The sequence below is a fragment of the Rhodanobacter ginsengiterrae genome (genome assembly GCF_050026815.1).
GTDB lineage: Bacteria > Pseudomonadota > Gammaproteobacteria > Xanthomonadales > Rhodanobacteraceae > Rhodanobacter > Rhodanobacter ginsengiterrae.
Genome location: NZ_JALBWO010000044.1, coordinates 1 through 56,580, shown reverse-complemented (window position 1 = coordinate 56,580; position 56,580 = coordinate 1). Strand labels below are relative to the sequence as shown.

The following is a 56,580-nucleotide window of genomic DNA, read 5'->3' as shown; positions in this document are numbered from 1 at the left end:
CGCGAGGTGTTGCCGCGCCTGCCCCTGTCGCGCGAGCTGGTCACGATCAAGACCGACGTGGCGCTGGAATTCGGCCCCACCGAGCTGGCCCGACGCGAGGCCGATACCGCGCAACTGCGCGAGCTGTACACGCGCTATGAGTTCAAGGCGGCATTGAAGGATCTCGATGCCACGCCAGAACCTGCAGGAGCGCACCCTGTGCGCGATAGCTCCGGCATCGATCGGAGCGAAGAGCATCGCGCACAGGGTGCGCTCCTGCCAACGGAATGTTCGGCCCCCGGCGAATACGAACTGGTCACCATGCAGCCGGCCTTCGACGCCTGGCTGGAAAGACTGCGCCGGGCCGATCTGATCGCCTTCGATACCGAGACCACCGGCATCGACGCGATGCGCGCGGACATCGTCGGCCTCAGCCTCGCGGTGGAACCGGGCAAGGCCTGTTACATCCCGCTCGGCCACGACTATCCGGGCGCACCGAAGCAGCTCGATCGTGATGAAGTGCTGGCGGCGCTGAAGCCGATCTTCGAGGATCCGTCCCGGGCCAAGCTCGGCCAGCACGCGAAATACGACATCAACATCCTGTCGCACTACGGCATCGAAGTGCAGGGGCTCGCGCACGACTCGATGCTCGAATCCTACGTGTGGAACGCCACCGCCACCCGCCACGACATGGATTCGCTGGCGAAAAAATATCTTGGCTACGACACGATCAAGTACGAGCAGGTGGCCGGCAAGGGTGCCAAGCAGATCTCGTTCTCGCAGGTGGACCTGGACACCGCCTGCCGCTACGCCGCCGAGGACGCGGACATCACCCTGCGCCTGCACCATGCCTTGTGGCCGAAGCTGGAGAGCGTGCCGGCCCTGCGCAGCGTCTACCAGGACATCGAGATCCCGCTGGTGCCGGTGCTGGCCGAGATGGAACGCCGCGGCGTGCTGATCGACGGCAATGCTCTGCGTTTGCAAAGCCAGCAACTGGGCAAGCGCATGCTGGAATTGCAGCAGCAGTCGCATGCCCTGGCCGGGCACGAGTTCAACCTCGACTCACCCAAGCAACTGCAGACGGTGCTGTTCGACGAGCTGGGGCTGGCGGCGAAACTGAAGACGCCGACCGGCCAGCCGTCGACCAATGAAGAGGCGCTGGAAGCAATCGCCGACAGCCACGAATTGCCGCGGCTGATCCTCGACTACCGCGGCCTGGCCAAGCTGCGCAGCACGTACACCGACAAGCTCTCCGGCATCGTCAATCCGCGCACTGGCCGCGTGCACACCAGCTATCACCAGGGTTCGGTGGCGACTGGCCGGATTTCCTCGTCCGACCCGAACCTGCAGAACATCCCGGTGCGCACCGAGGAAGGCCGGCGCATTCGCCAGGCCTTCATCGCGCCGCCCGGCTGGCAGGTGATGGCGGCGGACTATTCGCAGATCGAGTTGCGCATCATGGCGCACCTGTCCGGCGACGAGGGTTTGCTGAAGGCGTTCCACGAAGGCGGCGACGTGCATCGCGCCACCGCCGCCGAGGTGTTCGGTCTGAAGCCCGAGGAGGTATCGGCCAACCAGCGCCGCGCCGCCAAGGCGATCAACTTCGGCCTGATGTACGGCATGAGCGCATTCGGCCTGGCCCGCCAGCTCGGCGTCGATCGCGGCGAGGCCAGCGACTACATGGCGCGCTATTTCGCCCGCTATCCGGGCGTGCATGCGTTCATGGAGGCCACCCGCGAGCGCGCCCATCGCGACGGTTACGTGGAAACCATCTTCGGCCGCCGCCTGTACCTCGAAAATCTCGCGGCCCGCAACCAGGGCCTGCGCCAGGGCGCCGAACGCGCCGCGGTGAACGCGCCGATGCAGGGCAGCGCCGCGGACATCATCAAGCGCGCGATGATCGCGGTAGCCGCATGGCTGCAGCCGCGCGACGACGCGCACATGCTGATGCAGGTGCACGACGAACTGGTGTTCGAGGTGCGCGCCGATGCGGTGGACGTGGTGCGCGCCGCGGTGGTCGAGCGGATGGCCGGCGCGGCGGAACTGGCGGTGCCGCTGCTGGTCGATGTGGGCGTGGGTACGAACTGGAATGAGGCGCATTGAGCTCCCGCCACGCCCTGCGAAACTGAACGCCCGCGGGAGCGCGCCATATGCAACAACGACTTGAGAGTTAACTTTTCATCAGAATGAATCGTTTTTAAATTTCTTTTGAAATCCTGCAACTTTCCCCGCAAACCGCGCTCTAATCCTCCGGATGCACGCAACGGCATCCGCGGCGGTCTCACCTCCCTGAGCCGCCAGAGGCACGAACCTCTCCCCTGGGTCTTCGTGTCTTCCCGCCCCGGAGACTCCCCCTAGTCTCCGGGGCTTTTTTTGTCCGCCGCCAAGGCGACCTGTACATTTCGTGCACACCGGCGCAAGGCATACTCGATGCACACACATGCAAGGGGAAAAACATGCGTACAGGTCTGATCATCGTCGGCATCATCCTCGTGGCAGCGGGCATCTGGGTCGTGGCTGGCCACGCCTTCTACCAGGATACCGACACCCTGCTGCAGGTCGGTTCGGCCAAGATCACCGCCACCCACGACAAGGGTGTGCCGCAATGGGTCGGCATCGCCGGCATCGTGGTCGGCGCGCTGCTGGCGCTCGGCGGCTTCATGCAGAAGCGCTGAGCCGCAACCCGCTTTCCTCGAAACCGCCGCGCCCGCGGCGGTTTTCCTTTGTGCCCACTACAATGGGCACGATGGATGTCTCGTACCTGATTGACCCGCTCAACGAAGCCCAGCGCGAAGCCGTCTGCGCCCCGCCCGGCCACTACCTGGTGCTGGCCGGCGCCGGTTCCGGCAAGACCCGCGTGCTGACTCACCGCATCGGCTGGCTGACCCAGGCCGAAGCTGTGCCGCCATGGGCGATCCTGGCGGTCACCTTCACCAACAAGGCCGCCGGTGAAATGCGCGCGCGGCTCGAAGCGCTGATTCCGGGCGGCACGCAAGGGCTCACCGTGGGCACCTTCCACGGCATTGCCCATCGGCTGCTGCGTCGCCACTGGCGCGATGCAGGACTGCCCGAGACCTTCCAGATCCTCGATTCCGACGACCAGTTGCGGCTGGTCAAGCGCGTGGTCACCGGACTGGGCCTGGACGAGGCGAAATTCCCGCCACGCCAGGCCTGCTGGCAGATCAACCACTGGAAGGACGAAGGCAAGCGACCGGACGGCATCGAGCATCGCGACCATCCGGTCACGCATACCTTCGTGAACATCTACAAAGCGTACGAAGACGCCTGCCGTCGCGCCGGGCTGGTCGATTTCGGCGAACTCCTGCTGCGCGCGCACGAGCTGTGGCTGAAGCATCCGGCCGTACTCGAGCACTACCAGCAACGCTGGCGGCACCTGCTGATCGACGAGTTCCAGGACACCAATACGCTGCAGTACGCGTGGATCCGCGTGCTCGCCGGCAATACGGGCAAGGTCTTCGCCGTCGGCGACGACGACCAGTCGATCTACGGCTGGCGCGGTGCCAAGGTCGAGAACATGGCGCAGTTCCTGCGCGACTTTCCCGGCGCGCGCACGATCAAGCTGGAACAGAACTACCGCTCCACCTCGACCATCCTGAAAGCCGCCAACAGCGTGATCCAGCGCAACGGCAGCCGGCTCGGCAAGGAGTTGTGGACGGCGGGCGAGGATGGCGAGCGCATCGCGTTGTATGCCGCCTACAACGAGCAGGACGAGGCGCGCTTCGTGATCGAGCGCATCCGCGAGTACATCGACGAACACGGCTCGGCGAAGGACTGCGCGATCCTGTATCGCTCCAATGCGCAGTCGCGCAATTTCGAGGAGCAACTGGTCCAGCGCAAGATCGGCTACCGCGTCTACGGCGGCCAGCGCTTCTTCGAGCGCGCCGAGGTGAAGGACGCGCTGGCCTACCTGCGGCTCACTGCCAACCGCCACGACGATGCCGCGTTCGAGCGCGCGGTCAATACGCCGCCCCGCGGGATCGGCGACCGCACGCTCGACGTGCTTCGTCGCCGCGCCCGCAGCGAGAATGTGTCGATGTGGGAGGCGACGCTAGGCGAACTGGTCGGCGGCAGTGAACTGGCAGGGCGGGCGAAGAACGCGGTGAAGGCGTTTCTCGCCATGATCGACGAGATGGCAGGCGCTTTCGCGGGATTCGTTACGGCAGAAGCCGCGACGATGCCGGATGCGGTTGCCGTTGCGAATCCCGAATCCCGAATCCCGGATTCCGCCCTGACCCTCGCCGAACAGATCGAGCACGCCATCACGCATACCGGCCTGCGCGACTTCTACGAGAAGGACAGCCGCGGCAACGCCGAGTCGCGGGTGGAGAATCTGGACGAGCTGATCAATGTGGCCAGCCGCTTCGAGCGCAGCAACGAAGACATCGACGCCGGCATCAGCGAACTGAATGCCTTCCTGTCCAACGCCACGCTGGAAGCCGGCGAGAACCAGGGCGAAGCGTGGGACGACTGCGTGCAGTTGATGACATTGCACTCGGCCAAGGGCCTGGAATTCCCGGTCGTGTTCCTGGTCGGCATGGAGGAAGGCCTGTTCCCCAGCCAGCGCTCGGTCGACGACGAAGGCCGACTGGAAGAGGAGCGCCGCCTGGCCTATGTCGGCATCACCCGCGCCCGCGAAAAACTCATCGTCACCCACGCCGAATCGCGTCGCATGCACGGCACCGAGATGCTGGCCCGGCCTTCGCGTTTCCTCGGTGAGATGCCCGCCGAATTGATCGACGAAGTGCGGCCGCGGGTCAACGTCAGCCGACCGATGTATGCCGGTCGTCCGCGGGAGGCATCGTCGTCACTGGAAGAAAGTCTGCCGGTGAAACTCGGCCAGCGGGTCAGCCATCCCAGCTTTGGCGAGGGCGTGGTGGTCAGCGCCGAAGGCAGCGGCGCGCACACGCGCCTGCAGGTGAATTTCGAGGCGGCCGGCAGCAAATGGCTGGTGGCCGCTTACGCACACCTGACCGCGTTGTAGCTACTCGCGCAGACGCGGCACCCCGTGCACGTCACGCTCCTCGATCGCGATCGGGTGCGTGTCCGGCTGCATCGGGTTGGCGGATTGCGCCAGCGGCGTGACCATTTCGCCGCGGCCGAACGCCAGCGCGTTGCGGTAGCAGCGCTGTGCCTGGGCGGCGTCGCCCTGGCCGGCGAAGGCGTCGCCGAGTGCCTCCCATGCGGGAGCGCCGGGCGCGAGTGCCAGCGAACGCTGCAGGTATTGATGGGCCTTGCCCCAGACTTTCAGCCGCACGCACATGCGACCGAGCGTGAGCAGCAGGCTGGCGTCGTTCGGATGGGCATCGAGCCAGCCTTCGGCACGGCGCAGGCGCGCTTCGACATCATCGCCGGACAGGCTGCCATAGGTTTCGATCAGCAACGGCGACCATTCCCGCCGCAAGGCGGATTCGACTTCGTCCATCGCCGGCAGGACCAGCCCGAAGCCGGCCGCTCGCCGCGCATAGGCATCGACCACCGCCGCCACCCGGCGCTGCGGCTTCGGCCACTGCGACCACATGGCATTGAGCGAGGCCCCATCGGGCGCCGCGTTGATCGCGGCGGCCAGCACCTGCGCTTCCAGCGCCGCATAGGCGCGATGGCCCAAGGCACCGCTCTTCTGCAACGGCGCCAGGGCCTCGCGGGCGCGGCGGATGTCGCCGGTCGCCAGCGCAGCCTGGACCAGTTCACGCCAGCCACCCGGGGTCAGCGTGCCCTTGTCGGATTCCGGCAACAGCAGCGCCAGTGCTTCGGCCGGCTTGCCTTCGCGGCGCAGCACGCGGGCGCGCAGCACGCGAGCCGCCTGCGGCACCGATTGCGCAGCCTGGTCCAGCGCCTCCAGCGCGCGACCGGGTTCGCCACGGCGCGAAGCCGCTTCGGCGGAAGCCAGCAGGGCCGGCCCGCGCAAGCTGTCCAGTCGCGAGGCACGATTGAGGTCGCGCTCCGCGTCGCCGTGCCGACCTTCGATCAACGCAACCAGACCGGCGCCCAGACGCTGCTGGCTGAGCCGCCGATGCCGGCGCGACAGCGCGCCGAACGGCCAGCGCAGCAGCCGCCACAGCGTGGTGAGCAGCGCCCATGCGAGCAGCAGGATGACCAGCGCGGCCACCACTGTGGTTTCCACCCGCCAGCCGCGCAGGCGCAGCAGCACGTAGCCGGGATCTTCCGCCACCCAATGCCAGCCGAATGCAGCCAGCGCGGCGGCCACCACCGCCAGCAGCACCCAGTACCAGAGCCTCATGGCTGCGCCTCAACCGGCGCCGCGCGGCTGGCGGACGACGCCGGGCCCAGCGCATGAACCGCGCGCAGGTTGCGCAACTCGGTCAGTGCCGCGCCCAGTTGCACCGGTGCGTTTGCCGGCAATTGCGCGGCCAGCCGCTGCAGCGTCGCGCGCGCCTGCTGCACGGCTGGCGCCGCGGCATCGAACTGGCCAGACAGCGCGGCACCCACACGCTGCAATGCGGCCGCATAGTCCTTGCTGTCGTAGGCGAGCAGGGCCACCTGCGCCTGGGCCAGGTCGAGCGCCGCCAGTTCACGGGCGAAACGCGCATCGGCGACCGCCAGCGGTGCGCCGTTGTCGCGCTGCACGCTGACCACGCCGGCCAGCGCGCGGCGCACCCGCGACCACACATCGGTGGCCTCGGTGCTGCTGCGGTCGAGCGGCTTCAGCGGCAGCGTGGCCAGTTCACCGCGCAGGACCAGCAACTGCTGCAGGGCGGCGGCCTGACTGGCCGGCTGGCTGCTGACCAGCGCATCGTGTTCGGCCGCGATGCTCTGGCGCAGGCCGCTGAACGCACCGTCGTTGACGGCGGCCAGGGTCTGGTCGGCCAGTGCATAGGCAGCGGCGGCACCTTGCGCATCGTGGAACAGCGTGTAGCGCTCGCTGCCCATGCGCAGCAGCGATTCGGTTTCGTCCAGCAGCATGCCGTCACGACCGCTCAGGCTTTTCTCCGCCAGCTTGGCCACCGCATCCTCGAGGTGACGCGTGCGCTCGGACTGGCCGAGCAGTTCCTCACGCAACGAACGGTTGACCTGGGCCGCATCATCCAGCCGCTGATCGAGACTGCTGCGTTGCTGGCCCAGCGCGCCCAGCGTGGTCTCCAGGGTGTCCACGCGTTGCTGCAGGCCGGCCAGGCTCTGGTTGTCGGCGGCCGTGCCCTGCTCCTGCTGCCACTGGCGCCAGCCGACGTAACCGGCGGCGCCCGCCGCGACCAACGCCAGCGCCAGCGCCAGCGCCGCCGTGCCGCCACCACGCTGGCGCGGTGCGGGGCCCGCCGGCGCCGGCCGTGTCGGGCGCAGCGGCGGATCGACCCGCACCGCGTCGGACGCCACAGGGTCAGGACGGACGCCCTCGGGCGTCACGGGCTCGTTCGGCTTGTCTTCGTTGCTCATGCACGCATGCTAGCAGCCCATACGGGCGCGTTCGTAGCACAGCGGCGTGAAGAACGGTCAGCTTGCCGAGAGGGCCTCGGCCAGCAGATCCGCCGACACCGCCGAGGCCGCGATGCGGAGGCGCCGAAAACCGGCGGCGCGCGCCGCACCGGCCAGGCGTTCACTGCTGACCACGGCGGTGGCCGCACACAGTCGCGCCCACGCCGGGGCGGGCAGGCCGTGCTGCAGGTTGTGCAGCGCCTCGGCACTGGACAGCAGCACCTGCGCCGAGGCCGGCAAGCGGTTCAGTGCTTCCACGTGACGACGGTCCAGCCGCGGCGGCACGCGGCGGTAGACATGCACCTCGCGCAGCCGTGCACCGCGCGCGGCAAGGTGCGCACGCAGCACGCCGCGGCCGCCGGGCGCACCGATCAGGGCCACGCGGCGGCCGCGCAGCTGCTGCAGTTCGGCAAGTTCGAGCAACCCCTCGCTGTCCTGCTGCCGACGTGGAGTCAACGGCGCGGCGATGCCATGCCGGCGCAGCGCGCGCGCGGTGCCCTGCCCCACGGCAAGCACCATGGCCGTCGTGCGCAACGGCAACAACGCGGCCGCGTGACGGACCGCTGCGGGGCTGGTGAACACGATCAGTTGGTCGGCCAGGGCGGCGCGCAAGCCTTCCCGCGCGGCCGCGCGATGCTCCACCGCATGCAGGGCCAGCCCCGGCAAAAGCAGCGGCATGCCGCCCAGCGCCCGCACGCGGCGCGCCAGCCCGGCGCCGGTACCGACCGGGCGCGTGATCACCACGATTCGGCCGCGCAGGCCTGCAGGCTTCGGCAAGGTTTCTGGCTGCATCCGCGCACCGCGCTGGCTCGCTGTCATGGCCGCAGTGTAGCGGTGGGCTTACACTGTCGGGCTTTCCTGCACGCGAATTGCTGATCACGTGAGTACCCCCGAAGCAACAACGGCTGCACAACAACTGATCCGGTTCCTCCGCAACGAGATTCCACTGGCCGACGCCATGGCGCTGGAACTGGCAAGCTGTGACGACGACCACCTGACCCTGCGCGCGCCACTGGCGCCCAACGTCAACGACAAGGGCTGCGCCTTTGGCGGCAGCCTGGTCAGCGTGATGACGTTGAGCGGCTGGGCACTGGTCGAACTGGCATTGCGCCGGCGCGGACTGGACTGCGACGTCTTCGTCGCCGAATCGGGCGTGCGCTATCTGGCACCGCTGTGGCAGGACTTTTTCAGCGAGGCCCGATTGGCCGCTGATGCAAACTGGGCCACGTTCTTCACCACGCTGGAGAGCCGTGGCCGGGCACGCATCGCGGTCGACTGCGTGGTGCCCGGCGAGAATGGCGCGCCGGCGTGCACCTTGAACGCCCGCTTCGTGGCCAAACGCCGCGATTGAGTGGACTGCCTGCGCATCAGGCAGAATGGACGGGATTTCATCGGGGAGGAAACCACATGCGTCGGATTACCCGCATTCTTGTCGTGCTGTTGTCGGGGTTGCTGCTGGCCGGCTGCGCCACCAAGACCCGCAGCGACGCCCTCACCACCACGCTGAAGGCCTATGGCAGCACGCTGCGCTGGGGCGATTTCCAGAGCGCGGTGCAGTTCATCGATCCGAAAGTCCGCGTCGCGCATCCGCTGACCTCGCTGCAACTGGCCCGCTTCCAGCAGGTGCGGGTCACCGAATACAACGATGACCCCGGCCCGGTCCCGACCGGCGACTTCGACGTGCAGCAAACGGCGGTGATCAATCTGGTCAACATCCATAGCCAGTCCGAACGCAGCGTCGTCGATCACCAGACCTGGCATTACGACGAGGCGACCAAGCACTGGTGGCTGACCAGCGGCCTGCCGAACATCACCCAGGACTGAGCACCCCGGACCGTTCGGGCGGCGCCCGCGCGGATCGCGGCAACCCCGTATAATCGGCGGTTTACCCGGATCCGTGCGCACCTCGCGCGCGAAGTGGACTGACCATGAACGATGTTCTGCACAAGCTGCCCGAATTTATCGGCAATCATGTCGCCCTGGTGGCGTTGTTCGCCGTCCTGCTGCTCGCCTTGATCGTGCTGCAGGTCGGCACCTTGTTCAGCAAGGTCAGGGAGCTGAGCCCGGCGGGCCTGACCCTTCTGATCAATCGCGAAAGCCCGTTGCTGGTCGACCTGTCGGCGATCGCCGAGTTCGAGAAGATGCATGTGCCGGGCGCGAAGCACGTGGCGATGAGCCAGTTCGACCCCGAGCAGAAGGACCTGGCCAAGGCCAAGGAATTGCCGGTGGTGGTGATGGACAAGGACGGCCGCGGCAATTCGATCAAGGCGGCACAACGGCTGGTCAAGGCCGGCTTCAGCAAGGTGCACCGGCTCGACGGTGGCGTGCTGGCGTGGCACGCGGCGCAGCTGCCGGTGGCCAAGGGCAATCGGTAGCAGGAGTGAGTGGAGTGAGGAAAGAGAGAACAGCCGCTTTCTCACGCCTCTCACGCCTATTCACTCACTTCTAGCCATCGTGGATGCCGGCGCGACCGGCGATGATCTGCGCCAGCACGTCGGGCGCGTATTCGAACGAGTCGTAATAGAGGCGATCCTCCGGCAAGCCAGCGGCGAGGAATCGCGGGTGCGCCACGTCGATCATCGCCGGCGGACCGCTCATGTACAAATCATGGCCCGACAGGTCCGGCTGGTCGGCCAGCACGGCTTCGTGCACCAGCCCGCTGCGCAAGCCGTCTGCATCGTCCGCATCGGATACCACGGCGTGGAACCCGAGATTCGGCAACTCGGCGGCCCAGCGCTCGGCCAAACCGCGCAGGTACAGGTCGCTCGCCACCCGTGCGCCCCAGTAGACGCGGATCGACCGGCGCGTACCCAGCGCGATGAAGTGCTCGATGATCGCCTTCACCGGCGCAAAACCGGTGCCGCCGGCCATGAAGATCATCGGGCGTTCCGAATCCTCGCGCGGCACGAAGGTGCCCAGCGGCCCCTCGATCCGCAGCTGATCACCCGGCTGCAGACTGTGGCTGACCCACGAGGTGAAGCCGCCACCGGCCACGTGGCGCACATGCATCTCGATCATGCCGTCGGCCTGCGGACCGTTGGCGATCGAGAACGGACGGCGCTTGCCGTCCTCCAGCAGGATATCGACGTACTGCCCGGGCAACCGGTTCAGCCGACGCTCGCCGCGCGCAGGCAACAACCGCAATCCGGTGACGTCGGTTGCCAGCGGCCATTTTTCCGTCACCACCATGCCGAGCTGGCGCCGCGCGATGTCCTCCACCGAGGTGACTTCGCGCGCTTCCAGCAACAGATCGCTGCCGGGCACCGCCTGGCACAACAGCACCGCGTGGTGCGCCTGCTCGTCGGCATTCAGCGCCAGTGGCGGGTTGCGCGGGTACTCGCAGCGCCCTTCCAGCAAGGTCGCCTTGCAACTGCCGCAGACCCCGGCGCGACACGAGTAGGGCAAGGCCACGCCCGCCCGTTGCGCCGCTTCCAGCACGGTTTCGCCCGCGGCCACCGAAAACTGGCGGCCGGAAGTTTTGAGGGTGACCTTGAACACGCATGCATTGTCGTGGCGATTGGCACGGACAACAATGCGGGCTCGATCTACGGGAATCAACGATGAGCATCTGGAAACAACCTGCCGACCTGGCCCGCATCAACGCATGGAGCGCCAATACCATGATGGAGACGCTGGGCATCCGCATCACCGCGATCGGCGATGACTGGTTGCAAGGCACCATGCCGGTCGACCATCGCACCCACCAGCCGTACGGCCTGCTGCACGGTGGTGCGTCGGTGGTGCTGGCCGAAACGCTGGGCAGCACCGCGGCGATGCTGACCCTGGATCCGGCCAGGGAACTGGCGGTGGGCCTGGACATCAACGCCAACCACATCCGCGGCGTGCGCAGCGGCATCGTGACCGGCACCTCGAAGATGCTGCATATCGGCCGCACCACCCAAGTCTGGGAAATCCGCATCGAAAGCGAGGAAGGCGCGCTGGTGTGCATCTCGCGCATCACCATGGCGGTGATCGCCGCCCGCGCGATGGCGCCGCGTTGAACGACGCCCCGTACGCCAACCTCACTCCCGACCTGGTGCTCGATGCGGTGAGCGCGTGCGGCTTGTGGCCGGACGGGCGCCTGCTGGCGCTGAACAGCTACGAGAACCGGGTCTGGCAGGTGGGGCTGGAAGACCACGCCCCGGTGATCGCGAAGTTCTACCGGCCCGGCCGCTGGAGCGATGCGGCGATCGTCGAGGAGCACACCTTCGCGCAGGAACTGGCCGACGCCGAACTGCCGGTAGTCGCGCCGCTGGTGTTCAACGGCCAGACCCTGCTGCATCACGGCGGCTTCCGCCTTGCGCTGACTCCGCGCCGCGGCGGCCGCGCGCCCGAGCTGGAGGCGATCGATCAACTGCAATGGCTGGGCCGGTTGATCGCGCGCATGCACGTGATCGGCGCGCGCCAGCCGTTCGCGCATCGCGGTCGGCTGGATCGCGAGACGATGGTGCAGCAGCCGATGCTGGCGGTGCTCTCCTCCACGCTGTTGCCCGCATCACTGGCGGTCAACTATCGCGCGGCGGCAACCCGGCTGGATGCGGCGATCGCGGCCCGCATGGAGGCACTCGGCCCGCAGCGTCAGTTGCGCCTGCACGGCGACTGCCACCCCGGCAACGTGCTGTGGACCGACGCCGGCCCGCACTTCGTCGACTTCGACGACGCCCGCACCGGCCCCGCGGTGCAGGACCTGTGGATGCTCGCCAACGACGAGCGCGCGATGAAAGCCGTCCTCGAGGGTTATCAGCAATTCCGCGATTTCGACCATACCGAGCTGGCGCTGATTCCCGCACTGCGCGCGATGCGCCAGTTGCACTATGCCGGCTGGATCGCCGCGCGCTGGCACGACCCGGCCTTCCCCGCGGCATTTCCGTTCGCCGCCGAATCCCGCTGGTGGGAACAGCACATTGCCGATCTGCACGAACTGGCGGACGAACTGGCCTAGCCACACCCCAGCTACGCGAGTTGATCGCAAGATCTTTCACAAGCGCGCCTGAACAGGCATGCTTGGGCAGATACCTTGTCCGAGCATGTCCATGAAACGATCCCGCACCGCCGCCCTGCTGCTGATGAGCACGGCCCCGCTGCTGCTGACCGCCTGCGACCGCAATGAATCGCGTGAGGGCCTGTACACCTCGGTCGAGGCCTGCGTGGCGCAGACCAACGACAGCCAGACCTGTGGCGAGGCATTCTCCAAGGCACAGCAGGAGGCCGTGGCCACCGCGCCGAAGTTTGCCAGCCGCGAGGAATGCGAGGCCAGCTATGGCAAGGAAAAGTGCGCCGAACGCAACGACGGTGGCAACCATTCGTTCTTCGGTCCGCTGATGACCGGCTTCTTCCTGTCGCAGATGATGCGCAATGGCGTGGCGGCGAACGGCTTCAACAGCGCGCCGGCGTTTCGCGACAGCAACGGCGGCTGGCAGCGGCCGGCACCCGGCGGTGCCAGCGGCGGCGTCTATCGCGGCGCGGCGGCGGGCACCGGCATGGTGCCGATCACGGCCACGCCGAATCGCGCGGTTACCGTCAGCCGGGCCGGCTTCGGCAGGTCCAGCGGCAGTCGCGGTTTCGGCAGCTGATGCGTCGCATCGCCCTGGCCGAGCGCGCCGACTGGCGCGCCAAGGCAGCCGACTGCGGTTTCGGCTTCCACACCATCGACGATGCCCCGTACTGGGATGAATCGGCGTATTACGCATTCACCCTGCGGGAAATCGAGCACGACCTCGAAGCACCCAGCGAAGAGCTGCACGCGATGGCGCTGGACATGGTCGAGCGCATCGTCGGCAGCGAGCAGCACATGCAGCAGCTGGCGATCCCCGAGCCGTACCGCGACTGGATCGCGCAGAGCTGGCGCGAGCGCCAGCCACACCTGTACGGGCGCATGGACTTCGCCTACGACGGCAGCGGCCCGGCCAAACTCTATGAGCTGAATTACGACACGCCGACGTCGCTGTTCGAGGCGGCGTTCTTCCAGTGGCAATGGCTGGAAGACCAGCTCGCGCGCGGCCAGTTGCCGGCCGGCAGCGACCAGTTCAATTCGATCCAGGAATCGCTGGTGGAGGCATTCGGCACCATCGCGCGCGGCATTGCGCGGCCGTTCCACTTCGCCGCCGTGCGCGACTCGACCGAGGACCAGGGCACCATCGCCTACCTGCGCGATTGCGCCGTGCAGGCCGGCATCGACTGCGGCACGCTGGCGATCGAGGACATCGGCCTTGCCGAAGACGGCCGCTTCACCGATCTCGACGACAACGTCATCGGCTGCCTGTTCAAGCTGTATCCGCTGGAAGATCTGTTTCGCGAATCCTTCGGTCCGTATCTGCCGCGTTCCGGCCTGCAGCTGATCGAGCCGCCATGGAAGGCCCTGCTCAGCAACAAGGGCATCCTGCCGCTGTTGTGGGAGGCCCATCGCGGCCACCCCAACCTGCTGCCGGCCGAGTTCGACCAGGGTGGTGAACTGCCGCGCGGCTGGGTGCGCAAGCCACTGCATTCACGCGAAGGCGCCAATATCGCGATGCATCTGGATGACGGCCGTGAGCTGCGTACCGACGGCCCGTACGATGGCCCGTGCATCCGCCAGGCTTGCCATCCGCTGACCGGCTTCAACGGCCACTACCCGCTGATCGGCAGCTGGCTGGTCGGCGATCGCGCCTGCGGCATCGGCATTCGCGAGGACCGTTCGCTGGTGACGCAGGACGGTGCCCGCTTCGTGCCGCATGCCATCGTCGAAGAAGCACGCGGCGTGCTGATCGCCTAAGCTTGCGCTTTTTCCGCAAGGGCCTCGCATGCGCACCATTCTGTTCCGCCTGATCGGCGTCCTCGAAATCGCCGGCGGCTTCTACGGCGTGGCGGCCATGCTGCATCGACTGCTGCCGTTCGGCCCGCATGACAGCCTGGTCGCCCTGCTCGGCCTGGCGCTGTATGGCTTCGTGCTGGCCGCAGGCATCCAACTGGTCGCTGGCAGCGAACACGGCGTGCGCATGTCGCGCTGGGCCCAACTGCTGCAGCTGCCGCTGATCGCCCTGCCGGTGTTCAGCTACGGCCTGCATTGCGGCGCCTTCGTCAACGTGTTCGCCACCTTGCAGGCGACGCCGCGACTGGCCATCGACTGGCAGCTCGGTTCGCAAGGCTTCCTGCTGGCGATCGCCGGGCCGTCCGTATCGCGGCTGGGCATCAACCTGCTGGCGCTGCTGTCCTGGCTGATCCTGCGCCTGCGCTGAAGCTGTGCTCACTCCCCTGCTTTGCAGGGGAGGGCCGGGCCAGTACCAGCAATGCTCTCCGCCAAGCGGGGAGGAACCCGGCCACCAGCTATCATGGGCGGATGAATACTCCCGCCGCGCTCCCCATCATCCGCCTGAAATCCGACCGCAGCCCCGGGCATCCGTGGGTGTGGTCGGCGCAGATCTACAAGCCGGAAGCGAAGCTGCCGCCGGGCAGCGTGGTCGAGGTGCAGGATGCCAAGGGTCGCCACGTCGGTCGCGCGTTCTGGAACGGTCACGCACGCATCGCACTGCGCTTGCTGGACACGCATCCCGAAACCGGCATCGACGCCGAATGGATCGCCGCACGCATCGCCCGCGCCGTGCAGCTGCGTCGCGACTGGCTGCAGCTCGACGCCGTCAGCGATGCCTGGCGCGTGGTGCACAGCGAGGGCGATGGCCTGTCCGGCCTGATCGTCGACCGCTATGCCGACATCCTGGTGATCGAATACTTTGCCGCCGGCATGTGGCGTTTTCGCGAAGCGATCCACGCTGCGCTGCTGACCCACTTCCCCGGCACGCAGCTGTACTGGTTCGCCGAGTCGCACGTGCAAAAGCAGGAATCGTTCGACTGCCGCAGCCCCGACGTGCCGGCAGCCTTCGAGGTGCACGAACACGGCCTGCGCTTCCACGCCGCGCCCGGCTCGGGCCACAAGACCGGCTTCTTCGCCGACCAGCGCGACAACCGCAAGCGCTTCGCCGAACTGGCGAAAGGCCGCCGCGTGCTCGACCTGTGCTGCAACGCCGGCGGCTTTGCCGTGCATGCGATGGCGGCTGGCGCGCGCGAAGCCGTTGGCGTGGATCTGGACGCCGGCATCCTCGAAGTGGCCCGTGCCAACGCACAGGCTAACGACGTGGCGGTCACGTTCGAGCAGTCCGACATCTTCGACTGGGTGCGCGCGGCCGTGGCCCGCGGCGAGCGCTACGACGCGGTGATCCTCGATCCGCCCAAGCTCACCCGCGACCGCAACAAGGTCATGGACGCGCTGAAGAAATATTTCGCGATGAACCGGATGGCGCTGGACATCATCCCGCCCGGCGGCCTGCTGCTGACCTGTTCGTGCACCGGCCTGGTCGGCGAAGGCGAGTTCCTGGAGATGTTGCGGCGAGTGGCGCTGAACGCCGGTCGCGAGATCCAGGTGCTGGAAGTGCGCGGCGCCGGCGCCGACCACCCGTTCCGCACCGATGTGCCGGAAGGGCGCTATCTGAAGGCGGTGTTCTGCCGCGTCGATTGAGGCTCACATCGGCTTGACTGACGCCGCGCGCACCATCCGCGCATGGCCAGCCCACCGAGTGACAGCGACCCCGACTTGCGCCGCGACGTCCGCGCGGCCGGCCTGGTCTACGTCAGCGATGCGCAACCAGGTATCCGACGCCTGCGTCGCGGCAAGGGCTTCAGTTACCACACTGCCGATGGGCGCCGGATCAGCAACGCGAGGGTGCTTGAGCGCATCCATGCGCTGGCGATTCCACCGGCGTATGCGGATGTGTGGATCTGCGAAAACCCGCGCGGTCACCTGCAGGCCACCGGCCGCGATGCGCGCCAGCGCAAGCAATACCGCTATCACCCGCAATGGCGCGTGCTGCGCGATCACGGCAAGTTCGATCGCGTGCTGGCGTTCGGCGCCGCACTGCCGGCCTTGCGTCGACGCGTGCGGCGCGATCTGGCCCGACCCGGCCTGTCGCGCGACAAGGTGCTGGCACTGATCGTGCGCCTGCTCGACGAAACCCTGATCCGCATCGGCAACGAGGCCTATACGCGTGACAACAGGAGCTTCGGCCTGACCACCCTGCGCTCGCGCCACGTGCGCGCCGAACGTGGTCGCCTGCGCTTTGCGTTTCGCGGCAAGAGCGGACAGGAGCGCGAGGTGGAACTGAGCGACCGCCGCCTCGCGCGCATCGTGCACCGTTTGCAGCAATTGCCGGGGCAGCACCTGTTCCAGTACCTCGACGACGAAGGCCAGCACCAGCCGATCGATTCGGGCGAGGTCAACGCTTACCTGCACGAGACCGGTGGCGAGGACTTCAGCGCCAAGGACTTCCGCACCTGGGGAGGCACCGTGCACGCGGCCGGTGTACTGGCGCGCACGCCGCTCCCGGCGAAGGGCGGCGAGCGTGCGGTCCGCAACGCACTCGCTGCAGCGATCAAGCAGGTGGCGGCCACGCTGGGCAACACTCCCGCGGTCTGCCGCGCGTCCTATGTCCACCCGCTGATTCTTTCCGGCTGGCAGGATGGCAGCCTGCAACAGGTGATCCCTGCGCGCGTCGCGGCCCACCCGCGCCAGCTGGAACAGCACACGCTGCGCTACCTGCGTGGCCAGTTGCGCGCTGCACGCCGCAAGCGCTGATGCTCATCGTGTCGACCACTCAGGCTTTCGCCGGCAGCCGTCCATGCAGGCTGGCCGCATCGAACGGTCCCGGCTCGGCGATCAGTGCGCGCGCGGCATCGACCTGGTCCCACGTGTTCCACAGCAACACACCGCGCACGCGCCCCTGGTCGAGGTAGTACACCACGCCTTCGCGGTACGGCTCGCGCCAGTCCTCGACCACCTGCAGGCGGGTGTCCAGCAGGCCCACGGCCTCGTAGCCCAGATCGAACAGGTCGGAGTAGAAGTACGGCTGGGTGACGTATGCCTCGGCGGCGCCAGCCATCGCGCGCCCGGCATGCCGGCCCATGCTGACCGCGGCGTCTTCGTGTTCCACGCGCATGCGGCGGTCCAGGCTCACGCTGTGAAAATTGGCGACGTCGCCGGCGGCCCAGATCTCCGGATCGCTGCTGCGCAGTTGCGCATCGACGACGATACCGTTGTCGACCGTCAGGCCAGCCTGCTCGGCCAGGGCCACATTCGGTGTCACGCCCAGGCCGGCCACCGCCGCCTCCACCAGCATGATCTCGCCGTTGGACAACGCCAGTTTCACGCCGCCCTGGGTGGCTTCACCGCCCGTGACGCGGGTGCCCGGGTGCAGGTCCACGCCGCGACTGCGGTAGTAGTCGTCAAGATGGCGCGCCAGCGCCTCGGGGTAGCGCCCGGCACCGATCGTCTCGCCGGGAAACAGCAGGCTGACCTTGCAGCCGACGCTGCACAGCGAGGCAGCCAGCTCGCAACCGATGAAGCCGCCGCCGATCACCGCGATGTAGGCACCCGGCTTGGCATAGCGGCGCAGCGCCTGATAGTCCGCCAGCGTGCGAAAGTGAATCAGCCGCTCGCCACCGTCGAACGGCAGCAAGCGCGGCGTGGCGCCGGTGGCCAGCAGCAGGCGGCGATAGCGATAGCTGTCGCCCTGTTCGTCGTGCACCACATGCGCCGCGCGATCCAGCGCGGCGATCCGTCGACCCTGATACAGCGTCGCGCCGCTTTGCGCCGTGGCCAGGTCAATGTCGGCCGGCGACTTGTCACCTTTCCACAACGCCTTGCTCAACGGCGGACGCTGGTACGGCGGCGACGGATCGTCGCCGACCATGCCGATATTCGCCGCTGCATCGACCTCGCCGATCGCCTTGGCAGCTGCGTCGGCAGCCATGCCGCCACCGATGATCAGATAATCGTGGATGTGTTCCATGACATTCTCCAGGGCTGCGATCGGCCCATCTTGCACCGCCCCGGCAACGGCAACGTGAAAACCGGGCGCAGCCGATGAGACGGCTCGACGTACACTGGATGCCTTGCCTCGGGAAAACGTTCCATGCCGCTCACCGAAATCCTGCTGATCCTGCTGGTCATCCTCGCCGCAGCCGTGCTCCTGCTGCAGGCAATCCTGTTGCTGCGTGGCCGTGGCGAGCCGGGACTGGGCATGAAACTGGACGCCCTGAAAGACGACGGCGCCCGCGTCGAACGCACGCTGCGCGAGGAACAGCGCGCCGGCCGCGAGGAATTGCAGCAAAGCTTCGACCGCTTCCGCGGCCATCTCGGCGAGCAGCTCGGCGGGATGTCACAGCAGCAGGCCGAGCGCATCGACGGCTTCGGTCAACGCCTGACCCTGCTGACCGAGCGTACCGACAACGGCCTGCAATCGTTGACCCAGCGACTGATCGACGATGCGCGCAAGGGTCGCGAGGAAGTCGCCACCACGCTGAATCGCCTCGGCGAACAGCAACAGCAACGGCTGACCGCGCTCACCGCCGACAACGAAAAGCGCATGGGTGAAATGCGCGCCACGCTGGAAGCCAAGCTCGGTGCGATCCAGCAAGACAACGCGGCCAAGCTCGAGCAGATGCGTGCCACCGTGGATGAAAAACTGCATGCGACGCTGGAAACCCGCCTGGGCGAATCGTTCAAACTGGTCTCCGAACGGCTCGAAGCCGTGCAGCGTGGGCTGGGCGAAATGCAGAGCCTGGCCACCGGCGTGGGCGACCTGAAGCGCGTGCTGACCAACGTGAAGAAACGCGGCATCTTCGGCGAGGTGCAGCTGGGCGCATTGCTGGAAGACATGCTCACCGCCGAGCAATACGCCTCCAACGTGATCACCGTGCCGGGCAGCAATGACCGGGTGGAGTTCGCCATCCGCATGCCGGGGCAGGAGGAAGGCGAACACGTCTACCTGCCGATCGACGCGAAGTTTCCGGTCGAGGACTACCAGCGCCTGCTCGATGCCCAGGAAGCCTCCGATGCCGAGGCTGCACTGGCCGCCGGTCGCGCACTGGAAGCCCGCGTGCGCGAGGAAGCCAGGCGAATCCACGGCAAATACGTGGCGCCGCCGCACACTACCGACTTCGCGGTGCTGTACCTGCCGACCGAGGGCCTCTACGCCGAGGTGATCCGCAGGCCCGGCCTGTTCGAGAACCTGCAGCGCGACCACCGGGTCACCGTGGCGGGCCCGACCACGTTGAGCGCCCTGCTCAACAGCCTGCAAATGGGCTTCCGTACGCTGGCGATCGCCAAGCGTTCGAGCGAAGTATGGAAGATTCTCGGTGCGGTGAAGAATGAGTTCGGCAAGTTCGGCGTGGTACTGGAAAAGACCCGCAAGCAACTCGACGCCGCGCGCAACAGCATCGACAGCGCCGGCGTCCGCACCCGCGCCATCGAACGCACGCTGCGCGAGGTGGAATCGCTGTCGGGTGATGCCGGTCAACTCTTGCTCGATGATGCACCGACATTGGCCGACGGCGCGGACGACGCCGTCGACGAGTGATCCTCCGCACGACCACGGCAGTCGGCGGCGGAACCGGTCGGCACAATCGTGCATCCAATGACGCCGTATTGCCGTATCGCTACGCCAGCAAGGCTGCACCCCGTCAAGGGAGCTGCAACACCCCCGGATATCCAGGCAAGACCGCCATCCGGGTAGACTTTCCCTTCGATTTATCCAAGGACCCGGCATGAGCGACCACGCCAAGCACCCCGATGTCACGCGCGAACAGGCCGAAGAGGCCGTGCGCACCCTGCTGCGCTGGGCAGGCGAAGATCCCTCGCGCGAAGGCCTGCTCGACACGCCCAAGCGCGTGGTCAAGGCCTACAGCGACTGGTTTGCCGGCTACGCCGAGGATCCGGCCGAATTCCTCAAGCGCACCTTCAAGGAAGTCGATGGCTACGACGAGATGGTGGTGCTGCGCGACATCGAGTTCGAGAGCCACTGCGAGCATCACATGGCACCGATCATCGGCCGCGCCCATGTCGGCTATCTGCCGACCAACCGCGTGGTCGGGATCAGCAAGCTGGCACGCGTGGTGGACGGCTTTGCACGACGCTTCCAGGTGCAGGAGAAGCTCACCGCCGAAATCGCCCACTGCATCCAGGAGACGTTGCAGCCAGCCGGCGTGGCGGTGGTGATCGACGCCAGTCACGAATGCATGACCACACGCGGCGTGCACAAGCGTGGCGTGTCGATGGTGACCAGCCAGATGCTCGGCACGTTCCGCGAGGACGCACGCACCCGCGCCGAATTTCTGCAGTTCATCGGCATCCACGGCGGTCATCGCTGAACATCCGTCCACTCGCCGGGCTGCTGGCGCTGCTGCTGGCGCTGCTGCCGGCCTGTGCAGCGGCGCAGGATGACCGCGCTGCCTACCTGCAGATGTTCGATCGCGATGGCGACGGCCGGGTCAGCGAGGTCGAATACCTGGCCTACATGGACCGCAGTTTCCGCAGCATGGACAGCAACGGCGACGGCATCCTCGAAACCGGCGAGCTGCCCGGCAACCGCGGCCGGCCGATCACGCTGACGGGCTTCCACGCCAACCTGCGCGAGCAATTCCACAAGCTCGACCGCAACCACGATGGCTACCTCAGCGCCCGCGAACTGACCGCGCCGCCGCGCTGAGTGCCTTGGCTCCCTCCCTGCAATGCAGCGGAGGGAGCCAAGGCGTTTGTTCAGGCCGAAATCGCCAGCTTCTCCGAGCGATACAACTGGGCCGTCACCAGCACCGCCGCCAGCGCCGTCACCAGGCTGCCGGCCAGGCACAGGCCGACCTGCTCGATGCTGACGCCATCGCCGCGCAGCAACTGCATGATGCCGAGGTTCTGGCCCAGCAGCGGCACTGCATACATCCATGCCTGCGCCTTGATCGGCAGGAACGACAGCAGCAGGCTGGGAACGATCGGCAGCAGCATCAGCAGCGAGATATAGGTCTGCGCCTCGCGATAGCTCTTGGCGAACGCCGCCACCAGCGATTGCAGCGCGGCCAGCAGCACGACCAGCGGCAGCATCAGCAACAGCACGTAGCTGGCGAAGTGCAGGCCGAGGTCCAGTTCCATGCCGATCTTCTCGGCAGGAATGAACTGGCCCACCACGGCAAAGGCCAGCAGGGTGATCAGCAGGCTGGCGGTGGAGAACACGCAGATCGCCGTCAGCTTGCCGCAGAGGATTTTCCAGCGTGGCACCGGGTTGGCGAACAGCGGTTCCAGCGATTGCCGCTCGCGCTCGCCGGCGGTCAGGTCGATCGCCAGGTACATGCCGCCCAGGAAGATGGTGATGACCAGGAAGTACGGCAGCATCGCGAACATCAGCACCGCCCGCGATTGCGGTGTGGCCTGGTCGCGCGCGGCCACCTGCAGCGGCCACGCGGTGGTCGGCGACAGCCCGCGGGCGACCAGTCGCATCGCGCCCTGCTGACGCGAGTAGCTTTCGATCAGTCGGGTCACCCGCTCCACCGAGCCTTGCGCATCCCGCTGCGACGAGTCGTGGAACAACTCGACCTGTACCGCCTCGCCCTTGCGCCACGCCGCGCCGTAGCCGGGGGCGATCCGCAGCACCACATCGGCGTCCTGCTTGCGCACGGTCTGCTCGGGATCGGCCACCGCCGCGGCCGGCACCACGCCGCCTTCGCGCAGTGCATTGATCAGGTTGGGGGCGTACTGGGCGCCAATCACCGGCACGCTCAGTGGCTGCTCCGCCTTGTCCAGTTCGCGGTTCACCGTGAAGCTGATCAACATCACGAACAGCAGCGGGCCCAGCAGCGGACCGGTGAGAAAGGCGCTCATCAAGGTGCGGCGATCACGCAGATTTTCCCTGACCTCCTTCAGGAACACGGTGAGCCACGCACTTCGACGCGAAACGTTTGCGCTCGTGGTCTTCATGCCGCCAGCCCCTCTTCGCTGCCGATGATCTTGACGAAGGCTTCCTCAAGATTCGTTTCGCCGGTTTGCGCGCGCAGGGCCGCGGGGGTTTCGTCGGCCACCACCCGACCGTGCGCGATCACCACGATGCGATCACACAAGGCCGCCACCTCCTGCATGATGTGACTGGAGAACAGCACGCAACGGCCCTCGCTTTTCAGCCGCTGCATGAACTGGCGCAGCGCGCGCGTGGCCATCACATCCAGGCCGTTGGTGGGCTCGTCGAGGATGACGTTGCGCGGGTCATGCACCAGGGCGCGGGCAATTGCGGTCTTCACCCGCTGGCCCTGTGAAAAGCCCTCGGTGCGCCGGTCGGCGATGTCGCGCATCTCCAGCGCATCGACCAGCGCTTCGCGCCGGCTTGCCAGCAGATCTTCCGGCAAACCCTGCAGGCGCCCGAAATAGTCGATGTTCTCGCGCGCGCTCAGTCGCTTGTACAGCCCGCGCGCGTCCGGCAACACGCCGAGCTGCCGACGCACCGCCAACGGGTCGGTGGCCGCATCGATGCCGTCCACCAGCACCTGGCCGCTATCGGGCGTCATCAACGTGTACAGCATGCGCAGCGTCGTGGTCTTGCCCGCGCCGTTGGGGCCGAGCAGGCCGGTGATCTCGCCGTCGCGGGCGCTGAAGCTGACGCCGTCAACGGCCTTCACCATGCCGAATGCCTTGTGCAAATCCCGGACTTCAATCACGACTGTTCACTCCGCTTGAAACAGGTGTCCCGCCCTGCAGTCACCACGGACATGGTGGCAAGCAACGGCAGCAGGACGAGGGAAAGGAAGGGTGACGCCCCCAGCGCGGCCGAGGCCATGATGGCGGCGGCCCAGAGGATCGCGTTCGCGAGAACCTGCTGTCGTTTCATGGTGCGGCTCCTTCAGGGGGTTGCGCCATTGAAGTCGATGAAGATCGGCGTGGGCTGAAGCCGTTCCAGGCAGCTGGCATCCAGCGCCTTCGGATCAAGCTGCTCGACAAAATGCTGGATCAGTTGCGGCGTGCAGCCGACGGCCATGACGCTGTGTGCCTGACCCTTGAGGGTGAGCACGCGCGCATTCGGCAAACCCCTGGCAATTTCCTCGGCGTAGCGCGGCGGCGTCACCGGATCGTACTGACCGGCCAGCAACAACACCGGCTTGTCGGTTCTCAGCGGCTGGTGGAAATCCGCCGGGCGCGTGCCCCGGGGCCATACCGAGCAGACCGCCTTCAGCGCATCCACGATCCGCGTGCCCAGGATGGTGTCGGCGTCCTGCGGACGGCGCACGAGCAGATCGGCATCCTCGCTGCAGATCACCGAATACTGCATGCCACTGCCCATCAGCTCGGACAGTTCACCGGACAGCAGCTTGGCCTGTCCAAGCAGCGGCCCGACCTCGCCATGGGCGGCCGCGTCGATCGACAGCGGCAGCAGGGCAGCGGTGGCCGGCGTGTACGCGAACATCCGCACCACGCTGGCCAGCGAGTCTTCGTCCAGCATGCGCTTGACCGTCTGGTAGGTCTGCGGGTCGCGGAAGCTGACCTGGTGCGGATTCGCGCGCAGCGCGTCACGCAGCTGGTACAGCGTCTGATCCGGATCGCCGAACTTCCTCTTGCATGCCGGCTCCGCGGTGCAGCGGGCGAACTGCGCTTTCAACGCATCGTCCAGATTGCGCGCGAAGTCCTCGCCCAGCGCCAGCGAATTCGGCACCGCGCTGTCGAGCACCACGCTGCGCACCGACTGCGGGAAGCGCATCAGGTATTGCTGCGCCATCCGCGTGCCGTACGACACCCCGAGCAGATCGAGCGGCGGCGCGCCGAGCGCCCGCCGCACATCCTCCAGATCCTGCGCCGCGATGGTGGTGGTGTAGAAGCGCGGATCGGCGCGGTCGGCCAATTGCTTCGCACACTGCGCGGCAGCCTCGCTCAACTTCTCCACGTTGAACGTACTGTCATCCGGCGCCGGCGTGGCCGCGGAATCGCGGCAGCTGAGTGCGTTCGAGCCACCGGTGCCGCGCTGATCCAGCAGCAACACATGACGATGTGCCAGCAGGGGCCGCAGTACCGCTGCGACCTGTGCCGCCGAATCCGTCGCCGCCTGGCCCGGACCGCCGGCGAGGAATGCCAGCATGTCGCCACTGGCCAGCTGCGCCCGCGAGCGCAGCACCGCCAGCTTCAGCGTAATCGTGCGGCTGTGTGGGTCGGCGCGGTTTTCCGGCACCGGAAAATCCGCGCACCACGCCGCCGTGCTCAGCCCGCTGTTCGGCGGAGACAACTCGCATGCAGTCAGTACCACGGTGCCCAGAGTCCAGGTGGCCCGCGGCGCTTTGGCCACGGACGCCGATGCATTCGGCGCGACTGCCGCGGCGGGCGCAGTCCGGCCCTGCTCGCGGTGATGGGCGACGCGATTGCCGGCGAGGATCGCCACGGCGATGGCGACCACCACGCCCATGCGTTTTCCGGATCGGTTACTCACAGGATCATTCCCCAGGTTCAAAAATGGTTTCGATCGATTGCCCGAACAGACGAGCGATCTTGAACGCCAGCGGCAGGCTCGGGTCGTACTTGCCGGTCTCGATGGCATTGATGGTCTGCCGCGACACATCCAGTCGTTCGGCCAGATCGGCCTGCGACCAGCCTTGCTCCCCGCGCAGTTCGCGCACGTGGTTATTCATGGCTGCGATAGCGCCAGACAACCAGCAGCTTGGCCAGACCGAATGTGGCAAACAGGCAGGGCATCACCCAGATCGCCACCGCCTGCCCCGATACACTCCAGCCGATGTCTGCCCCCAGCAACAGGCCAAAGCTGAAGAAGCCGAAGCCGGTGACCATCGCCGAGATGGCGAAGGATTCCAGGTCGATGCGGCGTTCCAGCTCATCCTGGTCGCGAACCACCCGCACCATCGCGCGAATCGCCAGCAGGATCGGCAGCAGGGGCAGCAAGGCCAGCACGGTCCGCAATGACGCGCTGTGCACCCTGGCCATCAGCAGGCCGGACAGAACGATCAGTATGGAATACGCCACCATCGCGGGCAGGAACTCTCGCAAATAGCGTTTGTGCACTTCGCGCATGGCCATCAGCATCCCTCCCGCTTGTTCGACAATGAGTGGTTCATCGCGTCACCCCTTCCCCGCCCCTGGCCGCTGCAGCCTTCTGGCGCTGTCGATGGCTGATCAAGCGGAACACCGCGAATATCAGGAATACGGCGGTCATGCCGACGAAGATGCCCGCGGCGTGACTGTCCTGCTTCACGCGCGCAAAGATCGCCACGGCGGCCATCAGCAGTGCCGCCAGAAAGGCACGCACATGAGTTGGAATGCCCGACTCGCCTTCGCAGGCAAACATGTCGCCGCCGTAGCGCCGCACCAGCATCGAGCGCGTGGCACCGTAGCTGGCCATCAGTACCGGGAATACCCAGATCAGAATCGATCCATCGATGGCCAGCACGTGGGCAGCGGCCAGGAAGCCGCCGACCAGACTGAGCGCCGCGGTAAGCATCGTGGCCACGCCCAGCGCCACCAGGTGCATGCGCTGCTCCAGCTCATCGCTGTCGCGGATGCGCCGCGCCATCAGCATGAACAGGTAGAGCATCGGCGCCACCGGCGCCAGCGCCAGCACGCCTCTCGCCGCAACGCCGTCCACGGTGCGCGCCAACGGCCATACCAGTAACAGCAAGGCAACGTAGACCACCATGCTGAGCAGTGTCTGCCACTGATAGCTCTTGTTCGAAAGACGGGACATGCGGGTGACCTCAGAGCGACTTCAGGAAATGGTCCAGTGCCTGCTGGAACTTCGCGGGTTGATCGAGCATCACGAAATGCCGCGACGGCGAGATCGACACCACCTTCGCGTTCGGCGCATTCGCCAGCAGCGATTGGTAGTAGGCCGTCTTCTGCGCCTCGCTCATCACCATCGGCGGCGTGCTGAAATCCGGCGCGTTGTAGGGCGAGATCTCGAGGATCGGCACGTTCGCGTTCTTCAGCCCCGCACGTCCGTCGGACGCGAGATCCTCCGCCATGTACTCGGCGCTGGCCTTGATGTCGCTGCGCGCATTCATCGGCGCATAGCGCGCCGCCAGCTGCGGATCGATCACGCCGATCTTCTGCATGTAGCCCAGCGACTGCGCCCGGAACTGCTCTGGCGTGGCCGCGCCCATCTGCTGCTGCATCTGCGCCGCCATCGCCTTGCGCTGCTCCGCACCCACCCGCTCCATGCCCGGGAAGATCGGCAGGCCGTCCACCGCGACCACGCCGGAGATCAATTCGGGATGCTCACCGGCAAACCGCAGCGCCAGCGTGCCGCCAAGGCTGTGCCCGACCAGCACCGGCCGGTCGATCTTGCGCTGCTCGATCAGCTCCTTCAGCGACGCATCCGCGCGATCGAACAAATCGCCGCCAGCGGCAGGCGCCGGCATGCCGTCGAAACCGGCCAGCGTCACCGCATACACCACATGATCCTTCTGCAACTGCGCGATGGTCTGCTGCCACACCCACGGCCCGCCCTGCAGGCCGGGAATCAGGATCACCGCGCGACCATGGTCGCCGTGGCGTTCGACCTTGAGCGTGCCCGTCACCGTCGGCAAGGTGGGGAATGACCACGCAGCCCCACTCGTCACCACGGCCAAGGCACATCCAAGCAGTCGAGAAATCGTTCGACCCGTCGTTCTTTTCATGCAAGTTCCCCTTGTAGGTAATGTCAAGCAGCCTTGACAAGGCGAACACTAAAGACATGCCTGAGCGATGTCAAGCAACCTTTACAAAAGGAACCAAAGAACGAGATTCTCGTGAAATTTGCGTAATACACGGCCTGCGGTAAAGGTGACCGAGTTGGCATTTTTTGTGTCAATATTTGTCAGGGAATGCCGCAGATCCTGCGGAAAACCGTTGCGCAGCCTCACGCAAGGCCACGTCCGAGGGGAGCAGAAGCCCGGAGTAATCGTTTTCACATTCCTCTTGGCATGGTCATTGCTTCATCTCCAGCGGTAACGGCAGCATGCGCCACTGGCAGTTCGTCCCGGGGGGCCAGGAGGACACCAGTCCAACATTTGGAAGCCACGCCGAGGATGCAGATCGCAACCGCCGGCTCATCGTTCTTACGCAGTACCAGTCAAATCCAATCGAAACCCGCTCAAGGAAAACCACAATGAAGAAGACCCTGCTTTCCGCCGCTCTGATCGCCGCCGTGGCCACCATCGGGTTCGTTCCGACGGCCAACGCCGCCGACGGCACCATCACCTTCAGCGGCAAGGTGTTGTCGTCGACCTGTACCGTCAGCAATGCGAGCGGCGGTGTCGTCGCGGTCACCTTGCCCGATGTACCGGCTACCGCCTTCACTGGAGCGGGCACCACCGCAGGTGCGAAGTCCTTCTCGTTGACGCTGACCGGCTGTCCGACGACGCCGTCTGGGGTCCAGGTAGGTGCGGCGTTTGGCGGCGCGTCCATTGACGCCACGCACGCCGGTACCATCTTGAACTCGACGGGCGCCACCTTCTCCAACGTGAATGTCCAGATGACCGACTCGGCGGGCACCGCCATCAATCTGAGCACGAATTCCAACCCGGTCAGTGCAACCATCGACAGCAGCGGCGCGGCAACGCTGGCCTACCAGGCCCGTTATTACCAGCCGACCGCCGCTGCCATCACCGCGGGCCTGGTGACGGCTTCGGTGACCTACACGCTGACCTACAACTAAGGCGATCGCACTCAAGCCTGTCCGCATTCCTGCGAATGCGGCAGGCCTGCCGTCACCCGACTCCAGTGTAGAGGTGCCCATGAACATCCTGATCCGTGCATTTGGCGCGGCGGTTGTCGCTTTGTTTCTGGCGATCCCCGCAGCCCAGGCCAGTGTTGTCATCGGCGGCACCCGGGTGGTGTTTCCTGGCCAGCAGGGCGAGGTTACCGTGCGCCTGTCCAACGAAGGCGATCACCCTGCGCTGGTCGAGGCATGGATCGACACCGGCAATGCGGATTCGACACCGGACAGCGTCACCACGCCTTTTCTGATCACACCGCCGCTGTTTCGCATGGAGTCGCACAAGGATCAAAGCCTGCGGATCCTCTACACCCAGGGCTCCCAGCCGTTACCGACTGACCGCGAGTCGATTTTCTGGCTGAACGTGCTGGAAATTCCGCCCAAACCCGACGGCCACGAATATGCGGGCCGGAACTATCTGCAGTTCGCTATCCGCTCACGGGTAAAGCTGTTCTACCGTCCGGCCGGCCTGGAAGGCGACGCGCTCAAGGCTGCGGACAAGCTGATCTTCCAGATCGCGCCTGGCCAGGGTGCAGCACTGCAAGTGCACAACCCTACGCCGTATTACGTCACGATCAGCAACCTGTCGCTCGGCGCCGGCAGCAAACCGCTGGCGGCAATTAGCGGCATGGTCGCGCCCTTTGGCGACCTGCGCCTGCCGCTGAAGGGGCTCGCCCAGACGCCTGCCGTCGGCACGCCGATCGTGTTCGTCACCATCAACGACTTCGGCGCGGCTGACACCCACAAGGGCGCCGTGGCGCCGTAATGAAGCGGCAACGCGCGCGCCCCAGCCACGCCCCGACGCGCCATGCTGCGCTCGCGCTGGCCTGTGGCATGGCGCTTGCCGGCTCCATGGGATGGCCTCGCCAGACTCTGGCCGCGGCCTCGGGCGCAGCTCCTGGCGGCGCGACCGCCGATGCCAGCGCGGGGGCCAGCGGCGGCTTCGCCAGTTTCGACCGCAGCATGCTGGCCGGTACCGGCGACAACACCACCGACCTGAGCCGTTTCGAACACGGCAACCCGGTACTGCCAGGCAACTACAACCTGGATGTCTATCTCGGCAAGAACTGGGTCGGCCGCATGGACGTGCGATTCGCCGTGCCATCGCCCAATACCAGCGCCGTGCCATGTGTGACTTCCGACCTGCTCGATCGCCTCGGCCTCGAGCCCACCACACCCGTGGCACAACCGGAATCCTCCACCGCCTGCGTGAACCTGGCCGATCTGATTCCCGGCGCCACGCTGTCTTTCGACATGCCGAACCTGCGTCTGGAGGCCAGCGTACCGCAGGCATACATGAACCTCAGGCCACGCGGCTGGATCAATCCGGCATCCTGGGACGCGGGCGTGCCGGCACTCCTGCTCAACTACAATTTCAACAGTTACCGCACCACCAGCGGCGGACAAGGCCAGACCAGCACTTACCTGGGGCTTCGATCCGGCCTGAACATCGGCCTGTGGCAGCTGCGGCAGGACAGCACGGCGACCTGGCAGTCGGGCGTCGCCGGCCGGCCGGCCCAACGCCACTGGCAGAACATTGACACCTACGTGCAGCGGGCCCTTCCCAGATGGAGTGCCATGCTGAACCTGGGCGACAGCTACACCGATGGCTCCGTGTTCAACAGCTACGGCTTGCGCGGCGTGCAACTGGGTACCGACGATCGCATGCTGCCACAGTCGCTGCGCGGCTATGCTCCGGTCGTACGCGGTGTCGCCTACACCAATGCCAAGGTCACGGTGTCCCAGAATGGCGTGCAGATCTACCAGACCGCCGTCGCACCCGGTCCGTTCGTGATCAACGATCTCTATCCCACCGGCTACGGCGGTGACCTGGATGTGGTGGTCACCGAAGCCGACGGTCGCCAGCACAGCCTTACGGTGCCCTACGCCTCGGTGGCTCAGCTGATGCGCCCCGGCGTCACCCGCTTCGACATCGCCGCCGGCCAGTTGCGCGACTCGGCTCTGCACGACAAGCCCGGCGTAATCCAGGCCTCGGCGCAACACGGCTTCAACAACCGCTTCACCGGTTACGCCGGCGTGCAGGGCTCCGCCGGCTACGCCGCGGTGCTGGTCGGCGGGGCGTTGAACACGCGCTTCGGCGCGCTGGCGCTGGACGTCACCCAGGCCCATGCGACCATCCCGGGCGACGGCGCCCACAACGGCCAGAGCTATCGCATCACCTACAGCAAGATCATCCCGGAAACCGATACCTCGTTCAGCGTCGTGGCCAACCGCTATTCCACCAGCGGCTTCCTGAGCCTGAACGATGCCGAGTTTGCACGCGACTACGCGCGGCGCGGCCTGAACGCCCTGCAATACCTGCCGTCCAATGTGCAGACAATTGACGGCGTGCCCGTGCAAAGCCTGCTCACGCCTGCGCAGCTCGCGGCGTTGAACGGCACCGCCTACAACAGCCGTGACCTCTATGTCTCGCGCGGTCTGCTGCAACAGCGCAACCGCTTCACCCTGACGCTCAGCCAGCAGTTGGGACAAAACGGCAGCTCGCTTTACGCCAATGCCACAGTCAACGATTACTGGAACCGCCGCGGCAGCGACAGCCAGTTCCAGGTTGGCTACAACAGCCATTTCCGCCGCCTGGCCTGGAGCGTATCCGTCAGCCGTGGGCGCACGGAGTTCAGCGGGAACGACAATCAGATTTTCTTCAACGCCAGCCTGCCGCTGGGTAGCACTTCGCACGCGCCCAGCCTCTCGTTCAACGCCAACCACGACAACAACACCGGCACTCAGGAACAGACCACCGTCAACGGTACGCTGGGCCAGTGGAACCAGTTCAACTACGGCGCCTCCGCCTCGCATGGCGACAACGGCAACGCCTTCAGCGTGAACTCCGGTTACAGCAGTCCTTACGCCACATTCAACGCCAGCGTCGGCCACGGCAGGGACTACTCGCAGGCGTCCTTCAACGCCAGCGGCGCAGTGGTCGCCCACCATGGCGGCATCACCTTCGGCCCACCAACCGGCGACACCGTCGCCATCGTGCACGTACCCGGTGCGGACGGTGCACACATCACCAATGCGCCAGGACTCAGCGTGGGCCGCTCCGGCTATGCGCTGGTGCCCTATCTCACGCCCTATCAGCTCGACACCATCCAGATCGACCCGCAAGGCCTGCCGTTGGGCGTGCAACTGGACGCCACCAGCGCGCAGGTGGTGCCTTATGCTGGCGCGGTGGTGATGGTGGATTTCAAGAGCAAGACCGGCCTTGCGCTGATTGCGCGTATCCGCATGTCAGATGGCAAGCCGGCGCCGTTTGGTGCACAGGTATTCGATAGCACAAATGAAGGGTTGGGCGTGGTCGGCCAGGGTGGCCTGAGTCTGCTGCGCGGCGTCGGCCCGAGCGGCAGGCTCAACGTCCAGTGGAATGATGAACAGGGCGCGGCACATGCTTGCGCATTCCCCTACACGCTACCCAAGCCCGGCAAGATCGTGGCAGCGTATCAGCAGATACAGGCCACGTGCGTTGCGGAAATTCCCGCAGCACTGCCGCCGAAGAAGGGTGGAGCATGACCGACAGTACAACCATCAGCACGTCACCTCTGCAACGCGCATCCCGCCGCGCAGTGGGACGACGAACGGCAAACGCTGACGTCCAGAAGCATTCACGGCATGGCGCCGCCGGGCACGGGCAGTTGGCGGTGTTTCTGCTCGCCTTTTTTGCGCTGGCTGTGTCTGGCCGCGCCTACGCCAATTGTTCCGACACCAATAGTCCCGGCTCGGTGACGTTCTCGCCGCCCAACGGCCAAATTACCCTGTCAAACACCGGCGCAGGGATCGGCACCATCCTGTGGACGTCGTCTCAAGCCACTCCCGCAAACTACCCCACCCTCAACTGCACGGGCACCACCAACAATGGCGTCGTCAGCAGCTATGGCCCGCCCGTAGGCAGCGACGAAACGCTCTATCCAACCAATCTTTCATGGCTGTCCTTCCGGATTCTGCATCCAGACACCTCCTCCCCCTTGTCAGCCTATCCGGGCAATGCGTCCGTACCGACAGGAAATGTTCAATTCAGCGTAGCTTCTGCTTTGCAACTGGTGGTGACTGGCATCATCCCCCAAGGTCAGCAAGGCAGCACGCAGCAAATGACCATCCCGGCTGGACAGCTCGCGCGGTGGAATGTCGACATGACGAGCGGCGCCAAGCCTGTCGAAATTTTCATGATAACCAACATCGAATTTGTCATTCCCACCTGCACCGCGGCTATCGACCCGACCGTGGTAATGCTGTCTGCGGTGCGCGCATCGGCTTTTTCCGGCAAAGGCAGCACCGCCGGTCAGCAGCCTTTCCAAGTGCAATTGAACTGCGTTTCCGGCGCCAATCTCAGTATCACCTTGAGCACAGCCAACGGCTTGAACAATAAGAGTCTTGGAGTGATCAAGAACGTCGTCGGTGCGCAGAACGTAGGTGTGCAGATCCTCATGCAGGACGGTAGCACCCCCGTTACCTTCGATAACGCCATCTCCGAAGGCCCTACTCAGAATGGCACCATGTACCTGCCCTTCTACGCGCAGTACTACCAAATCAGAAAACAAAACGTAACAGTCGGTGATGTCAGTGCTACAGCCACCTATACATTGACCTATCAGTGAAAGGATGCGGTCCTTGCCATTCGCCCAGGAAGTCGTCGCCACACTTGCCGGCCAGACTGGGGCAATGGTCTAAGATCACGATGCGCAGTGGCTCCGGACGTCAGTACGCTCCCGCACCTCCGGCAATTGCTGCATCCCTTGCTTTACCTCCGGCATCCCTGCCGTTGCGTGCACTCACGTCATACGACCCGACGTGGCCAGTGTTGGGTAAACAGGCAAGCACGTTTGATTTTGCCCGCGCCCGGATCGAGCTGAGCGACTGGGGTTTCGTCGGCGTGCAGTACTTCGGCGGTCAGCGGCTTGGCGCGCAGGGCATCAACCAGGGGTTGTCAAACAGCGGGACAGGCAGTCGGGACGAAGCACAGCGAGGTCCAGCTTGACCTGCTTATTCGTAGGTCTGGGTGACCAGCAGGGGATCCACGGCATCGGCACGGCTGGCGCGGATGTATGTGTGGAAATAGCGCAGCACCTTGTCATCGGTGGTGCCATCGATATGGACCACGTCCAGCGCGAAGTTGCGCGACGCGCCAACGCTGGCGTCAGGCGAACCGCAGCGATGATGAAGCTGCAGGTTTTGCAGAGCCTGCACCGAGACAGTGACCGGACACGTCGGCGTCACCACTGCTCCCGTGAATGACAGCCGCCCCGCGGCCTGCGCGTCGCAGGAAAAGAACACCCCTGCCAGGCACAGGCAAGCGGTGGCCAGGACGGAAAACAACGCTGACATCTCATCATCCCTCCTGGGAGAGGCTGGTTCGACGACCGAACCGTGACAGTCAGATAGTTGAATTAATGTCACGCTTGCGTCGTGATCTGCATCACGTCTTGAGCGTGAGATCCACGTGAAGGCTTGCGACTCTTCACAGGCACGCTGCAGTTCGACCATCCCTCAAGCGGAAGCGGTCATTCGGCGCTGCTGCTCCGATAGCTCCATCCGATGGTCGTCCATCCTCGACATCGTGGCCCGCCATGGCGCAGGTCACCTCCATGGTCCCCCGCCTTGGCGCCAGACTCGACGGCAAGTAGCGCGGATGGCGATCAAGCCCTGTGGGAGGGCCAGTACCAGCCGCTTCGCGCCGCGCAAGGTCGCCGACCAACTTCCAACAAGCCTCCGCGCCCGCGATATCAAAAAGTGCGCAACCGGTGAACTGCCTTCGTCAACAGTGCCTGCCAAATGGTTGCGCTTGGTGGAGCGGAGCCAGGCGTCATGGCGAAAGTGCGCCCGCATACCTCGGCGAGGGCGGGTGGAAGCGTCGTCCGCCTCTCACCGCTTGTCGCCTTACCGGCCAGCGTCGGACGGGCGCAGTCAGGTGGTGCCCCCAGTGGATCCAGCAAAGACCGGTTGCACCCGAGCCGCGGGGCACATTCCGGAAGCACCGACACCAACCGTTCCAATGTGACTCAGCCCGGTCTTTTGTGACACAGACCTCATCGCCGACATCCGACTGTCTTTGCGTTGATTGGACCAAAAATCCAATAGGATGGCGTCAGGCGGGGCAATCAGAGGCTTTCAGGACGCTTCCGGCAAGCGGGGACGGCGCAGTGGCACCATGAACGCGCTACACATCGCGCATGTTCATTTTATTTGGCATCTTACTTGCTTTGGCCTGCCATACAGTGTCAACCAAGCATCTTCGGGGTGGCTCATCGTGAATCTGGCAGGGCATCACAAGGCTGAGCGCAGGGACCACGTGTCCCCAGCCAACCCGTGCCTCCCGTTTGCCACTTACGGAAGAAAACTGCTTTTCGGCGTGCTGTTGCTGTCCGCGTCGGCACTGATCGCCACGGCATCGGCGACAGGCGTGGCCGCCGGCACGCAGGTGAAGAACACGGTGGTGGTGAGCTATGTGCAGGACGGGGTCAGCCGCACCGACACGGCCAGCACGGTGTTCGTGGTCGACCAGCTGATCGACGTGGCCACGCTGTGGCAGGACGCCAAGCCGGTGCAGGCAGCCGCCGGTTCGTCCGCGCAGACGCTGCTGTTCAAGGTGACCAACACCGGCAACGGCAACGACAGCTTCGCCCTGGCACCAACCGCCCTGCCCGCCAGCGGCAACGATTTCAGCGTGGAGCACTGCAAGCTGTTCCTGGATCAGGACAACAACGGCAGCTATTCCGGCAACGACCCCGAGTACGTGCCCGGCAGCAACGACCCCATGATCGCTGCCGGCGGCCATATAAACGTGTTCGCGTTGTGCAACCTGCCGGCGACGGCGAATGACGGCACGTTTGCCCAGGTGAGGCTTGCCGCCACTTCGAAGACATTCAGCGGTGGCGCAGGCAGCGCCAAGCCCGCAGCGGGCACCTCCGGCCTGACCCTGGTGGTCGGCCTGAGCGGCGGCTCCTCATCGGCCAATGGCACCTACCAAGCCAGCAGCGTCAACTACCAGTTCACCTCGACCCAGCGGGTGACCGACAAGTCCGGCGGCAGCGTGGCGACCTCGGGCTCACGCATCCTGTACACGCTCATCGTCACCGCGAATGGTGGAAGCGCGACCGGCCGCAACCTCGTGGTGACCAATCCCATGCCCGAACACACCACCTACATACCCGGCACGCTGACGCTCGACAGCGCGGCGCTGGGAGACAGCAACACCGACGGCGATGCGGGCGATTTCGGCATCACCGCCAGCAACGCCATCGCGGTCAGCCTCGGCAACGTGCCCGGCTCGGCCAGCCCGCACATCATCACTTTCGAAGTCACGATCAATTGAGGTCACCCGCATGAAATCGATCCGCATCCCCCTTCTTGTGCTTGGCCTGCTCGCCGCGTTCGCGCTGCAGGCAGCACCCGCCAACGGCAGCATCGAGCTGCAGTCGGTGGCGACCCAGCAGAAGGTCACCGTCCAGAAGGACGGCAGCAAGCACGTCGAGATGGTTCCTGCAGCACGCGTGGTGCCGGGCACCGAAGTCACCTATGCGATCAACTATCGCAACGTGGGCAGCAAGCCGGCCGACGACGTGGTGATCAACAACCCGGTGCCGCAGCACATGGACTATGTCGCTGACTCGGCCACCGGTGCCAACACCACCATCAGCTATTCGGTCGATGGCGGCAAGACCTGGGCCGCAACGCTCGCCCAGCTGTCAGTGAAGGGTGCCGACGGCAGCATGCGTCCGGCGACGGAGAAGGATTGCACCCACATCCGCTGGGTGGTGAACGGCAAGGTCGCGCCTGGCGCGAAGGGCTCGGTAAGTTTTCGTGCCGTGCTGCAGTAACTCGGGGTTCTGCAGCACCGCAATGGCATGACATGACAAGAGCGGTCATTCACAAGTTTTGCTGACCGGGCCGAGCAGGCCCGGTTACTCGGGGAGCATGGCGTTGTGACGCAACCGCCGACGGGACAAACCCGCACGGTATAGGGAGTTCACGCACTGCGAGGTAGATGCCGGCCAGACACGTTGTGTCTGGCCGCAGTGGGAAGTGCGTGCCGAAAACACGCAGGTGACAACGGCGCAACGGTGCAAGAACCGGAGCGCCGGCAACACGGCCAGCCAGGCATGGCGACACCGATCCGCGCGGCCAGCGGATCAAAAGTCCTGAAATGAACTTACAGAGGAAACACCCATGAAACTTGTCAATCGAGCCAGGCTCGCCACGACCTTGATGGTCGGTGCGCTGCTTGGGCTGGGGTCGATGGCTGCAAATGCAGCAGTCACCACCGCCGGTACCCCGATCAGTAACACCGCCACCGTGGACTACAAGGTCGGCGGCAACGCACAGACGCCGATCGCGAGCTCGCCCACCGGCAACTCAACGCCCGGCACCGCCGGTACCCCGACCCTGTTCGTGGTCGATGCAAAACTCGCCCTGACCGTGAGCAAGGTGGACACCACCATCGTCAACGTGTCGCCGGGCCAGTCCCTCGCCGTGCTGACCTACAAGGTCACCAACAACGGCAATGCGATCCAGGGTGCCCTGCTCAGCGCGGGTTCGCTGGCCAACGGCACGGCCAACCCGTTCTCGGGAGCCGTCGACGATTTCGACAGCACCGCTGCCGTCGTCCACGTCTCGGCCAACAACACCGCGACGTACAACAACACCAATGACACGGCTACGTCGATTCCGCAGCTGGCCATAGGCGCTTCCGCCTATGTGTTCGTTACCTCCACCATCCCGACCGCGCAAGCCAATGGCGATGTGGCCGTGATGTCGCTGACCGCAACGGTCGCCGACAAGGGCGCCGCCGCCACGTACGGTTCGGCACCGGGTGCCGCTTCGGTGGATCAGTCCGGTACGGCCTGGACCTCGGGCAACCGCGCTGCGCTGAACATCTTCGCGGATGCTGCCGGCACGGACGACCTTGCGCTTGACGGCAAGTCGTCGGATCGTGACGCCTACCTGGTGCAGTCGGCGAAGCTGACCATCTCGAAGACCTCGAGCGTGATCACCGATCCGATCTACTGCACCACGCCTGGCGTCGCCAGCAGCTGCACGATCCCCGTCGGCAAGTCGCTGCACTCCATCCCGGGCGCCGCCGTGCAGTACACCATCACGGTCGCTTCCTGCGATACCACCACCTGCCCGGGCGCCGTTGCGGCCACCGGCGTCAGCCTCACCGACAGCCTCGCCACGCAGATCACCGCGGGCAACATCGCCTATGTGGCCGGTTCGATGAAGGTTGCGGATCCGTCGAACTCCAACGTCGCGACGAGCTGCTCCGATGCGTCGGATGCCGACAAATGCTCGTTTGCGACCAACGTGGTTTCGGTATCGGGCATCAGCCTCAACCCGGGCCAGAACGCGGCCGTGACTTTCGTCGTCACCATCCCGTAACGGCTGACTGATCACACCGTGTTCAACACTCTGCTCAGGATTTCAGGACTGCGCTCGCGCATGGGTCGGCAACGACTCATGCGCGACGCGCTCCTGCGCCTGCAGCAAAAGGGGATGCACGATGAATGCATGGACAAGTCGTGGTTGATGCAGGTGGTATCCGCATCGACCCGCCTTGCCAAAGCCGCTTCCCTGCGCACGCCGCGGGCAGGACGTTTTGGCAAGGTGTGGCTGCTGCTCGGCTTCGCGTTGTCCGCCACGCCGGCGGCGTGGGCTGCCACGCCCACGCCGCCGGGCACCATCATCAACAACGAGGCGGTGCTCACCTGGCAGGGGCCGGTCGGTTCCACCGGCTTGAACGAAGCGCCCAGGTTCTCGCTGACCACCACCCAGGTCACCCCGGTGACCGGCACCCGCACACAGTCGAGCGCGTTCTTCCTGACCTATGCGCAGGGTTCGGCCGCTGCGCTGATCGGCCCCACCCAGTGCAGCCGCGATGGCGGTGCCACCTTCAACACCCTGCCGGCACCGATCTCGGCGCAAGGCAGCACGCTCGACCCGAACAGCGCGCAGCCGCTGGGTCCGGCACAAATGTATTTCCCGGGCGACCCGGTGTTCGTGCAGATCACCGACCACGACCAGAACCTCAATCCGCTGGTGCGCGAAACGATTCTGGCATCGGTCTCGGTCACCGGAACCAGTCAGACGGTGACCGTGCGGCTGACCGAGAACGGGCCGGACAGCGGCACGTTCACCGGCTACGTGCCGAGCAGCAGCGACAGCGCGTCGAACACTTGCGCGCTGAGCCTGCAGCCGGGCCAGCGTCTCGCTCTGCAGTACACCGACATCGTCGACAGCAGCGATACTTCCGCCGCGCAGGCGCTGGTGAGTCCTTACAACGTGGTGTTCGACTCGACCACCGGCGCGCGCATCAACGGCGCGAAGATCACCCTGGTGGACGCGGACACCGGCGTCGCCGTGGCCCATGTCACCGGCCGCGACGGCGTCAGCAGCTTCCCTTCCAGCGTCACCTCGGGGCAGAGCGTCACCGACAGCTCCGGCGCCAGCTACAGCGCCGCCACCGGCGCCTACCTGCTGCCGCAGGTGGTCGCCGGCCACTACCGCCTGCAGGTAGTGCCGCCAGCCGGCTATCGCTACGCCTCCACCGCCACGCCGGCGGCGCTGCAGCAGTTGACCGGCGCGCCTTACACGCTGGGACCGGCCTCGCTCGGGCAGACATTCACCGTGACCGGCACGCAGCCGATCGGTTTCGACATCCCGCTGGACCCGATTTCCAGCAGCCTGTTCGTGCAGAAGACCGCCTCGGTGAATGTGGCTGCCGTGGGCGACATGATCCAGTTCAGCGTGGCGGTGGAAAACAGCGACAAGCTCGGCGTCGCGCAGAACGTCCGGCTGGTGGACACCCTGCCGCAGGGCTTTCGCTACGTGCAGGGCTCGGCGCGCGTCGGCACGGCCAAGGCCGCCGATCCGCAGATCGCCGCCAACGGCCAGCAGCTCGAGTTCGACCTGGGCAACATCGACAAGTCCGGCCAGCGGCAGCTTACCTACGTCACCGAAGTCACCGCAGCCACCCCGCTGGGCGCGTCGATCAACCGGGCGCAAGGCGTGGCCGATGGCGGCACCGCATCGAACATCGCCACTGCGCAGGTGGAGATCCGCAACGAGCTGATGCAGGACGTCAACACCGTGATCGGGCGCGTGCTGGTCGGTTGCGATCCGCATGACGGTCGCGCCGCGGAAGGTCTCGCCGGGGTTCGGGTGCTGATGGAGAACGGCAGCTACGTGGTCTCCGACAAGGATGGCCGCTTCCACTTCCAGGCCGTGAAGAACGGCACGCATGTCGTGCAGCTGGATACCGCCAGCCTGCCGCCGGGCTATGCCGCCGAAAACTGCGAGCGCAATACGCGTTTCGCCGGACGCAGCTACTCGCAATTCGTCGAGCTGCATGGCGGCGCCCTGTGGCGCGCCGACTTCCATGTACGTCGGCTGCCGCCGCCGAGCGGTCGCGTGGCGGTACAGCTGAGCCAGCAGGCCGATGGCACGCTGATCCGCAACACGCTGGCGTTGTCGGTCGAGCAGGTGCCGGTGAGCAAGCTGAGCAGCACCATCATGCTGCCCGAAGGCGCACGTTACGTACCGGGCTCAGCCAGCCTGGACGGCACCAAGGTTGCCGAGCCCGGCGAGATGGCCGGCGCACTCGTGTTCCGTCTTGGCGACCGCGGCGCAGGCTGGCACGGCAAACTGCAGTTCGATCTGCAGACCAAGGCACAGAGCGCGATGCAGACCACCAAGGCGCTGGCGAACTTCGACACGCCGAGCGCGTCGCATCAGCACACGCCTGCTGCCAGCGCCGTCCTTGCGGCAGCGGGTCAGGCGCGTTCACCGGTGCAGCATCTGGCGACCGCGGGCATTGCCCCGGCCGACCAGGCGAAGGTCGCGTCGTCTCCCGCGGCGATCGCCGCCGATGCCCGGTCGCTGGCCGACACCTACCAGCTCGACATGCATTCGCTGGCCGGCGCCGGTTCCGAAGCGGCGTTCGTGTGGCCGACGACGGACTACCTGCCGGCCGTGCCGAGCATCAAGGTGGCGGTCAAGCATGGTCCCGGCCAGCAGGTGCAATTGTCGGTCGACGGCGCGTTGGTTCCTGCGGCCAACTTCCTCGGCGCCAAGGGCAATCCCGGGCACACGCTGGCGGTGAGCCAGTGGCTGGGCGTGCCGCTGCATGAAGGCGACAATACCCTGCTCGCGAAAATCAGCGAAGGCGGCAAGGTGGTGCAGCGGGTCGAGCGCAAGGTGCATTATTCCGGCGCGCCGACACGCGCCGAACTGGTGCTGGACAAGTCCACCCTGGTCGCCGACGGCAAGAGCCGCCCACAGCTGGCGATCCGCCTGTTCGACCGCTGGGGCTATCCGGTGCGCCGCGGCATGACCGGCCGCTACACACTGCAGTCGCCGTACCAGCCATACCAGAGCCAGCAGGACTTGCAGGACCACCAGCTGCTGGCGATCGCCCCGCGCGAGCCGAAGTACACCGTGGGCAACGATGGCATTGCCTTGCTCGAGCTGGCGCCAACCACCGTGTCCGGCCAGATCGCGCTGAGCATTCCGCTGCAGAACGATACCCATCAGGACCTGCGTGCCTGGATGCAGCCGGGCAAGCGCGACTGGATCCTGGTCGGCGTGGCCAACGGCACCGCCGCCTTCAACGACATTCGCGGCCACATCGAGAATGTCTCGGGGACCGACCCGAACCGCGACCTGTTCCAGGACGGGCGCGTGGCGCTGTACGCCAAGGGCATGATCAAGGGCAAGTACCTGCTCACCGCCGCCTACGATTCGGCCAAGGCCAGCGGCGCGAACCGCGCCACCCTCAACGGCCTGCAGCAAAGTGTCGACCCGAACCAGTACTTCATGCTCTATGGCGACGCCGCCGAGCAGGGCTACGACGCCTCCAGCGCCAGCAAGCTGTACCTGAAGATCGAGCGCGGCCAGTTCTACGCGATGTTCGGTGACTTCGACACCCACCTCAACGTCACCGAGCTGTCGCGCTACGACCGCCGTTTCAACGGCGTGCAGAGCGCGTACGAAGGCAAGCATGTCGGCTACACCGCGTTCGCCGCGCGCAACGCGCAGTCCTATGTGCGCGACGAGATCCAGGGCAACGGCACCTCGGGCCTCTACCACCTGGCCCGCACGCAGATCCTGCTGAACTCGGAGCGGATCCGCCTGGAGACGCGCGACCGCTACCACAACGAGCGCGTGATCAACACACAGCAACTGAGCAGCTACCTCGACTACACGCTGGACTATTACAGCGGCGCGCTGTTCTTCAAGCAGCCGGTGCCAAGCTTCGACGAGAACATGAACCCGGTCTACATCGTGGCCGAGTACGAAGTGATGCGCCCCGGCGACCAGTCGATCACCGCCGGTGGCCGTGTTGCGGTGAAGACCGCCGGCGACCGGCTGGAGCTCGGCGTGACGATGGTCAACGAAGGTGCCGACACCGGCAGCAACCGGCTCGGTGGTGCGGACCTGCGGGTGAAGCTGGCAGCCAATACCGAGCTGAAGGCCGAGGTCGCGCATACTTCGTCCGCCGCCGGCACCAGTTCCTTGCTGACCGGCTACAGCAACGTGCCCGGCGCGGCCACATCCAACACCAACCAGGGTTCCGGCACGGCCTATCTGGTGACGGTGCAGAATCACGGCAAGCGGCTGGAGAGCGAGCTCTACGCGCGCCAGCTTGGCGTCGGCTTCGGCCTGGGCCAGCAGTCGCTCGGCCAGGGCGGCACGCGCAAAGTCGGCGGCAACGCGCGCTACCTGCTGAACAAAAACTGGGCGCTGCAGATGGAGGCCTATCGCGAACAATCGCTGCAGCTGGCCAGCACCCGCACGGTGGCCGATGCCGGCGTTCGCTACCAGGCCAACAACCGCAGCCTGACCATGGGCCTGCGCCACGTCAGCGATGACTACCCGCTGGCCGTTGCGACGGTTGCCGGCGCGGGCAATGGCGGCATCACCAGCGGCATCCTCGGCAATGGCCTGGGTAGCTTGGCCAGCGGCAGCGCCGACCAGGTCTATCTCGGCGGCAGCACCGGCATCTTCAACAACAAGGTGACCCTGCACGGCATCACCAGCCAGAACATCAACGGCAACGATCCGGCCTACCCCGCCAGCACCTTGCTCGGCGTCGACTACAAAGTGACCGACGCCGCCACGCTGTTCGTCAACCAGCAGTTCAACGACGGCGTGCAGCAGCAGTACAGCCGGATGACCGAGCTGGGCGTGCGCGCCACCCCGTGGCAGCGCGCGCAGCTGACCAACTCGGTCGGCCAGCAGATGACCGAATACGGCCCGCGCACCTTCGCCACCTCCGGGCTTACCCAGGGCTGGCAGGTCAGCAAGTCGCTGACCCTCAGCGCCGGCCTGAACCAGGTGAAGTCGCTGCACCGTCCGGATGCGGCGACCACCGGTACGACCACGGTCGACGGCCAGGGCGTCCCGGTGGCCGGCTCGCTCAACGCGGCCACGCCTTCGATCGCCGCCTCGGCAACGCAGGACTTCACCTCGATGTTCGTCGGCAGCACCTGGCGGCAGAAGGACTGGTCGTGGACCAGCCGCGTCGAATCGCTGCGCTCGACCAGCGAAAAGCGCCTCGGCGTGATGGGCGGTTTCTATCGCGACCTGTCCGCCGGCAACGCGTTCTCCAGCAGCCTGCAGGCATTCGACAGCCGCTTCAATCCCGGCGGCAAGTCAAGCAATGTCACCGTGCGTTTCAGCTTCGCGCACCGCCCGGACGATGGTCGCTGGTCGCTGCTGGAACAACTCGACCTGACCTGGAACAACCAGCAGGGCCTGTCCGTCTCGCCGTTCCTGCAGCAGGGCAGCACCGGCGTCGCCGCCAGCCAGCAGAGTCCGCAGCAGTTGGCCAGTTCACTGGGCAGCTCCGGCACCTTCGGCATCAACCAGCAGGCGGCCAAACTGGTCAACAACCTGCAGGCCAACTACCGCGGCGACCACTCGCAGTGGTCGCTCTACTACGGCTCCAAGTACGCGCGCTACAAGTTCGACAGCGGCAGCTACGCCGGCTACACCGACCTGATCGGCAGCGAGTTCCGCTACGACGTGTCCGAGCACTGGGACGTGGGCGTGATCGCCAGCCGCATGCACTCGTACCGCTCCGGCGTGTCCAGCAGCAGCCTCGGCCTGGAAACCGGCTGGGACGTGGGTACCAACATGTGGCTCAGCGTCGGCTACAACTTCAAGGGCTACTACGATCAGGACTTCACCGCCGCGCACTACACTGCGAAAGGCATGTTCCTGCGCTTCCGCTTCAAGTTCGATCAGGATACGGTGAAGGCCTTGGCAGAAGGATTGGGCCGATGACACCGCTTCCCACGCGCGACCAGACGATCACCGAGCGGCATGCCGGACCCACGCAGGCCGCTGGCCGGCCGGGCAATCTGTGGCGCCGGGTCGGACTGATCTTGCTATTGCTGGCTGGCTGGCTGGTACTGACCCCAGCATTTGCAGTCAATACCACCTGCGGTCCTGCGACGAGCCAGGGCACCGCGCCGGCCGACTACCAGTCTTATTGCTGGATCGATTTCAGTGCCTATGTCGACAGCACCGCGCGCAGCGGGGCGGGCCAACCTTTTGTCGTCACACTCTCGAACGGCGCCGTGATGAGCTTCACCCTGAAGGCAAGCGGCGCGCTGAATCGCGTCGGCGTGCCGTCATGGTCAGGCGCCGCCTTCGGCAACAACGCGACCTTCGACGGCATTCCCGGCCAGCCCGTGCTCTATACAGCCAGCGACGGCAGCACGGTGACCCTCAGTCTCAACAGCATCACCGTCGACACCTCCGGCGGGCCTGCCCCGTTTGCCTTCGTGGCCGCCGATGGCGAATCCACCAACAACAACGAATCCCTGAGCTTCACCACCAGCGGAAATCCGTGGACCTTGCTGGCCAGCATCCCCTACAGCGGCTCCGCCCTGTACCCGGGCCTGAGCGGCGTGGGAACCGCCACGGTGACCGAGTCGGGCGTCGCCGGCACGGTCGGCAGCTATGCCTTTGCCAGTGCCGGCAGCCCGTCAACCGTCACCGCCGTGCTGAACGCCGGCGGCCTGCAAGGCGCGCTTTTCGGCGTGAAGTTCGTCGGCCCGGATCTTGGCATCACCAAGTCTCACGCCGGCAATTTCGCCACCGGCACCAACGGCAGCTACAACCTCGCGGTACACAACTACAGTTTCTATGCCACCAGCGGCACCACCACGGTCACCGATACGCTGCCCACCGGCCTCAGCTACGTTTCCGCCAGCGGCAGCGGCTGGACCTGCAGCGCCGCCGGCCAGAACGTAACCTGCAGCAATCCCAGTACGGTAGCCAGCGGCGGCAACCTGCCACCGATCACGCTGACCGTGGCCGTCGCCGGCAATGCACCGGCCAGCGTGAGCAATACCGCCACCGTCACCACGCTCGGCGACTACAGCAAGGCGAACAACAGCAGTACCGACGTGGCCACCGTCGTGCGCTCCGACCTGTCCAGCTCGACCAAGACGGTACTGGATACCAATGGCGGCGACACCAATCCGGGCGACACGCTGCGCTACACGATCACCCTGACCAACAGCACCGCCGGTGTCGCAACCGGCGTCAGCGTCAGCGACGACATGCCCGCCGGCGTCGGCGGCCTCAGCGTGATCAGCACCCCCGCTGGCAGCAGCAACGGCAGCACGACGAATGGCGGCGCCAACAACACCGGCAAGGTCAGCGTCAGCGGCATCAGCGTGCCGGCCAATGGGAGCGTGAGCATCGTCTACGAGGTCACCGTGTCCGGCAGCGCTGCCTCGGGCAGTACCATCGACAACAGCGCGACGATCTCCAATCCGAACGGCACCGGTGGCAGCCCGGACGCGCCGACGGTGACGGTATCGCAGTCGCAGGTGGCTGGTTCCGGCAACAAGATATTGTATGTGCAAGACGCGAACACGCTGACCCGTACGCCGCAAGCTGCCAACACCACTACACCCGTCACCATCACCGGCAACAGCAGCGCCACATGGGTGCTGACACCAGGCGTTGCCGCAGGCAAGACGCTGGTCATCCCGGCGCAAACCATCGTGGTGAACCTGGTCATGGCGACGAGCGGGACGGGCACCAAATCCATCGTCGTGTCACTGTTCAATGGCAACACCCTGATTGCGAGCGCACCCGCGAAAAATATCAGCGGCTCCGCCACTGCGCTGCAGAATTTCAGCATCAACATGCCGGCAACGACCATCGCCGCGGGGGGTACCCTCAACCTCAGGGTCCAGAGCACTCCGATTTCCGGCACCTGGGTCTCCGTCTCCCAGAAAACCACCGGCCAAGGCGCCAGCACGTTCTCGTTCAACACCTCCACGGTCATCAACGTGGACAGCGTCAACAATTACTCGGCGGCGTACCCTGCAGTTACTTCCAAAAGCTCCTATGCCCCGGGCGACACCGTCTACGTGCGCGCAGTGATCAGCGATCCGTTCGGCAGCTACGACGTGCGCCAAGCCACGGTCACGCTGACTGATCCCAACGGCGCCACCCAGGTAGTTGGTGCCGCCATGACCCAGAAGGCGGATTCGGGCGCCGCCACGCGTACCTACGAATACAGCTACACCCTGCCGGCCAATGCCGCGACGGGCTACTGGACGGCCAGCGTCACCGGCTACGAAGGTACCGAGAATACGGTGACGCACACCGCCAACGGCACCTTCAACGTCGGCGTGCCCAACCTGCTGGTGATGAAGTCGGTGTCGGTGATTTCCGATCCCGTCGAGGGCACCACCAGGCCCAAGTCGCTGCCGGGCGCGGTGATGCAATACCAGATCACGGTCAGCAACAACGGCAGTGGCCCGGCGGACAACAACAGTCTGGTGATCACCGATCCGTTGCCGGCCAATACCAAGTTCGTGATCGGCAGCGTGGTGTTTGCCGAAGGCACGCCCGGCAGCGGACTCTCGCTGGCGCCAGCCAATGTGACCTACTCCAGCACCGGCAGCTCCGGACCATGGACCTATGCTCCGGTCAATGACGGCAGCGGAGCGGATGGCGGCGTCAAGGCACTGAAAATTGCGCCGCAAGGCATCATGGCCGGCAAGACCGGGGCGAGCGCGCCCAATTTCTCGGTCACCTTCCGCGTGATCGTCCTGTAGCCACCTGCGGGCTGCGGATCATCGTGCACCCGCCTGGATGACGATCAGCGCGACGAAATGTATTTCTCGCGCCGGATCTGCTTCACCGGCAAACCGTATTCCTGCAGCGCGGCGAACGCCGCGTCGACCATGTTCGGGTTGCCGCACAGGTAGGCGATGTCGCGGTCGGCGTGCGGTCCGAGCTCGGCCAGAACGTGCTGGACATGGCCGCTGCGGTCGCTGGAGCGCGGGATGGCGCGGGCTTCGCGACTGAGGCAGCCGTGGAACAGGAAGCCGGGGTGGCTTTGCGCGAACGCCTCGAACTCTTCGCCGTAGAGCAGCTCGCCTTCATTGCGCGCGCCGTACAGCAGCACCACCTCGCGATCGCCCCTGGCCAGCAGCTTCTCGAACTGCGGCAGCATCGCGCGATACGGCGTCACGCCGGTACCGGTGGCCAGCAGCAGGTAGCGCGGATGGGTATCGGCTTCCTGCAGGCAGAAGCGGCCGTAGGGGCCACTGGCGTCGATCACGCCACCGAGCGGCAGTTCACCGAGCAACTTCGTCGCCGCGCCGCCTTCGACATAGCTCACCGCGATCTCGATGCGCGAAACCGGTGAACTCCCATCGCCGATCGTGCCCACCGAATAGCTGCGCTTGGTCGCGGTGCCGTCGTCGTAATGGAAGTGCACCTGCAGGAACTGGCCGGGCTGGAAGGTCAGCAGCTGGCCGTCGACGCGCTCGAACACCAGGTGGCGCACGGTGGGCGCCAGCATGAAGCTGTCGACAAGACGGAGCTGGAAATGATCGGCCATGGGGTTTCCGGAAACAGTGTGTACCGCCTGGCTCATGTCAGGCGACGGGACTTGGCCCGCTATAATAAGGGCTAACCCCCTTGGTGCAGCCCATGTCCCCGGAAAACGCTTCCACGGCCCCCGCGCTTGTCGTCGACAATTTGCGCAAAACCTACGGCAACGGCGTCGAGGCCCTGAAGGGCATCAGCCTGACCGTGCAGCCGGGCGATTTCTTCGCCCTGCTTGGCCCCAACGGCGCCGGCAAGTCGACCCTGATCGGCATCCTGTCGTCGCTGGTGAACTCCAGCTCGGGCGATGCGCAGGTATTCGGCGTGTCGGTGAACAAGGATCGCAGCGCCGCGATGCAGCTGATCGGGCTGGTGCCGCAGGAAATCAACTTCAACCAGTTCGAGAAGCCGTTCGACATCTGCGTCAATGAGGCGGGTTTTTACGGCATCCCGCGGAAGATCGCCGCCGAACGCGCGGAAAAGTACCTGAAGGAATTGCGCCTGTGGGACAAGGCGTTCCACCAGGCGCGCGAGATGTCCGGTGGCATGAAGCGCCGTTTGATGATCGCCCGCGCGATGATGAACGAGCCCAAGCTGCTGATTCTGGACGAGCCCACCGCCGGCGTCGACATCGAGATCCGCCGCTCGATGTGGCAGTTCGTCAGCGGCATCAATGCCGCCGGCACCACGGTGATCCTGACCACGCATTACCTGGAGGAAGCCGAGTCACTGTGCCGCAACATCGCGATCATCGACCACGGCACGATCATCGAGAACACCAGCATGAAACGCCTCTTGGCGACACTGGACGTGGAGACTTTCGTACTCGACGTCAATGAAGCACCGCAGGAGCTGCCGCAACTCACCGGCATCAATTTCCGTCGCGTCGACGAGCGCACGCTGGAAGCGGAAATGGCGCGCTCGCAGGATCTCAATTCGCTGTTCGCCGCACTCACCACCAGCGGCATCACGGTCAACTCGATGCGTACCAAGACCAACCGACTGGAGGAGCTGTTCGTGCGGCTGGTCGAGCATGGTCGCGAGCCGGGCAAGGAGCGCGTGGCATGAACGCATCGACCAATCTGATCGCGCTGTACACCGTGGCGCGCCGCGAAATCATCCGCATCATGCGGATCTGGACCCAGACGCTGATCCCGCCGATCATCACGATGACGCTGTATTTCGTGATCTTCGGCAAGCTGATCGGCAGCCGCATCGGCAGCATCGAGGGCGGCTTCAGCTACATGCAGTACATCGTGCCCGGACTGGTGATGATGACCATCATCAACAACAGCTACATGAACATTTCCAGTTCGTTCTACGGCGCCAAGTTCCAGCGCTCGGTGGAGGAGATGCTGGTGTCGCCGATGGCGAACTGGGCGATCCTTTCCGGCTATGTCATTGGCGCGGTCGCACGCGGCCTGGTGGTCGGCGCGCTGGTGCTGGTGGTGGCGCTGTTCTTCACCTCGCTGCACGTGGCGCATCCATGGATCGCGCTGACCTCGGTGACACTGGGCGCCATCATCTTTGCGCTGGCCGGTTTCATCAACGCGGTATTCGCCAGCAAGTTCGACGACATCGCGCTGGTGCCGACCTTCGTGATCACGCCGCTGACCTACCTCGGCGGCGTGTTCTATTCGATCAAGATGCTGGGTGAACCGTGGCAGGCGATCTCGCACGCCAACCCGATCCTGTACATGGTCAACGCGTTTCGCTACGGCATCCTCGGCATCAGCGACGTGCCGATTGGCTGGGCTTTCGTGCTGATGCTGGTGTTCATCGCCGCGCTGGCGATCGTGGCGCTGCAACTGCTCAAGCGCGGCGTCGGCCTCCGGTCCTGAGCTGACTTGTGCGCGTAAACAAATACATCAGCGAAGCCGGCCTGTGCTCGCGCCGCGAGGCGGATGAGCTGCTGCTGGCCGGTCGCGTCAGCATCAACGGTGAGGTCGTTTCCACCGGCGCCAAGGCGCTGGATGGCGACGAGGTGCGCGTCGACGGCGAGATCGTCAAGGCGCGCATTCTGGCTGCCACGCCGGGCGCAAAGAAGGCCATCTACGTCGCGCTGAACAAGCCGGTCGGGATCACCTGCACCACCGACCAGAGTGTGGACGGCAACATCGTCGATTTCATCGACCATCCGCAGCGGATCTTCCCGATCGGCCGACTGGACAAGGATTCCGAAGGGTTGATCCTGCTGACCAGCAACGGCGATATCGTCAACGAGATCCTGCGCGCGGAGAACAACCACGAGAAGGAATACCTGGTCGGCGTGAACAAGGCGGTCACCGACGAATTCCTTGCCGGGATGGCCAGGGGCGTGCGCATCCACAACCAGATGACCAAGCCCTGCCGCGTGCGCCGGATCGCCAAGTTCGGTTTCTCGATCGTGCTGACCCAGGGCCTGAACCGGCAGATCCGGCTGATGGCCGCCGCATTCGGCTACCGCGTGACCCAGCTGCGCCGCGTGCGCATCGACAACGTCAGGCTGGCCCACCTGAAAGTGGGCCAATGGCGCAACCTCACCGAGGCGGAGCTGAAAGGCCTGCTGCCCAGGCGCACACAATGGTGATCCCCCGCATTCTGTAGGAGCGCACCCTGTGCGCGATGTTCTTCGTCACGTTGCGAAAAAGCATCGCGCACAGGGGGCGCTCCCACGCGGGTGTCAGGCGGCCGGCAAGGTCTGCAGATCCCAGCGCGGGCGCACCTGCACGGTTTCGTCCTGATGCTGGCCACTCGCCAGCCGGATCGCGCCGGCCAGCGCGATCATCGCGCCGTTGTCGGTGCAGAAATCCAGCCGCGGGAAATACACCTGGAAGCCGTCCTTCGCGCCTGCGGCCGCCAGTTCGGTGCGCAGCCTTCGATTGGCGCCGACGCCACCGGCGATCACCAGCCGCTGCGCGCCGCTGGCCTCCAGCGCACGGCGGCACTTGATGATCAACGTATCGACGATCGCCTCCTCGAACGCGCGGGCGACGTCGGCGCGGGTCTGATCGCCCTGATCCGACTTCTGCCAGGCCAGCAACACCTGGGTCTTCAGGCCGGAGAAGCTGAAATCCAGTCCGGGCCGGTCGGTCATCGGTCGCGAGAAGCGGAATGCGCCGGCGCGGCCCTGCTCGGCCAGCTTCGCCAGCGCCGGACCGCCGGGATACGGCAGACCCATCAGCTTGGCGGTCTTGTCGAACGCCTCGCCGGCCGCGTCATCCAGGGTATCGCCCAGGATGGTGTACTGACCGATCGCCTTGACCTCGACCAGCATCGAATGACCGCCGGACACCAGCAGCGCCACGAACGGCGGCTCCGGCGGGTTGTCCTCCAGCAACGGCGCCAGCAGGTGGCCTTCCATGTGGTGCACCCCGATCGCCGGCACGCCCAGCGCCCAGGCCAGCGCGCGGCCCAGCGAGGCACCGACCAGCAAGGCACCGACCAGCCCGGGGCCCGCGGTGTAGGCAACCCCGCCCAGGTCCTGCACGGTCAGCCCGGCCTGGGCCAGCGCCTCGCGGATCAGCGGCACCAGCTTGCGCACGTGGTCGCGGCTGGCCAGTTCCGGCACCACCCCGCCGTAATCGGCATGCAGCTTGATCTGGCTGTACAGGGTATGGGCCAGCAGGCCCTTCCCGGGCGCGCCCGGCTGCCAGCGCAACAGCGCCACGCCGGTCTCGTCACACGAGCTCTCGATGCCGAGAATCGGCTTCATAACGTCGGGCTTTGAAAATTCGTCGTCATGCACGGTATAATTCCCGGCTCACCACATTCAGCTGTCCTGCAAGAGCAGGCAGATTACCACTCGGAGTTTCCATGCCCAACGTAAAAGTTCGCGAGAACGAGCCGTTCGAGATCGCACTGCGTCGTTTCAAGCGTACCTGCGAAAAGGCCGGCGTCCTGGCCGAAACGCGCAAGCGTGAGTTCTACGAGAAGCCGACCCAGGAACGCAAGCGCAAGCGCGCTGCCGCAGTGAAGCGTCACCTGCGCCGTCTGTCGCGCGACGTTTCGCGCAAGGTCCGCCTGTACTGAGTTTCCCGATCCGCCGGCACGGCGGATCAGCTGGCGCCTGCCTGGGCGCCGCGCATTCGGAAACACGGTCGGCGCCAGCTCTTTGACGAGAGCCGCTCGCAGCCACCGCAAGCACGGCAGATTCGACATGGCCGGTGTTGTCCCCAGGGCAACGCCGGCTTTGTCGTTTCCGTAGAATCGTCTTTCCATCTCCCGAGGTCCCGCTCATGACGCTCACCCAGCAGCTCACCGAAGACATGAAGAACGCCATGCGCAGCGGCGACAAGCATCGGCTGGGCGTGATCCGGCTGATGCTGGCGGCGATCAAGCAGCGCGAGGTGGATGAGCGGATCGTGCTGGATGACGCCCAGGTGCTGGCCACGCTCGAGAAGATGATGAAGCAGCGCAAGGATTCGGTCATCCAGTTCGACGCCGCGGGCCGCGAGGATCTGTCGGCGATCGAGCGCGCCGAAATGGTGGTGATCGAGACTTACCTGCCGGCCAAGCTCGGCGACGAGGAGATCGACGCCCTGATCACCGCCGCCATCGCCGAAACCGGCGCCAGCTCGCCACGCGACATGGGCAAGGTGGTGGCGGCGGTGAAGGAAAAGGCCGCCGGGCGCACCGACATGGGCAAAGTGTCGGGCCGGATCAAGACTCGCCTGGCCGGCTGAAGCCCGGCCCCCATGGCTGCGACAGGTCGTCAGCCTTGTCGCAGCAACAGCGTCAGCGCCAGCAATCCGAACAGGATCGCCATCACCGCCAGCGCCACGCGCTGGCGCCGTTTGCGCAGCCGCTGCCAGTTCGCCATGTCGAGGAAATAACGCCCTTCAGCCGGACAGCGCAGCACCGCGTGCTGCACCAGCGGGTACCAGGCCATGCCCTGCTTCAGCCCAAGCTGCCCGGGGCTGCACGCGGTGGCCACCGTGGTCGCCGCCGCACGCTCGAAGGCGCGCACGATCGCCCGCTGTTTCACCATCATCACCGCGTTGATCACCACGACTGCTCACTCCATCGGCGGGCCGGGCAGCTTGCCGCGACAAACCCGCCCGGGCAAGCCTTGCGATGCATCGCATTCACGCGCGTGACGCTACAAAGCACGCTGAGCCGGTGGATTCCACCGCGCATGACCGTCATTGCAGGAGCTACACATGCTGAAGTGGGCCATCATTTTCGCCATCATCTCGCTGGTCACCGGCTGGCTGGGTTTCGGCGGCGTTTCCGGCGCCAGCGCGACCATCGCCAAGGTGCTGTTCGCGTGTTTCGTGATCCTGTTCCTGCTGGTGATGCTGGTGTTTGTCGGCGTGCTGCACCTCTTCTAGCCCGCCTGGGCCGGCGCCTGCCATTGCATGCGCCGGTGATCGGGCACGCGACCCTGCGCATTGGCCAGGGTCGACGGGCGCTCGGCGATCACCTGGAAGCCCAGACGCTGGTACAGGCGCTGCGCATCCGGGTTGCTGATCGCCACGTCCAGGATGACCGGCCCGCTCGCACCTGCCGGCTGCGCGCTCAGCAGATGAGCGACCAGGGCCGAGCCCACGCCTTGGCCGCGCAAGGCCGGGCTCACCCCCAGATGACCCAGGTAATACATCGTTCCGGTCGGCGGCGGAATCACCGACTCGGTGCGCAAGCCCCGCGCGATGACGCCGGCGGCATGCCAGCCGTAATGACCCAGAATCTGCCGCGCCGCAGCCAGGGTAAACGGCCACTTGGTGTCGCCGCCATAGCCCGCGCCGACCGCGACCACTGCGCCGTCCAGTTCGCCCACCACGTGGTTGCGCCAGCCAAACTCACCCGCACCGTCGACGAAGGCCCGGCGCAGGAACACCTGCGCATCACCCAGACCCGGTACCGCGAAGACGTAATCGAACGCCGCCGGCCCGGAACTGTGGATCAGCGGCACCGCGGCAGCCACGTCGGCGGCGGCCGCCGCACGGAAGATCAGTCCAGTCATCGTCGTCACATGCCCCCTGAGACCCCGGCCGAGGTTAGCGCAATCGTCATCCGGCGGGCGTGGCCCCGACCGACTAAACTAGAGCGCTTATGCGCGGCCTGATTCCCGACAGCTTCATCGATGAACTGCTTGCCCGCGTCGACATCGTCGACGTGATCGAGCGGCGGGTGCCGTTGAAGAAGGCCGGCCGCGAGTGGACCGCCTGCTGCCCGTTCCACAACGAGCGCTCGCCGTCGTTCTACGTCAGTCCGGCCAAGCAGTTCTTCCACTGCTTCGGCTGCGGGGTGCATGGCAGCGCGATCAAGTTCCTGATGGACTACGACCGGCTGGAGTTTCCCGACGCGGTCGAGGAACTGGCGCAGACCGTCGGCCTGACCGTGCCGCGCGAAGGCGGCCGCGAGGCAGCGCCGCGCGAGGACAAGACCGACCTGTACGCGCTGCTGGATGCGGCCGCGCTCTGGTACGAGGGCGAACTGCCGCGCAACCCCGAGGCCCAGGCCTATTGCAGGAAGCGCGGGCTGGACGCGGACACGATCAAGCGCTTCCGGCTGGGCTGGGCCCCAGCCGGCTACGACGGCGTGATGAAGTCGCTCGGCAACACGCCGCGACGGCTGGAGCTGCTGAACGAGGCCGGCATGATCGCCAGCAACGAGAAAGGCAGCAAGTACGACCGCTTCCGCGAGCGGCTGATGTTTCCGATCCTGGACCGGCGCGGGAGAGTGATCGCCTTTGGCGGCAGGGTGCTGAGCGCCGAGCAATCGCCGAAGTACCTGAATTCCCCGGAGACCCCGCTGTTCCACAAGGGCCGCGAGCTGTTCGCGCTGTGGCAGGTCAAGCAGGCCAACCAGAACCTGGTCCGCATCGTGGTGGTCGAGGGCTACATGGACGTGATCGCACTGCACCAGGCGGGGCTGCCGATCGCGGTGGCCACGCTGGGCACGGCAACCACGCCGGAACACACCGAGGTGCTGTTTCGCGCCGCGCCCGACGTGGTGTTCTGTTTCGATGGCGACCGCGCCGGCCGCGCCGCCGCGTGGAAGGCGCTGGAGGCGGCATTGCCGCGCCTGCGCGACGGTCGACAGGCCTATTTCCTGTTCCTGCCCGACGGCGAGGATCCGGATTCGCTGGTGCGCAAGGAAGGCAAGGAGGGTTTCGACAAGCGCATCAAGGAGGCGATGCCGCTGTCCGATTATTTCTTCAACGAGCTGTCGCACGACGTCGACATGGCCAGCCTCGACGGCCGCGCCCGGCTGGCCGAGCGCGCCCGCCCGCTGCTCGCGAAGCTGCCCGACGGCGCCTTCCGCGACCTGATGGCACAGGAGCTGGAGAAGCGCAGTGGCGCGCGCGCGATGCTGCAGGCCGACCCGTCTGCCCAGCGCGCGATGCAACGGCCGACGGCGGTACAGCGCAGCCTGGTGCGCAGCGCGATCTCGCTGCTGCTGGCCCAGCCGGGCCTGGCCGACCAGGTCGAAAAACCCTATCGCTTCCTGCGCCTGGACAAGCCCGGCGTCGGGCTGCTCGCCGAATTGCTCGATCTGGCCCGCGCGCGCCCGGGCATCAACCCGGCGATGCTGGTGGAACACTTCGCCGAGCGCCCGGAATATCCGTCGCTGCAGAAGCTGATGGCGGCGCTGTCGGTCGGCGAACCGGAAAGCCAAAGCGTCGAGTTCTTCGATGCGCTGGCGCGAATGGAAGACCAGGCGATCACCCAGCGCCGCGACGCACTGACCGCGAAGAGCCGCGAGAGGGCGCTGGACAGTGCCGAGAAAGCCGAGCTGCGCGAACTGCTGGCCGCCCGCGTGCGCCCGCCAGTGGCCTCCGCGTGACTGCGATGAAGTGCCGCATGTACCGGCAGGCCGTGCGTATCGTGCTGTCCCCGGCAGCAGGTGACAATGCGGGTGTGGGATCATGCACCGCTTCGGCCTGGCGGATTTCGCAGGCCGCACGGGAATATTGATGGATCTGTTGCCACAACTGATCAGGATCTTCGCCGAGAACGGTTACGTCGCCGTGTTCATCGCGCTGATGATCTGCGGCGCCGGCCTGCCGCTGCCCGAAGACATCACCCTGGTCGCCGGCGGCGTGATCGCCGGGCTGGGTTACGCCAACGTGCATGTGATGGTGGCGCTGGCCATGTTCGGCGTGCTGCTGGGCGATTGCGCGATCTTCCTGCTGGGCCACCATTACGGCGCGCGGATTCTCAAGTGGCGCTTCGTGGCGCGCATCCTGACCCCGTCGCGCTATTGCAAGGTACAGGACAAGTTCCAGCGCTACGGCAACCGCATGCTGTTCTTCGCCCGCTTCCTGCCCGGCATGCGCACCACCATCTACCTCACGGCCGGCATGACCCACCGCGTGTCGTTCACGCGTTTCCTGCTGATCGACACTGTCGCCGCGCTGATCAGCGTGCCGTTCTGGGTCTATCTGGGTTTCCTCGGCGCCGACAACCACGCGTGGCTGGTGAAGTGGATTCATCGTGGCCAGAGCAGCCTGTGGGCACTGGTCGGCCTGCTCGTGCTGATCGGACTGGTGCTGTGGTGGCGTCGAAAGCACCGCGATCAATGCGGCATGGATTGAATCGAAGGCATGTCACCGCGTCGCCTGCTGCCGGACCGTTTCACCCTCGCCCTGCTCGCCACCGTCGTCCTGGCCTCGCTGCTGCCCTGCCGCGGTAATGTCGCGCAAGTCTTCGACGGGATCACCGACGCAGCCATCGCGCTGCTGTTCTTCCTGCACGGCGCCAAGCTGCCGCGCGCGGCGATCATGCAGGGGCTGACCCACTGGCGGCTGCACCTGACCGTTTTCGCCAGTACGTTCGTGCTGTTCCCGCTGCTCGGGCTGACGCTCAAGCCGCTCGGCCTGGCGCTGCTCACGCCGGACCTCTATCTCGGCATCCTGTTCGTCTGTGCACTGCCATCGACCGTGCAGTCCTCCATCGCGTTCACCTCGATCGCCGGCGGCAATGTGTCGGCAGCGGTGGTCAGCGCCTCGATGTCGAACCTGATCGGCATCGCGTTGACGCCCTTGCTGGTCAGCCTGCTGCTGGCCACCCGTGGTGGCGGCGCGTCATGGCACGGCGTGCTGGACATCGTGCTGCAGCTGCTGCTGCCGTTCGCGCTGGGGCATGTCGCGCGGCGCTGGATCGGCGGCTGGATCGACCGGCACAAGCCCGTGCTCGGCTACACCGACCAGGGCACGATCCTGCTGGTGGTCTACACCGCCTTCAGCGCGGCGGTGGTCGAAGGCTTGTGGCGCGACACGCCGATCTCCGCGCTGCTGTCGACGCTGGCGCTGTGCGCCCTGCTGCTGGCGCTGGTGATGCCGACGCTGACCTGGGCCGCACGGCGGCTGGGATTTTCGCGCGAGGATGAAATCACGATTGTCTTCTGCGGCTCCAAGAAGAGCATGGCCAGCGGCATCCCGATGGCGAAGATCCTGTTCGCCGGGCAGCTCGGCGGCCTCGGCGCGCTGGTGCTGCCGCTGATGATCTTCCATCAGTTGCAGCTGATGGTATGCGCGGTGGTGGCGCGCAGGTATGCGGCGCGCGGCACGAAACTCGTTGTCGAGGATGATCGCGAGGCCGATTAAGCTCCGGGATCACGTTGTTGCCGGCAGCGATCCATGACTTCAGAGCAAAGGCTTTCGTCTGCCTGCGGCAGCCGAGCCACCTTTCTCTGTGTGGCTGTTTGGACCGGGGACATGGGTAACAGGTGTGCCAGGACATGGGTTACACCTCACCGCTGATTTCTAGCGCGGTGGAGGTGTTATTTCATGGCTTGGAAGGAAACCACATCAATGACTCTGCGAACT

52 protein-coding genes and 1 pseudogene (1 of these 53 only partly in view) are annotated in these 56,580 nt (G+C 65.8%); 34 read left to right on the top strand and 19 right to left on the bottom strand.

The window, feature by feature from the left end:
• From polA to ACQGNJ_RS03545, 3 genes are all read left to right on the top strand, one after another.
• Positions 1–2,082: the 3' portion of a DNA polymerase I gene (gene polA, locus ACQGNJ_RS03555; protein WP_426687855.1), read on the top strand. Its footprint begins 669 nt before the window's first position; 2,082 of the gene's 2,751 nt are visible here — the last part of the coding sequence; its start codon lies off the left edge, out of view; its stop codon occupies positions 2,080–2,082.
• Between the two features lie 353 nt (positions 2,083–2,435).
• Positions 2,436–2,654 carry a hypothetical protein gene (locus ACQGNJ_RS03550; RefSeq protein WP_426687854.1) on the top strand — a complete coding sequence of 73 codons (219 nt, stop codon included), beginning with the start codon at positions 2,436–2,438 and terminating at the stop codon, positions 2,652–2,654.
• A gap of 71 nt (positions 2,655–2,725) precedes the next feature.
• A complete protein-coding gene (locus tag ACQGNJ_RS03545) occupies positions 2,726–4,981 on the top strand; it encodes a 3'-5' exonuclease (RefSeq protein WP_426687921.1) in 2,256 nt (751 codons plus the stop codon).
• Here the strand turns inward: ACQGNJ_RS03545 and ACQGNJ_RS03540 are convergent, their stop codons facing one another.
• The 3 genes from ACQGNJ_RS03540 to ACQGNJ_RS03530 are packed head-to-tail and all read right to left on the bottom strand — an operon-like array spanning position 4,982 to position 8,247.
• On the bottom strand, positions 4,982–6,238 hold the full coding sequence (locus ACQGNJ_RS03540) for a heme biosynthesis protein HemY (RefSeq protein ID WP_426687853.1): 1,257 nt from the start codon (positions 6,236–6,238) through the stop codon (positions 4,982–4,984).
• Positions 6,235–7,389: a uroporphyrinogen-III C-methyltransferase gene (locus ACQGNJ_RS03535; RefSeq protein WP_426687852.1), complete on the bottom strand. Its 1,155-nt coding sequence runs from the start codon at positions 7,387–7,389 to the stop codon at positions 6,235–6,237. The genes ACQGNJ_RS03540 and ACQGNJ_RS03535 overlap by 4 nt, the downstream gene beginning before the upstream one ends.
• Positions 7,390–7,446: 57 nt before the next feature.
• Positions 7,447–8,247, bottom strand: a complete 801-nt coding sequence (locus ACQGNJ_RS03530) for a uroporphyrinogen-III synthase (protein WP_426687851.1) — start codon at positions 8,245–8,247, stop codon at positions 7,447–7,449.
• A 61-nt stretch (positions 8,248–8,308) separates the two neighbouring features.
• Here ACQGNJ_RS03530 and ACQGNJ_RS03525 point away from each other — a divergent pair, with 61 nt between their 5' ends.
• The 3 genes from ACQGNJ_RS03525 to ACQGNJ_RS03515 all read left to right on the top strand — a co-directional run bounded on the left by ACQGNJ_RS03525 (position 8,309) and on the right by ACQGNJ_RS03515 (position 9,803).
• Complete coding sequence (locus tag ACQGNJ_RS03525) at positions 8,309–8,779, top strand: YiiD C-terminal domain-containing protein (protein ID WP_426687850.1); 471 nt, start codon at positions 8,309–8,311, stop codon at positions 8,777–8,779.
• 56 nt (positions 8,780–8,835) lie between these two features.
• Positions 8,836–9,252, top strand: coding sequence for a hypothetical protein (locus ACQGNJ_RS03520; RefSeq protein ID WP_426687849.1), 417 nt, complete (start codon positions 8,836–8,838; stop codon positions 9,250–9,252).
• A 104-nt stretch (positions 9,253–9,356) separates the two neighbouring features.
• On the top strand, positions 9,357–9,803 hold the full coding sequence (locus ACQGNJ_RS03515; RefSeq protein WP_426687848.1) for a rhodanese-like domain-containing protein: 447 nt from the start codon (positions 9,357–9,359) through the stop codon (positions 9,801–9,803).
• A gap of 70 nt (positions 9,804–9,873) precedes the next feature.
• Here ACQGNJ_RS03515 and ACQGNJ_RS03510 read toward each other — a convergent pair whose 3' ends face one another.
• Positions 9,874–10,926, bottom strand: a complete 1,053-nt coding sequence (locus tag ACQGNJ_RS03510; protein WP_426687847.1) for a 2Fe-2S iron-sulfur cluster-binding protein — start codon at positions 10,924–10,926, stop codon at positions 9,874–9,876.
• A gap of 62 nt (positions 10,927–10,988) precedes the next feature.
• On the opposite strand from ACQGNJ_RS03510, the gene ACQGNJ_RS03505 reads away from it, so the two are divergent.
• The 7 genes from ACQGNJ_RS03505 (at position 10,989) to ACQGNJ_RS03475 (ending at position 17,029) form a co-directional block, all read left to right on the top strand.
• Positions 10,989–11,429, top strand: coding sequence for a hotdog fold thioesterase (locus ACQGNJ_RS03505; RefSeq protein WP_426687846.1), 441 nt, complete (start codon positions 10,989–10,991; stop codon positions 11,427–11,429).
• The gene (locus tag ACQGNJ_RS03500) at positions 11,426–12,370 is read left to right on the top strand and encodes a serine/threonine protein kinase (RefSeq protein ID WP_426687845.1); all 945 of its coding nucleotides are present in this window, start codon (positions 11,426–11,428) and stop codon (positions 12,368–12,370) included. Before ACQGNJ_RS03505 ends, ACQGNJ_RS03500 begins: the two co-directional genes overlap by 4 nt.
• A gap of 91 nt (positions 12,371–12,461) precedes the next feature.
• Positions 12,462–13,001: a DUF1190 domain-containing protein gene (locus tag ACQGNJ_RS03495; RefSeq protein ID WP_426687844.1), complete on the top strand. Its 540-nt coding sequence runs from the start codon at positions 12,462–12,464 to the stop codon at positions 12,999–13,001.
• Entirely contained in the window at positions 13,001–14,179 is a 1,179-nt protein-coding gene (locus ACQGNJ_RS03490; RefSeq protein ID WP_426687843.1) for a glutathionylspermidine synthase family protein, read from the top strand. The genes ACQGNJ_RS03495 and ACQGNJ_RS03490 overlap by 1 nt, the downstream gene beginning before the upstream one ends.
• 28 nt (positions 14,180–14,207) lie before the next feature.
• The gene (locus tag ACQGNJ_RS03485) at positions 14,208–14,642 is read left to right on the top strand and encodes a hypothetical protein (protein ID WP_426687842.1); all 435 of its coding nucleotides are present in this window, start codon (positions 14,208–14,210) and stop codon (positions 14,640–14,642) included.
• A 101-nt stretch (positions 14,643–14,743) separates the two neighbouring features.
• Positions 14,744–15,916 carry a class I SAM-dependent rRNA methyltransferase gene (locus ACQGNJ_RS03480; RefSeq protein WP_426687841.1) on the top strand — a complete coding sequence of 391 codons (1,173 nt, stop codon included), beginning with the start codon at positions 14,744–14,746 and terminating at the stop codon, positions 15,914–15,916.
• Positions 15,917–15,958: 42 nt separating this feature from the next.
• Positions 15,959–17,029, top strand: a complete 1,071-nt coding sequence (locus tag ACQGNJ_RS03475; RefSeq protein ID WP_426687840.1) for a DNA topoisomerase IB — start codon at positions 15,959–15,961, stop codon at positions 17,027–17,029.
• A 19-nt stretch (positions 17,030–17,048) separates the two neighbouring features.
• Here ACQGNJ_RS03475 and ACQGNJ_RS03470 read toward each other — a convergent pair whose 3' ends face one another.
• Positions 17,049–18,242 (bottom strand): NAD(P)/FAD-dependent oxidoreductase, encoded by a 1,194-nt coding sequence (locus ACQGNJ_RS03470; RefSeq protein WP_426687839.1) that lies wholly within the window; start codon positions 18,240–18,242, stop codon positions 17,049–17,051.
• Between the two features lie 123 nt (positions 18,243–18,365).
• Here ACQGNJ_RS03470 and ACQGNJ_RS03465 point away from each other — a divergent pair, with 123 nt between their 5' ends.
• From ACQGNJ_RS03465 to ACQGNJ_RS03455, 3 genes are all read left to right on the top strand, one after another.
• The gene (locus tag ACQGNJ_RS03465; RefSeq protein ID WP_426687838.1) at positions 18,366–19,811 is read left to right on the top strand and encodes a DNA recombination protein RmuC; all 1,446 of its coding nucleotides are present in this window, start codon (positions 18,366–18,368) and stop codon (positions 19,809–19,811) included.
• Positions 19,812–19,998: 187 nt separating this feature from the next.
• A complete protein-coding gene (folE, locus tag ACQGNJ_RS03460; RefSeq protein ID WP_426687837.1) occupies positions 19,999–20,601 on the top strand; it encodes a GTP cyclohydrolase I FolE in 603 nt (200 codons plus the stop codon).
• Positions 20,602–20,693: 92 nt separating this feature from the next.
• The gene (locus ACQGNJ_RS03455) at positions 20,694–20,939 is read left to right on the top strand and encodes an EF-hand domain-containing protein (RefSeq protein WP_426687836.1); all 246 of its coding nucleotides are present in this window, start codon (positions 20,694–20,696) and stop codon (positions 20,937–20,939) included.
• Positions 20,940–20,989: 50 nt separating this feature from the next.
• Here ACQGNJ_RS03455 and ACQGNJ_RS03450 read toward each other — a convergent pair whose 3' ends face one another.
• The 8 genes from ACQGNJ_RS03450 to ACQGNJ_RS03415 are packed head-to-tail and all read right to left on the bottom strand — an operon-like array spanning position 20,990 to position 26,823.
• Positions 20,990–22,195: an ABC transporter permease gene (locus ACQGNJ_RS03450; protein WP_426687835.1), complete on the bottom strand. Its 1,206-nt coding sequence runs from the start codon at positions 22,193–22,195 to the stop codon at positions 20,990–20,992.
• On the bottom strand, positions 22,192–22,926 hold the full coding sequence (locus ACQGNJ_RS03445) for an ABC transporter ATP-binding protein (RefSeq protein ID WP_426687834.1): 735 nt from the start codon (positions 22,924–22,926) through the stop codon (positions 22,192–22,194). The genes ACQGNJ_RS03450 and ACQGNJ_RS03445 overlap by 4 nt, the downstream gene beginning before the upstream one ends.
• A complete protein-coding gene (locus ACQGNJ_RS03440; RefSeq protein ID WP_426687833.1) occupies positions 22,923–23,096 on the bottom strand; it encodes a hypothetical protein in 174 nt (57 codons plus the stop codon). Before ACQGNJ_RS03440 ends, ACQGNJ_RS03445 begins: the two co-directional genes overlap by 4 nt.
• Before the next feature lie 12 nt (positions 23,097–23,108).
• Positions 23,109–24,656: an alpha/beta hydrolase gene (locus ACQGNJ_RS03435; protein WP_426687832.1), complete on the bottom strand. Its 1,548-nt coding sequence runs from the start codon at positions 24,654–24,656 to the stop codon at positions 23,109–23,111.
• A 28-nt stretch (positions 24,657–24,684) separates the two neighbouring features.
• Positions 24,685–24,879 carry a helix-turn-helix transcriptional regulator gene (locus ACQGNJ_RS03430; protein ID WP_426687831.1) on the bottom strand — a complete coding sequence of 65 codons (195 nt, stop codon included), beginning with the start codon at positions 24,877–24,879 and terminating at the stop codon, positions 24,685–24,687.
• Positions 24,872–25,282 carry a hypothetical protein gene (locus ACQGNJ_RS03425; protein WP_426687830.1) on the bottom strand — a complete coding sequence of 137 codons (411 nt, stop codon included), beginning with the start codon at positions 25,280–25,282 and terminating at the stop codon, positions 24,872–24,874. Before ACQGNJ_RS03425 ends, ACQGNJ_RS03430 begins: the two co-directional genes overlap by 8 nt.
• A gap of 34 nt (positions 25,283–25,316) precedes the next feature.
• Positions 25,317–25,946, bottom strand: a complete 630-nt coding sequence (locus ACQGNJ_RS03420; protein WP_426687829.1) for a hypothetical protein — start codon at positions 25,944–25,946, stop codon at positions 25,317–25,319.
• A 10-nt stretch (positions 25,947–25,956) separates the two neighbouring features.
• On the bottom strand, positions 25,957–26,823 hold the full coding sequence (locus ACQGNJ_RS03415) for an alpha/beta fold hydrolase (RefSeq protein WP_426687920.1): 867 nt from the start codon (positions 26,821–26,823) through the stop codon (positions 25,957–25,959).
• Positions 26,824–27,347: 524 nt separating this feature from the next.
• Here ACQGNJ_RS03415 and ACQGNJ_RS03410 point away from each other — a divergent pair.
• The 4 genes from ACQGNJ_RS03410 (at position 27,348) to ACQGNJ_RS03395 (ending at position 32,566) form a co-directional block, all read left to right on the top strand.
• Entirely contained in the window at positions 27,348–27,896 is a 549-nt protein-coding gene (locus tag ACQGNJ_RS03410; protein WP_426687828.1) for a fimbrial protein, read from the top strand.
• 79 nt (positions 27,897–27,975) lie between these two features.
• The gene (locus tag ACQGNJ_RS03405; RefSeq protein WP_426687827.1) at positions 27,976–28,722 is read left to right on the top strand and encodes a fimbrial biogenesis chaperone; all 747 of its coding nucleotides are present in this window, start codon (positions 27,976–27,978) and stop codon (positions 28,720–28,722) included.
• The gene (locus ACQGNJ_RS03400; RefSeq protein WP_426687826.1) at positions 28,722–31,484 is read left to right on the top strand and encodes a fimbria/pilus outer membrane usher protein; all 2,763 of its coding nucleotides are present in this window, start codon (positions 28,722–28,724) and stop codon (positions 31,482–31,484) included. The genes ACQGNJ_RS03405 and ACQGNJ_RS03400 overlap by 1 nt, the downstream gene beginning before the upstream one ends.
• On the top strand, positions 31,481–32,566 hold the full coding sequence (locus tag ACQGNJ_RS03395; protein WP_426687825.1) for a fimbrial protein: 1,086 nt from the start codon (positions 31,481–31,483) through the stop codon (positions 32,564–32,566). The genes ACQGNJ_RS03400 and ACQGNJ_RS03395 overlap by 4 nt, the downstream gene beginning before the upstream one ends.
• 209 nt (positions 32,567–32,775) lie before the next feature.
• On the opposite strand, the pseudogene ACQGNJ_RS03390 reads toward ACQGNJ_RS03395, so the two are convergent.
• Both ACQGNJ_RS03390 and ACQGNJ_RS03385 read right to left on the bottom strand, forming a co-directional pair.
• Positions 32,776–32,895, bottom strand: a pseudogene (locus ACQGNJ_RS03390) (IS66 family transposase); the annotation flags it as partial.
• A 56-nt stretch (positions 32,896–32,951) separates the two neighbouring features.
• The gene (locus tag ACQGNJ_RS03385) at positions 32,952–33,452 is read right to left on the bottom strand and encodes a hypothetical protein (RefSeq protein WP_426687824.1); all 501 of its coding nucleotides are present in this window, start codon (positions 33,450–33,452) and stop codon (positions 32,952–32,954) included.
• Positions 33,453–34,257: 805 nt separating this feature from the next.
• Here ACQGNJ_RS03385 and ACQGNJ_RS03380 point away from each other — a divergent pair.
• From ACQGNJ_RS03380 to ACQGNJ_RS03360, 5 genes are all read left to right on the top strand, one after another.
• The gene (locus tag ACQGNJ_RS03380) at positions 34,258–35,280 is read left to right on the top strand and encodes a hypothetical protein (protein WP_426687823.1); all 1,023 of its coding nucleotides are present in this window, start codon (positions 34,258–34,260) and stop codon (positions 35,278–35,280) included.
• Between the two features lie 10 nt (positions 35,281–35,290).
• Positions 35,291–35,785 (top strand): hypothetical protein, encoded by a 495-nt coding sequence (locus ACQGNJ_RS03375; protein WP_426687822.1) that lies wholly within the window; start codon positions 35,291–35,293, stop codon positions 35,783–35,785.
• A 349-nt stretch (positions 35,786–36,134) separates the two neighbouring features.
• Positions 36,135–37,343 (top strand): hypothetical protein, encoded by a 1,209-nt coding sequence (locus ACQGNJ_RS03370; RefSeq protein WP_426687821.1) that lies wholly within the window; start codon positions 36,135–36,137, stop codon positions 37,341–37,343.
• 78 nt (positions 37,344–37,421) lie between these two features.
• On the top strand, positions 37,422–43,247 hold the full coding sequence (locus ACQGNJ_RS03365) for a hypothetical protein (RefSeq protein WP_426687820.1): 5,826 nt from the start codon (positions 37,422–37,424) through the stop codon (positions 43,245–43,247).
• Complete coding sequence (locus ACQGNJ_RS03360) at positions 43,244–46,048, top strand: beta strand repeat-containing protein (RefSeq protein ID WP_426687819.1); 2,805 nt, start codon at positions 43,244–43,246, stop codon at positions 46,046–46,048. The genes ACQGNJ_RS03365 and ACQGNJ_RS03360 overlap by 4 nt, the downstream gene beginning before the upstream one ends.
• A 44-nt stretch (positions 46,049–46,092) precedes the next feature.
• Here the strand turns inward: ACQGNJ_RS03360 and ACQGNJ_RS03355 are convergent, their stop codons facing one another.
• Positions 46,093–46,839: a ferredoxin--NADP reductase gene (locus tag ACQGNJ_RS03355; protein ID WP_426687818.1), complete on the bottom strand. Its 747-nt coding sequence runs from the start codon at positions 46,837–46,839 to the stop codon at positions 46,093–46,095.
• Between the two features lie 92 nt (positions 46,840–46,931).
• Here ACQGNJ_RS03355 and ACQGNJ_RS03350 point away from each other — a divergent pair, with 92 nt between their 5' ends.
• The 3 genes from ACQGNJ_RS03350 to ACQGNJ_RS03340 are packed head-to-tail and all read left to right on the top strand — an operon-like array spanning position 46,932 to position 49,395.
• The gene (locus ACQGNJ_RS03350; protein WP_426687817.1) at positions 46,932–47,894 is read left to right on the top strand and encodes an ABC transporter ATP-binding protein; all 963 of its coding nucleotides are present in this window, start codon (positions 46,932–46,934) and stop codon (positions 47,892–47,894) included.
• Entirely contained in the window at positions 47,891–48,667 is a 777-nt protein-coding gene (locus ACQGNJ_RS03345; RefSeq protein ID WP_426687816.1) for an ABC transporter permease, read from the top strand. Before ACQGNJ_RS03350 ends, ACQGNJ_RS03345 begins: the two co-directional genes overlap by 4 nt.
• 8 nt (positions 48,668–48,675) lie before the next feature.
• Positions 48,676–49,395 carry a pseudouridine synthase gene (locus ACQGNJ_RS03340; RefSeq protein ID WP_426687815.1) on the top strand — a complete coding sequence of 240 codons (720 nt, stop codon included), beginning with the start codon at positions 48,676–48,678 and terminating at the stop codon, positions 49,393–49,395.
• A 93-nt stretch (positions 49,396–49,488) separates the two neighbouring features.
• Here the strand turns inward: ACQGNJ_RS03340 and tsaD are convergent, their stop codons facing one another.
• Positions 49,489–50,520 carry a tRNA (adenosine(37)-N6)-threonylcarbamoyltransferase complex transferase subunit TsaD gene (gene tsaD / locus ACQGNJ_RS03335; RefSeq protein ID WP_426687919.1) on the bottom strand — a complete coding sequence of 344 codons (1,032 nt, stop codon included), beginning with the start codon at positions 50,518–50,520 and terminating at the stop codon, positions 49,489–49,491.
• A 101-nt stretch (positions 50,521–50,621) separates the two neighbouring features.
• Between tsaD and rpsU the strand changes: the two genes are divergently transcribed.
• Entirely contained in the window at positions 50,622–50,837 is a 216-nt protein-coding gene (gene rpsU, locus ACQGNJ_RS03330; RefSeq protein ID WP_007081639.1) for a 30S ribosomal protein S21, read from the top strand.
• A 206-nt stretch (positions 50,838–51,043) separates the two neighbouring features.
• Complete coding sequence (locus tag ACQGNJ_RS03325; protein WP_426687814.1) at positions 51,044–51,490, top strand: GatB/YqeY domain-containing protein; 447 nt, start codon at positions 51,044–51,046, stop codon at positions 51,488–51,490.
• Positions 51,491–51,519: 29 nt separating this feature from the next.
• Here the strand turns inward: ACQGNJ_RS03325 and ACQGNJ_RS03320 are convergent, their stop codons facing one another.
• The gene (locus tag ACQGNJ_RS03320) at positions 51,520–51,816 is read right to left on the bottom strand and encodes a hypothetical protein (RefSeq protein WP_426687813.1); all 297 of its coding nucleotides are present in this window, start codon (positions 51,814–51,816) and stop codon (positions 51,520–51,522) included.
• 151 nt (positions 51,817–51,967) lie between these two features.
• Between ACQGNJ_RS03320 and ACQGNJ_RS03315 the strand changes: the two genes are divergently transcribed.
• Positions 51,968–52,138 (top strand): DUF1328 domain-containing protein, encoded by a 171-nt coding sequence (locus tag ACQGNJ_RS03315; RefSeq protein WP_426687812.1) that lies wholly within the window; start codon positions 51,968–51,970, stop codon positions 52,136–52,138.
• Here ACQGNJ_RS03315 and ACQGNJ_RS03310 read toward each other — a convergent pair.
• Positions 52,135–52,770 carry a GNAT family N-acetyltransferase gene (locus ACQGNJ_RS03310; protein ID WP_426687811.1) on the bottom strand — a complete coding sequence of 212 codons (636 nt, stop codon included), beginning with the start codon at positions 52,768–52,770 and terminating at the stop codon, positions 52,135–52,137. The genes ACQGNJ_RS03315 and ACQGNJ_RS03310 overlap by 4 nt on opposite strands.
• A gap of 89 nt (positions 52,771–52,859) precedes the next feature.
• Between ACQGNJ_RS03310 and dnaG the strand changes: the two genes are divergently transcribed.
• From dnaG to ACQGNJ_RS03295, 3 genes are all read left to right on the top strand, one after another.
• The gene (gene dnaG / locus ACQGNJ_RS03305; RefSeq protein ID WP_426687810.1) at positions 52,860–54,596 is read left to right on the top strand and encodes a DNA primase; all 1,737 of its coding nucleotides are present in this window, start codon (positions 52,860–52,862) and stop codon (positions 54,594–54,596) included.
• A gap of 130 nt (positions 54,597–54,726) precedes the next feature.
• Positions 54,727–55,347, top strand: a complete 621-nt coding sequence (locus tag ACQGNJ_RS03300) for a DedA family protein (RefSeq protein WP_426687809.1) — start codon at positions 54,727–54,729, stop codon at positions 55,345–55,347.
• 9 nt (positions 55,348–55,356) lie between these two features.
• Complete coding sequence (locus ACQGNJ_RS03295) at positions 55,357–56,358, top strand: bile acid:sodium symporter family protein (RefSeq protein WP_426687808.1); 1,002 nt, start codon at positions 55,357–55,359, stop codon at positions 56,356–56,358.
• Positions 56,359–56,580: the final 222 nt, after the last annotated feature.

Coding starts and splice junctions, on each gene's coding strand:
- ACQGNJ_RS03550 (WP_426687854.1), top strand. CDS start 2,436: ATGCGTACAGGTCTGATCATCGTCGGCATCATCCTCGTGGCAGCGGGC.
- ACQGNJ_RS03545 (WP_426687921.1), top strand. CDS start 2,726: ATGGATGTCTCGTACCTGATTGACCCGCTCAACGAAGCCCAGCGCGAA.
- ACQGNJ_RS03540 (WP_426687853.1), bottom strand. CDS start 6,238: ATGAGGCTCTGGTACTGGGTGCTGCTGGCGGTGGTGGCCGCCGCGCTG.
- ACQGNJ_RS03535 (WP_426687852.1), bottom strand. CDS start 7,389: ATGAGCAACGAAGACAAGCCGAACGAGCCCGTGACGCCCGAGGGCGTC.
- ACQGNJ_RS03530 (WP_426687851.1), bottom strand. CDS start 8,247: ATGACAGCGAGCCAGCGCGGTGCGCGGATGCAGCCAGAAACCTTGCCG.
- ACQGNJ_RS03520 (WP_426687849.1), top strand. CDS start 8,836: ATGCGTCGGATTACCCGCATTCTTGTCGTGCTGTTGTCGGGGTTGCTG.
- ACQGNJ_RS03515 (WP_426687848.1), top strand. CDS start 9,357: ATGAACGATGTTCTGCACAAGCTGCCCGAATTTATCGGCAATCATGTC.
- ACQGNJ_RS03505 (WP_426687846.1), top strand. CDS start 10,989: ATGAGCATCTGGAAACAACCTGCCGACCTGGCCCGCATCAACGCATGG.
- ACQGNJ_RS03495 (WP_426687844.1), top strand. CDS start 12,462: ATGAAACGATCCCGCACCGCCGCCCTGCTGCTGATGAGCACGGCCCCG.
- ACQGNJ_RS03490 (WP_426687843.1), top strand. CDS start 13,001: ATGCGTCGCATCGCCCTGGCCGAGCGCGCCGACTGGCGCGCCAAGGCA.
- ACQGNJ_RS03485 (WP_426687842.1), top strand. CDS start 14,208: ATGCGCACCATTCTGTTCCGCCTGATCGGCGTCCTCGAAATCGCCGGC.
- ACQGNJ_RS03480 (WP_426687841.1), top strand. CDS start 14,744: ATGAATACTCCCGCCGCGCTCCCCATCATCCGCCTGAAATCCGACCGC.
- ACQGNJ_RS03475 (WP_426687840.1), top strand. CDS start 15,959: ATGGCCAGCCCACCGAGTGACAGCGACCCCGACTTGCGCCGCGACGTC.
- ACQGNJ_RS03470 (WP_426687839.1), bottom strand. CDS start 18,242: ATGGAACACATCCACGATTATCTGATCATCGGTGGCGGCATGGCTGCC.
- ACQGNJ_RS03465 (WP_426687838.1), top strand. CDS start 18,366: ATGCCGCTCACCGAAATCCTGCTGATCCTGCTGGTCATCCTCGCCGCA.
- folE (WP_426687837.1), top strand. CDS start 19,999: ATGAGCGACCACGCCAAGCACCCCGATGTCACGCGCGAACAGGCCGAA.
- ACQGNJ_RS03455 (WP_426687836.1), top strand. CDS start 20,694: ATGTTCGATCGCGATGGCGACGGCCGGGTCAGCGAGGTCGAATACCTG.
- ACQGNJ_RS03450 (WP_426687835.1), bottom strand. CDS start 22,195: ATGAAGACCACGAGCGCAAACGTTTCGCGTCGAAGTGCGTGGCTCACC.
- ACQGNJ_RS03440 (WP_426687833.1), bottom strand. CDS start 23,096: ATGAAACGACAGCAGGTTCTCGCGAACGCGATCCTCTGGGCCGCCGCC.
- ACQGNJ_RS03435 (WP_426687832.1), bottom strand. CDS start 24,656: ATGGGCGTGGTGGTCGCCATCGCCGTGGCGATCCTCGCCGGCAATCGC.
- ACQGNJ_RS03430 (WP_426687831.1), bottom strand. CDS start 24,879: ATGAATAACCACGTGCGCGAACTGCGCGGGGAGCAAGGCTGGTCGCAG.
- ACQGNJ_RS03425 (WP_426687830.1), bottom strand. CDS start 25,282: ATGGCCATGCGCGAAGTGCACAAACGCTATTTGCGAGAGTTCCTGCCC.
- ACQGNJ_RS03420 (WP_426687829.1), bottom strand. CDS start 25,946: ATGTCCCGTCTTTCGAACAAGAGCTATCAGTGGCAGACACTGCTCAGC.
- ACQGNJ_RS03410 (WP_426687828.1), top strand. CDS start 27,348: ATGAAGAAGACCCTGCTTTCCGCCGCTCTGATCGCCGCCGTGGCCACC.
- ACQGNJ_RS03405 (WP_426687827.1), top strand. CDS start 27,976: ATGAACATCCTGATCCGTGCATTTGGCGCGGCGGTTGTCGCTTTGTTT.
- ACQGNJ_RS03400 (WP_426687826.1), top strand. CDS start 28,722: ATGAAGCGGCAACGCGCGCGCCCCAGCCACGCCCCGACGCGCCATGCT.
- ACQGNJ_RS03395 (WP_426687825.1), top strand. CDS start 31,481: ATGACCGACAGTACAACCATCAGCACGTCACCTCTGCAACGCGCATCC.
- ACQGNJ_RS03385 (WP_426687824.1), bottom strand. CDS start 33,452: ATGGTCGAACTGCAGCGTGCCTGTGAAGAGTCGCAAGCCTTCACGTGG.
- ACQGNJ_RS03375 (WP_426687822.1), top strand. CDS start 35,291: ATGAAATCGATCCGCATCCCCCTTCTTGTGCTTGGCCTGCTCGCCGCG.
- ACQGNJ_RS03370 (WP_426687821.1), top strand. CDS start 36,135: ATGAAACTTGTCAATCGAGCCAGGCTCGCCACGACCTTGATGGTCGGT.
- ACQGNJ_RS03365 (WP_426687820.1), top strand. CDS start 37,422: ATGCGCGACGCGCTCCTGCGCCTGCAGCAAAAGGGGATGCACGATGAA.
- ACQGNJ_RS03360 (WP_426687819.1), top strand. CDS start 43,244: ATGACACCGCTTCCCACGCGCGACCAGACGATCACCGAGCGGCATGCC.
- ACQGNJ_RS03355 (WP_426687818.1), bottom strand. CDS start 46,839: ATGGCCGATCATTTCCAGCTCCGTCTTGTCGACAGCTTCATGCTGGCG.
- ACQGNJ_RS03350 (WP_426687817.1), top strand. CDS start 46,932: ATGTCCCCGGAAAACGCTTCCACGGCCCCCGCGCTTGTCGTCGACAAT.
- ACQGNJ_RS03345 (WP_426687816.1), top strand. CDS start 47,891: ATGAACGCATCGACCAATCTGATCGCGCTGTACACCGTGGCGCGCCGC.
- tsaD (WP_426687919.1), bottom strand. CDS start 50,520: ATGAAGCCGATTCTCGGCATCGAGAGCTCGTGTGACGAGACCGGCGTG.
- rpsU (WP_007081639.1), top strand. CDS start 50,622: ATGCCCAACGTAAAAGTTCGCGAGAACGAGCCGTTCGAGATCGCACTG.
- ACQGNJ_RS03325 (WP_426687814.1), top strand. CDS start 51,044: ATGACGCTCACCCAGCAGCTCACCGAAGACATGAAGAACGCCATGCGC.
- ACQGNJ_RS03315 (WP_426687812.1), top strand. CDS start 51,968: ATGCTGAAGTGGGCCATCATTTTCGCCATCATCTCGCTGGTCACCGGC.
- ACQGNJ_RS03310 (WP_426687811.1), bottom strand. CDS start 52,770: ATGACTGGACTGATCTTCCGTGCGGCGGCCGCCGCCGACGTGGCTGCC.
- dnaG (WP_426687810.1), top strand. CDS start 52,860: ATGCGCGGCCTGATTCCCGACAGCTTCATCGATGAACTGCTTGCCCGC.
- ACQGNJ_RS03300 (WP_426687809.1), top strand. CDS start 54,727: ATGGATCTGTTGCCACAACTGATCAGGATCTTCGCCGAGAACGGTTAC.
- ACQGNJ_RS03295 (WP_426687808.1), top strand. CDS start 55,357: ATGTCACCGCGTCGCCTGCTGCCGGACCGTTTCACCCTCGCCCTGCTC.